Source organism: Mesorhizobium sophorae (assembly GCF_002270415.1).
In the GTDB taxonomy this organism is placed as follows: Bacteria; Pseudomonadota; Alphaproteobacteria; order Rhizobiales; family Rhizobiaceae; genus Mesorhizobium; species Mesorhizobium sophorae.
On sequence record NZ_NNRI01000017.1, the window covers coordinates 115,343 to 173,013 of the forward strand.

Below are 57,671 nucleotides of genomic sequence, written 5' to 3' on the forward strand. Positions count from 1 at the left end.
TCGCCTCGATAACACGCGTCCGCAAATCCAGGCTGTAAGCTCGTGCCATGCCGCTGCTCCTTCCGCAAATCACTTCGATCAGGGAATCAGAACAAGCCGTTCACTGCAAACAAACGACTCCGATTAAGGGAAAACCGCTCTAGAACGCGGCGATCTTCGGGCCGCGTCGCGCTGGGTCGCAGGCAAGTGGCCGGACGGGTTCGGTCGCGACACCGAAGGCGGGAGCGGCAGTGTCGAACTGGCGCAGTTTGGGGTTCTGGAACCCTATCTTGCCGAAGCAATCGTGCTTGAGCGGGGAGCAGACTTCATGTTTGCGAGATGGGGCGCGGCGCTGGACGCGCTTTGTGGCGGGGACCGTGGTGGTCACAGGCTGTCTGCGCTCCCCCAACCCAGCCGCGGGCAGCTGCGCCGGCTGTGTGTGCGGGCCGCTGCGGAGCAGTTGCCGCAAGCAAGACAAGCGACCTGGGCACTCGATGGACGGATCTGGCAGTGTGCGATGCTGACGCTGCCGACGGCCGGCGACGAGCTTTCCGCCACGCGACTTCTCGTGGCCCTGTTCTTTGCCCCTCACTCAATGTTTGCCGCCCAGCCTCTTCCACGTGGCGAAGCGTTGCGTTGGAGGCGAAGCTCCCACGCACCCCCGCGCACGCGCCATTCTGCCGAACTCCTGAGGCGCCCGTCCACTCCTCCCGCGGGCGCCTGAACTGGCGGTGGGTCGCATCAGCGATCCGCCGCCCCTTTTTGGTGACCTTCGGTCGTTGCGGACGCGGCGCGTGCGCTCATCACATCGCCATCGGACCTGCCCGTTCGTGCGCGACGAGAAAGGCAGGGGCGTTTCTGAAAGACGCCGAACCGCGAAATCGGGATTGTCGCAACGAGCTGCCTCCGCAAACGCCTAGGCCACGGAGCCGGCCGCAGGATTTGCTACCGCATCGCTGGCCTTCATCTCGGTCATCGACGCATTCGATTGTTTGAAAAAGGGAAGGAAGACACCCGTGCGCGAGATCGTCAATGCCATCGCAATTGCCCTCACTCTTGGCCTGTCGGGAGTCGCCGTGGCGGCTGACAATCCCACGCCCAAGCCCGCGCATACCGTCGCGCGCAACGTCGTGCTCGTGCACGGAGCGTGGGCGGACGGATCGAGCTGGGCCGAGGTGATCCCGCTCCTCCAGGCGGCCGGCCTCAGAGTAACCGCGGTGCAGAATCCGCTGACGTCGCTGGCAGACTCGGTCGCGGAGACGCGACGGGCGCTGGCGCTGCAGGATGGGCCAACCGTGCTGGTAGCGCATTCCTGGGCCGGCACCGTCATCAGCGAAACGGGGACTGATCCCAAGGTCACATCGCTGGTCTATGTGGCTGCACGAGCGCCGGATGCCGGTGAGGACTTCGTCGCTCTTTCCGCAAAGTTTCCCGCAGGACCCGTTCGAGCCGGCATCCAGGTGAATGATGGCTTCACCAGATTGTCCGAAGAGTCATTCCTGAAATACTTCGCGAACGGTGTCGCGCCCCGGCAAGCCAAGATCCTGTATGCGGTTCAGGAGCCCACCGCTGCGACCATCTTCGGCGGACGAACCACCGAGGCTGCATGGCATTCCAAGCCATCGTTCTATGCGGTGTCGAAACAGGACAAGACGATCAACCCTGATCTCGAACGGTTTCTCGCCAAGCGCATGCATGCGACGACGGTGGAGATCGATGCGGGCCACCTGTCGCTGGTTTCCCATCCCAAGGAGGTCGCCGACCTCATTCTGGCTGCTGCGGGCCGATGACATTGGATTTGTCCCGGCGAAGCTATGCGGACGGGCCTGACGGCCTGGGCGGGCCGTCCCGGCGACGGCCCGCCTGCCGCGCGCAGCATCCACATGCTGGTCGCAATGGTCTCGCTTACTGCACTGATGTTGCCCAAACCAGCCCGCCATCGGGCGCCCGGCGAAGAGCTTGGCGACGTCACCGGGCAGCGCTCGGTGCCGACGCCTTTTGGGCGCAAGGACCGGACATTCGAGGCAATGGGCGCAAAGTCATTTCGGAGACACTGAAAGAAAATCCGGCAATACGGCGACGTTCATCGCTCGAGCCGTTCCGACTAACGTTGCCAGGAAGGTCATCGGCTGAGACATGGGTATCGTTCGGTTCGCGTTGCGATTTCCGCACACGTTCTATGTGCTGGCTGCCTTGATTCTCTTTCTCGGAGCTGTCGCAAGTCGCGAGATGCGGTTGGACGTCTTTCCGGAAATCAACATTCCGGTGGTGACTGTAATCTGGAGCTATGGCGGCCTCAGCACGCCGGAGATGGAACAGCGTGTCACCACGTACAGCCAGTATGCGATCAGCTCTAACGTCAATGGCATCAAGAACATCGAGGCGCAGACCTTAGGGGGGCTGTCGGTCCAGAAGATCTATTTTCAGCAGGATGTGAATCTCGATCTCGCGATCGCGCAGATCGTTTCGGCGACAAACGCCATTCGCGCCCTCCTGCCACCGGGAATCCAGGCACCGCTCGTGGTGCAGTTCAACGCCTCCAGCGTGCCGGTCCTGCAGATCAGCCTGAGCTCCGACACCCTCAACGAACAGCAACTCTACGACTACGGCATCTATCGGATCCGTCAGCAACTGGCCCCGATCCCGGGTGTCACCCTGCCAACACCCGCGGGCGGAAAATATCGCCAGATCATGGTCGACCTCGACCCGTCGAAGCTCCTGGCCAAGGGCCTGACGCCGCTCGACGTCGTCAGCGCGGTCAACGCCCAGAACCTAACCTTGCCGTCGGGCACGGCCAAGATCGGCAACACACAGTATGTCGTGCGCACCAACGCCACGCCAGCAACCATCGACGAGCTCAACGATATTCCGATCAAGGTCGTGAATGGCGCTACGGTGTTCGTCAAGGATGTCGGCCAAGTCCATGACGGATGGCTCGTTCAGCAGAACATCGTTCGCGAGAACGGCCGGCATTCGGTTCTGCTCAGCATCATCAAGAACGGCAATGCCTCGACGCTGGAGGTGGTCAATGCCGTTCGGGATGCCTTGAAGACGGCACGCGCCGCGGCGCCTCCCGGCATGGAAATCAGAGAGCTCTTCGACCAGTCGGTGTTCGTCAAGCAATCGATCGCCGGCGTGCTGCGGGAGGGCGTGATCGCGGCCGCGCTCACCGCTCTGATGATCCTGCTGTTTCTCGGATCGTGGCGATCGACGCTGGTCGTCATGATCTCGATCCCGCTGGCGATCCTGTCGTCAGTCGTGGCGCTGTATTTCCTGGGCGAAACGCTCAATACGATGACGCTGGGGGGCTTGGCGCTGGCGATTGGCATCCTCGTCGACGATTCGACGGTGACGCTCGAGAACACCCATCGCCTGCTCACCGAGGAAAGACAGACGCTGCCGCAGGCGACGCTGCATGGAGCCGCCGGTATCGCCGTGCCGACCCTGGTGTCGACGCTGGCCATAAGCTGCGTGTTCACATCGGTGGTCTTTCTGGAAGGTCCGGCAAAATATCTGTTCACGCCGCTCGGTCTTGCCGTCGTGTTCGCGATGCTCGCATCCTATGGACTTTCGAGGACGCTCACTCCGATCACCATCGGATTGCTGCTCAAAAGCGAACGCCACGGCGCCTCGACGGGCTGGTTCGGCAGGTTTCACGCCAGGTTCGAACGTGGTTTCGAGGCCATGCGCCTGCACTATGCCGAGCTGCTGGCCGTACTCCTCAGGCGCCGGTTCATCGTTCCCGTCATTGCAGCCCTGGTGCTCGCGTTGGGCGCTGTGCTGACGATGCTCGTCGGTCGCGATTTCTTTCCCGCGATCGACGGCGGCCAGATCCAACTCCATGTTCGGGCTCCCGCGGGAACCCGGATCGAGGAGACGGAGAAGATCTTCCAGGCTGTCGAGGACAAGATCCGCGAGATCGTTCCCGATCGCGACCTCCAGCTTGTCGTCGACAACATCGGCCTGCCGGCGCGTTCCTACAATTTGGCGTTCACGGATGGATCGACCATCGGCGTGAATGACGGTGTGATCCAGGTCGCATTGAAAGACGGCCACGCGCCGACTGCCGACTATGTGCGCAAGCTGCGCACGGCGCTGCCAAGCGCCTTTCCAGACGTTCTGTTCTACTTCCAGTCGGCCGACATCGTCACGCAGATCCTCAATTTTGGATTGCCGGCGCAGATCGATGTCCGTACGGTCGGCTATGACCGCGTTACCAATCTGCGGGTTGCATCGGAGTTGCGGCGCCGCATTGCCGCCATTCCCGGCGTGGTCGACGCACACCTGCAGCAGGAAGTCGACGCGCCGGCGTTCTATGCCGATATCGATCGCACGCGGGCGGCGCAACTCGGGCTCAATGCCAGCACGATCGCCAACAACATCAATGTGAGCCTGAGTTCCTCCGAGCAGGTGTCGCCGAACTTCTGGACCGACCCGACCACGGGCATTCCCTACTACCTCGCCGTTCAGACACCGGAAAACAAGATCGCGTCATTGAACGATCTCGGCAACACGCCCGTGTCCTCAACCATCAACACCGCCGGCGCACAGGTTCCCGGGCAACTCAGCAACGTCGCGACATTCAAGCGCGACAGTCTCCCGACCAACGCCAACCAGGCGAACGTCCAGCCAGTCTACGAAGTCTATGCAAGCGTCCAGGGTCGTGATCTGGGAAGTGTCTCCAGCCAGATCAGCACGATCGTCGCCGACCTGCAGAAGCAGCTTTCGCCCGGAAACACCATCCAGGTCATAGGGCAGATCCAGAGCATGAACGATGCTTTCTGGGATCTCGGCATCGGCATCCTGTTCGCCGCCGTGTTCGTCTACTTGCTGATGGTGGTGAACTATCAGAACTTCGGCGACCCCTTCGTCGTCATCCTTGCCTTGCCGGCGACCTTTTGCGGCATCGTGACGATGTTGTTCATCACGGGCACGACGCTCAACGTGCCTTCACTGATGGGTGCGATCATGGCGGTCGGGGTCGCTTCGGCCAACTCTATCCTGCTCGTGACTTTCGCCCGGGACCAGCAGTTGGCAGGCAAGTCCGCGTTCGACGCGGCGATCGACGCCGGTCATACCCGGATCAGACCTGTGCTTATGACCGCGGCCGCGATGATCGTCGGCATGGTTCCCATGGCGATCGGCGGAGCGGGCGAAGAGCAGAATGCCGCACTGGCGCGCGCGGTCATCGGAGGACTTTTATTTGCAACGCCCACGACGCTCCTCGTCGTGCCGTACCTGTTCGCGATGCTGCGTAGCGGACAGGACGGCAAGACGGCTCACGGCGTCTTCGAAGAGGAAATCGCATGAAACCGAGGCATCGTTTGGATCAGGCCGACGACACGGTGATGGATGTTGCAATGGAGCGGCCGCCGCGCCGAGGCGGAGGCCGGCTGCTTGCATTGGGCGCGCTCGCTCTGCTGATGACGGGACTGGCCTATGGCGCCCAGGGATATTATTCGCGCAACCGCGAACTCGCGGCTGCGGCCAAACAGGCGCGTGACTTCATTCCGCAGGTGCGTGTTGCGGCGGTAAGGCCGAGCGACGACATCGTGAAAGTCAGTCTGCCCGCCACCACAACTGCCTTCGACGTCGCTGACATCTTCGCACGAGCCAGCGGCTATATCGAGACGCGCGAGGCCGATATCGGGGACAAGGTCAAGAAGGGACAGTTGCTAGCCAAAATTGCCGTGCCGGAACTCGATGACCAGATTTTGCAGGCCCAGGCAACCTTGGGACAGTTCAAGGCGGCGCTGCAACAAGCACAAGCCAATCTCGATCTCGCCAAGGTGACGTGGCAACGAGACAAACCCCTGGTGGACCAGGGCTGGATCACCAAGGAACAGGGTACGATCGACGTCCAAAGCCTCAAGGCACAGGAGGCGGCTGTCGGCGTTGCGCAGGCCAACGTGAATGCGCAGCAGGACCAGTTGCGCGTTCTCGACCAGCAACAGGCCTACCAGCAGGTGGTCGCCCCGTTCGACGGCGTCATCACTCAACGCAACGTCGATATCGGCAGCCTGGTGCAGGCCGACACGACCAACAGCACTTTCCTGTTCGCCATCATGCAGGGGGATGTGATCCGTGCCCAGGTCTACGTCCCCCAGGACCAGGCCTTTGGACTGACCCCGGGGGTCAAGGCCGTGCTCCAGGTCCCCGAAATCCCCGGCCGCACCTTCCCCGGCACGGTGACGCGGATTGCCGATGCGCTGGCACCGGGCACACGGACCTTGCTGACCGAAATCGACATTCCGAACCCTGACGGTGTTCTCACGCCCGGCACTTATTGTACTGTCGAGCTCCAGATCCCGCGCAAGACACCCAGCTTTTCCGTGTCCGCAGATGCGATCATCTTCAACGCGGATGGTTTGCAGGTTGCCGTGGTCGAGAACGGCATTGCGCATATCCGGAAAATATCGGTGGCGCGCGATCTCGGAACGGAGGTCGAGGTCCGTGACGGCGTCAAACAGGGCGACCTTGTGATCCTGAATCCGCCGGTCGAACTTGCCGAGGGCAGCAAGGTGCAGATCAGCCCTGCAGCCGTCGGGCCAGCTTAGTTCAGTTCCGGACGCCCCGGGGTGAAATTAAGCCCATTTCCCCGTTGGTGCCGTATACGCATCGCGAATTGGCGATCCATACTATGTCATGCATCGATGATACCTTGATATACTACATATTACTTCCACCAATTGCTAGTTATGTAGTGCAGGACGAGAACGGAAGCGGCGAGATCAACTTCGCAACCCGAAAGTTCCCGAGTGCCTGCGGCTCGGAATGCGCGGTGAACAAATCGCCGCCATCCTCATCGAAAAGGATATCTAATCATGCGTTCTATCCCTCTGAAGGCGGTGCTTGCCGCGATGATCGTCACCGTTCCGCTCACCGGGGCCTTTGCCGCCTCGTCGCACGGGGGAGACCGCGATAGCGGTCGCGACCGTGGCGATCACAGCAGCAATTACAGCGACTTCTCCCAGAATGGGTGGTTTGACGGCATCCATTCGTTCAAGGCCCATCCGGCTGCAGGCAAGGACTTCCTCCAGCAGCTCAAGGGTGAATGAGAGGTTCCACCGTCTCGCCGCAGCCCCGCCGTCTCTCAGGAGCGGCGGGGGTCTGCGGTGTGAAGCCTTATGGACATAGTCACAGGCGCGCCGCCTGTCTATCAAGGCAGGCCATATTGCTCAAGGCAGGCATGTTCTCCGACTTCCCACGCCGCCGAACGCGATCATCAAAATGGAGCGCCGCGAAAAAGCCCTTCGATCTGGCGGTTCGTTCGCATCGTCCGCCGGCATCGACTCGATCCGACTGAGTTTGGCTCAACTGTCTTTGGGATGACGAATTGGAAAATGCTGCCATACGGAAGATCGGGTGTGGCCCAGAGCCGACCGCCGTGGGCTGCGACGATAGAGCGGCATATCCACAGCCCCAATCCCATGCCCTCGCGCTTGGTCGTAAACAGGGGATCGAAGATGCGATCGATAAGTGCTGGATCGAGCCCTGTGCCCGAGTCCCCGACTGCAACCAGCACATCGCCATTCTTGTCGAGTTGGGTGATGATGCGCAGCTTTCGCTGCCGATCCTGCACCATGCTCATGGCCTCGATGCCGTTCGCGACGAGGTTGGCGACGACCCGCTCCAGTTGATAGCGATCGCCCCTGATGGGCTCCAGGTTCTCAGCGAGGTCCACCTCGACCGCGATGCGATGATGGCGCAGATCGAGGCTCACGAGATTGAGGAGACCTCTGATCAAGTCGTTGATGTCGAGGTTGTTCGGTACGGGCGGGGATTTTCGAGCAAGATCCCGAACGCCTCTGACGACATCGGCGGCGCGAAGGCTGTTGCCGATGATCCGTTCAATGGCCCGTTTCACCTCATCGAGATTTGCTGGGTCTCTCGTCAACCACCGCAAGGCGGTTTCCGCGTTTGTCAGGATTGCGGTAAGTGGCTGATTCACTTCATGCGCAATGCACACCGCGCGCTCGCCTTTCGTTGTCGATTGGGTGCTAAACATAAGCTGCGGACTCCTGCGCCAAGAGGGTTCGATTTGGTCGTGGGCGGTACCTAGGGCTGCGGGCGATCGATCCGCCTGACCTTGCGCGCGCCAAGACTATTCCGCTGCCGGGGAGGAAATGTTCCGGAGCGTTCGGTGTGAGGAAGCCACGCGAATGTCCCAATTCTGACTCCCTCCAGCGTGCCGATTGCCTGGTACTCCATGCCTTGGAACTATCCGCTCTATGAGCTGTGAGGCGAGTTCAGCGTTGCAAATAGCTGTAAATATTCGCGCCCAAGACAGGCTGTGGATAGGCACATGCGTGGGGCATCGCTCCAGGCGCCTGGCGCGAGCACGAAAGAGCCACGGGGTTGAAGGCGGACCGGGACTGGCTTGCAGAACTCAGTTGGTCGAGCTCAGTTCGTCGAGAAGTCGGCGCGCGGCAACCAGATCTTGGGTTCCAAATCCCTCTTTGAACCGCTGATAGATGTGGTCGAGCATGGAGCGGGCGTCCCCGCTCCGGCCGTGTTCCCGCCACACACGTGCCAGAGGAATTGCAGCTCTCAACTCCCAGCCCAGGGCGGATTGCTTGCGGGCACGATCGATCGAGCGGAGCAGCGAACCCTCTGCTGCAGGAAGGTCCGGTCTCGGCCGCGCCAGCAAGATTTCGCCTCGGGCTCGCAGCAGGTCGGGCAACCAGAGTATCTCTCCGACTTGCTCCGCATGCGCCACAGCCTCGTCTATGGTGGCCAGCGCTTCCTCCGGCCGACCGGAAAGGGCCAGGCCCTCGGCCAAGGCACGCGATGCCGGCAACGTCACGATGCGGTACCGATTGGCATCCATCGCTTTCAGTCCTGCCCGCAAGATTTCGACGCCCGATGCCGCATCGCCGCGCGCGACCATGAATTCACCTTTCAGCGCGAGGCCAACGGCGTGATAGGGGGCAAGGGAGTATTTGATAGCCTGCTCGATTACGATTTCGGTATGCTCTTCCGCTGCTTTAAGATCGCCACTCCAGTGGAGAACAGGGATGAGATAGATGAGAGCAATGCAAGATGAGACCGGGTGATCGTAGCCTTGCGCAGCCTTGATTCCCTGACGTGCAACTTTGCAACCCTGATCCGCGAAGCCGCACAGCCACAAAGACCTGGCGAGCGTTGCGAGCCCTGATGCACGGTGGTCGTGGCCAAAGAAGCTCACCCTCCCCAGCTTGAAATCTGACGCAAGCCTCATGCCTTGTTTGCAGTGACGCAGCGCAGCCGCCTGATTGCCGGTTAGATGATACGATCCACCCAAGATCCATTCGGTCATTGCGTTTTCGGTCGGGCCGCCGCTCGCCTTGGCAACGGTGTCGCTTCGTTTGGCCGCCGCCAACGCGCCGCTGAAGTCGCCCTGGCGCGTGAGAAAAATGTAGAGTCCAGAAAGCAACTGGAGTTGACGTCCTCCATCCCGCAAAGTCTCGGAGAGGTCCAGGCCGCGCTCGATGCCGCCCCTGACTTCCAAGCTGTTGCCGCGGGCGTACATGGCTGACATCGCCAGAGCTCCCTGGAGCTCCAGTTCCAGTTGCATCCCATGATCCGTCTCGTGCAGCGAGCCCAGTGCTCGCCGGCACCATTGTTGACACTCATCCAGCAGTGAAAGCCCCAGGAATAGCGCAGCCCCATACGCAGCCAGCTCAATGGCGATGGAACGGTCGCCCGAGCTTGAAAAACTCCACGCGAGCGCTTTGCGGACGTTGCCGATGTGCGGAGCGTAGGCGGCTACGTTGTGGCCATCAAAAGCCGACCCTTCGGCCAAGCCTTGCTCCAGCAAGGCGACGAAGTAGCAAGCGTGACGTCTTTCGGCCGCGTCTGCCTCCCCGCCTTCCGCGAGCTTGGCCGCGGCATAGGCGCGTGTTGTGTCCAGGAGCCTGTAGTAAGCAGGCCCGCTTGTCGACAATACCCCCATCAGAGACTTGTCGATCAGGCTGGCGATCGTGTTGGTGACCATTTGCGTCTCGCCATCGGGATCCCCGGCGACTGCATGCGCCGCCGCCAGCGTGAATTGGCCAACGAATACGGACAGCCTGCAGAGGGTTCTCTGCTCATCCGCTGACAGGAGCCTGAAGCTCCAGTCGAGCATGGCCTGCAGCGTCTGATGCCGGGGCGACGCGCATCGCCGGCCCTGCAGGAACAGCCCGGCGCCGCTGTCCAGGAGATCAGCGGTTCCTTGAATACCATTGGTGCCCACACGACTGGCAACCAGCTCGATCGCCAGAGCAATTCCATCAAGCCGGCGGCAGATATTCGCAACGATTGGAGCCTCGGTGTCGCTGAGCTCGGCACGGTGCCCGCTCGATCCCGCCCGCTCCATGAAAAGCTGGACGGCGGGCGAAGCCAGCGCCTGAACGGCAGATGGCGTGTCGTCAGGCGGACTGTCGAGAGGCATCAGCAAATGCACATACTCGCCCTCAACGCGCAACGACTCGCGACTGGTCGTCAACAAGTGCAGCGACGGCGCTGCGCGAAAGAGGCGTTCGCACAGCGGCGCAGCGGTCTCGATCACATGTTCGCAATTGTCAAGAACGACCAGGGTTCGCTTATCGGCCAGGAAGGCGCTTATGTACGGCTCGGGGTCGGGCCCCTGGACAAAGCAGCCGAGTGCCGATGCGACGGCAGCGGGAACGTCTGCTGGAGCGGTGAGCGAACCGAGATCAACGAAGCAAACCGCGTCGTCGCCTAATTCCCGACGCAGCGCGTGGCCGACCGCGACGGCGACGGTCGTCTTTCCCATTCCGCCTGGCCCGACCACACTGACGAAGCGTCGCGACAACAGCAGCGAGGACAGGGTGGCGACGGTCTCGTTCCGTCCGACCAGCAGTTGCAAGGGCGCCGGGAGACTCGGGGGCAGCACGGGACCGGCAGGAGCGACAATCAGGTCGGTGCCGTCCGCGTTTGAGCGCCGAACCGGTGCAACGAAAGTGTAGCCCCGGCCGGGAACATTGACGATGTATCGAGACCCGTCTTTGCCGTCTGCCAGCACTCTGCGAATGGCGGCGATGTGCACACGAAGATTGGCTTCCTCGACGAAGACGCCCGGCCAAACGAGATCGATCAGTTCTCGCCCGCTCACGATCTCCCCCGCTCGGTCGGTCAACGCAATCAGAACGTCAAGCGCGCGGCCGCCAATAGCGACCGGTGTGCCATCCTTGACCAGCAATCGCTCAGCCCCGATCAAGCGGTACGAGCCGAAAGACAGGATTTCGCCGATCCCTAATTCACCGCCATTTGCCATGACAGTCGTCCTGGGCGCTGCCAGCCTCATGCTCGAAGATCCGGGCGATCTTCTTTGCATCTTTTTGCGACCTTTAACTCGCCTGGACCGGCGCTCCGGGATCATATTGGGCGGTGTCCGAAAGACGTGGCGAACCGGAGGCGCCAGCGCATCTTGGTGCCGTGCTCTGCGCGAAGCGAAGAAACCGCAATTCTCTCGGCGGCAGCATGTGCAATGTCATTGTGCCTAGTTCCTTGTTGATGGACTCCATTCGAGGCTGAAAGGCGCTGGCGGCGGCAAGGGATTTTGCTTCGGCACGTCTGCATTGGACCGGTCCTGTCGCTGGCAGGTCGGCTTTCTGACGAAGTCTTCGGCGGAAGTATCGGCATTGAGCTTGCCGCGATCGACAAGGATCGTGGCAGCGGTCGCGAAAATCGATGTCGACATCGAGAAAATACGGAAAAGCGTGTCCTCCGCGGCCCTGCCCGCCGGAGACGCTTCACTGGCTGAGCCGGAGCAGCAAACGCCGTTTCGGTCACCCACCAAGCCGACAACGAAGGGCAAATCTCCTTCGGCCACGCTCCAGTCGAGAATGTCCTGCAACATCGACATCGATGATACCGCTCCCAGACCCCCCTCTATTGCGATCGGGCAGAATGTCTTTCTGCGCGCTGCCGCGGAGAGAAGCGCAAGGATAAAGGAAGCGTGTCCGAGCCTCCATTCTGGCTTGGTACAGTTCCGTATTCGTTCGGCGGGTTGGACCACTACTTAGGTCTATCCAAAATAGCCCTGAGGCTAGTTGTGGGAGCAGGTGCCGAGCGCAGCAACTCGGCCATCCTGACCAAATCGGCCAGGGATTGCGCGCCCATCCTTCTCATGACTTGAGCACGATAAATCTTAACCGTGGATTCTACCACGCCAATCCTTCCAGCAACCTGCTTGTTCATCAATCCTGCCGTCACCAGATCCATCACCTCGCGTTCGCGCTCGCTCAGCGTCTGAAATCGGGTGAACGTCTCGATCGCCCGCCGATTGCTATCGAGGCGCATGCCGTCCAGCTCGATGGCCCTTGTGACGGCATCCAGCATTTCCTGTTCGCGAAACGGCTTCGTCAGAAAGTCGACTGCACCAGCCTTCATGGCTCTCACCGCCATCGGAACGTCGGCGTGGCCGGTCATGAATATGATTGGTATACGGACGCCGGCTGCGACAAGGCGAGCCTGAAAGTCGAGACCGCTGATGCCGGGCATACGAATGTCCAGCACGAAGCAGCTCGCAAGGTCGGGCAGTTCCATGTTCAACAGCTCGGTCGGAGACGAGAAGGCCTGGCTCTGCAAACCGACGGATTCCAACAAGTCGACCAGCCCTTCGCGCATCGCGACATCGTCTTCGACGATGAAGACGAATGCATTTTGGGTAGTCCCAGCATAGATGGGGGCAGCCACCGGACGGGCATATGACTGCGTCGGCTCCAGCAGCAGGCGTTCATAATCTCTGGTCACTAGATCACTTGTCATCATTACTCCCCGTGCGATGAGGCCAAAACGGCCAGGGCGACCGCCGCAAGCAATGCTGAAGCATCGAAGGGCTTTCGAAAGAACCCATGATGACCTTCAGCAGCCGCGCGCCTTTGGTCTGCGGCTTCATGGCGCGCCGTTATGAAAATGACGGGCAAGTCGGGGCGCACAATTCGCGCACGCCGGCGAAGCTCGAAGCCGTCGACAACTGGCATGCCGATATCGGCAATCAGGCAATCTATCTTACGCAACTCGTCGCGTTCGAGGAAAGACTGAGGGGATGAGAACAGACGCACCGAGTGCCCCGCCGACTCCAGGAGATCCTCGATCGACTCGAGGACCCGAACGTCGTCATCGACAACTGCGATCGTTGATTTCCGTACAGTTTTCATTTCGAAGATGTTCCTGCGCGCCGAGAATGAGTTACTGGTACTTGCAGCCTTTGGGCGATCCTCACGAGATCGGCCAGCGATGCTGCCTGCATCTTGTGCATGATCTTGCCGCGGTGGATTTGCAGCGTCACCTCACTGATCCCAAGTTCGGCAGCCGCCTGCTTGTTGAGCAGACCGCTGACGACCAGCGGCAGAACCTGGCGTTCGCGAGAGGTCAGGGAGGAAAGGCGGCGCTGTAGCGCCACAAGCTCGGCCCGCTCCTGGCGGGCGCCGCAATCCCGATCGATCGCCGTGTGGATGGACTTCATCAACTCGGTTTCGCTGAACGGTTTGGTGAGGAAGTCCACGGCGCCGCGCTGGATGGCGCGTACAGAAGATGGAATGTCGCCGTGTCCGGTGATGAAGACGATAGGCGGATGTTGCTCGTGGCCGGTCTGTTTCTGGAATTCCAGCCCGTTGATGTCCGGTAGTTCGACATCGAGGATCAGGCAACCGGGCAGGTCCGGTCGGGGAAAAGCTAGATATTCGGCAATCGAGTTGAAGGCGACGGAAGCCAGGCCCCTTGCCGCCAGAAGGTCGCACAGCGCCGCGCATATGCGCTTGTCGTCATCAACGATGAAAATGATACAGTCGTCCTGGGTCATGCCGCATCGCCCGATTGGATCGGCAGCGTAAACGAGAACACCGTTCCCCTTGGCTCGATGCTCTCTGCCCAAAGCCGGCCGTCGTGTGATTCCAGTATCGAGCGACAGATTGCCAGGCCCATGCCCATCCCCTCCGCCTTCGTGGTGAAGAACGGTTCGAAAATTCGTTCTGGTTCGGCAATTCCGTCGCCGTTGTCGCGGACGTCGACCAGGATCGCGTTCTCCCCATAGCGACGTGATCCAAACTTCAGTGATTTCGACACGTCGGTTGTCGACTTCATTGCGTCGATCCCGTTGCGGACCAGATTGACCAGCACCTGCTGCATCTGCACGCGGTCGGCGAGCACCAGCGGCAGCGCCGGATCGAGATCCGTCCCAACGTAGATGTCCTGCGAGACTATTTCGTCGAACAAAAGCTGACGCACCTCGCCGATCACCTCGTTGAGATTGATTGAAGTTCTGGACGAGGCGGTCTGTGTGAAGAGTGCTCGTATTCGGCTGACGACCTCGGCCGCGGCCATGGAATCGCGAACGATTCGCTCCGCGGTAATGCGTGCCCGCTGCAGGTTTGGAGGATCCGCCGACAGCCAGCGTTGGCAGGCATGACTGTCGGTGATGACAGCCGCCAAGGGCTGATTGACCTCATGCGCGATCGAGGCCGACAGCTCGGCGAGGCTCGCAAGCTGCGAAGCGCGCGAAAGCTTGTCCTGGGTCGCACGAACGGCGTCATGTGCTCTCATCTCGTCATCGATGTCGATGATGACGCCGTACCATTTCACGATGCGGCCATCGTCGTCCCGAAGTGGCAGGGCGCGATTGTCAACCCAGCGATAGACGCTGTCGCCCCGGCGGTTGCGGTACCGCATGGCGAAAGGCTCCCCGGTCTTCAATGAATGCATCAGGTTCCTTTTCACAGCCTCCAAGTCATCGGGATGCATAAGGCGTCCAAGTGCCCCATCCAGCCTGGAACCCTCCTTGGGCTGACTGGGGTCGATCTTGCGGCCGTAGTAGGTTTCCAACTGCTTGTTGATGTAGGCTGGTTCGCCCTCGGGAGTGACGGACCAGACGAGTGTCGGTATGGTGTCGATAAGTTGCTGGAGTTCATACTGTCTGGCTCGCAATGCCTCCTCGGTCCGCTTGCGATCGTCGATGTCGGTGTTGCTCCCGAACCACTGGACCACAGTGCCAGAGGCATCGCGCACTGGCTCGCCTTGGAAAAGGAACCAGCGGTACTGGCCATCAAAGCGGCGTAGCCGGGCCTCGATCTCGCCCGCCGCACCAGCTGCCAGGAGAGATCGCCAGTATTCGACAAGCCGGTCTCGATCGTCCGAATGTATGGCGGCAGTCCAACCCCAGCCGGCTGCCTGCTCCTGAGACAGCGCCGTGTATTCGTGCCATCTCCGGCTCAGGAATTCGGTGGAACCGTCTGGGCGGGCGGACCAGACCAGTGTCGGAAGAGCGTCGATCAGCCGCTGGAGCTGGAACTCTCTGGCCTCCAAAGCCTGTTCCACTTTCTTCAAGTCATCGATATCGAGCAGGACACCATACCACCCGATGAACTTGCCGTTCCGATCGTGCCTGGGGCGAGCCGCGACACGGAACCAGCGATAAGTCCCATCGTGGCGACGAAGCCGGCATGCGCCATGAAATTCCTGGCCATTCTCCAGGCATTGCGACATGAGGCCTGCAGTTCGGTCGAAGTCCTCCGAATGAATAACCTGCCGGCAAGGGAGATTGCTGGTGTCGACGGTGCCGAGATAGGCCCGAAGGCTCGTGCTCACCTCGGTTAACCGGCCTTCCGTGTCGACGATCCATGCCGGTCCGGGAATGCGCTCCAAGAACTCATGCGCGTCATACCCAGTGCGATCCAACGCACCCTGCCCTTGCGACCCTTGAATGAGAAAGCCGGTCAAGATCGCAGTCGCGGCGAGGAGGGTCAAACTCACGTAGATATTGGGTCCGGCGGTCTCAGCCAATTCGCTGGACAGCCAGAATACCGACAAGCCGGCGCCGGAAATGGCTATTGTCGAGCCATACTTCCGCAGCGGCGGCTTTGCTTTCATTTTTGGACACCTCCGGACGCAGCTATTGCTGCCGCGTAAATCGGCATCAGGACATCGCCCTGCCAGAAGACGACACGATCGGTCCCCCGAGATATCGGACTTCTACCACACTATATCAGAACAGGATGCCACCCAGGCATAATGGAAAGATGTGATAGACGGCCGGTCGCCCGCCGCGGCCGTAACACCAGGGGCGATAACCGCAAGGAAGGGCCAGCCGCCGCAAAGCAGACAAAGCCGTCCACAAACCAGCGGGTATGCTGCTGTCGAACGCGATGGAAGGCGGCCCAAGAATGGCACGTAGATGAATGTCGGGCTGGCGGCAACCTGTCGGAGTCGGTCACGATGTTGAACATCTACGACAGACGTCTTCCAAGATCGAAGCCACCAATTTTCTGCGGTAGCGGTTGCCGGCGGAATACGAAGAGGAGACTACAAATGGGCAGCAATCGAGCGCTGGTGCAGATTTCATCCATTGGCGCCGGCGTTTTCTTGTCGATCTGTCTTGCCGGCACCGTAGCGACCGCTGCAGCCAAAGACCAGGACACCGTGGCAAGCGTGGTTGCCGACCAGGTGCGAAGCCAAGGCTTCCCTTGCAGAAATCCAAGTTCTGCCAAGCGCATTGCGGCCGAGTCCGTGCCAAATCAGACCGCCTACCTGCTCCGATGCGAAGGGACAACCTACCGGGTGCTCTTGATTCCAGATCAGGCAGCTGAAGTGGCCAGAGTTGACTGAAGCCTTATGCGCGCCTCCCGCGAGGAGACATGTCGACAATCGACGTGGTCGATCTCGAAAGACACTGCGTCGCACCGCTAGTAGCCCTCGCAGTCTTGCCAACAAAAGCACAAACCGGAAGCAACCAGTACCAGCCTAGTAAATCGGCTTGATCGGAAGCTAATCAGCGAGGCTAGCGCATCCGATCGGCCGTACGCCGGATAGACGGTTCCGCACGAGGAACACGCCACGGCGCCAGGACCAAAGCCTCGCACGGGTCGCGACCATGTCAACTTTCAACATCCTCCGCAGGCACCGCGCCGTGCTGCTTTTCTCCGCCATCCTCGTAGCGCCGCTCGTCGCTGGGGTTGCTCTGAACGCGAGCTTGGCCGATACGAAAATGGACTCCTCCCCGGAGGCCTCCGCCAATCGCGCTCCGGCCACCTCCTATGCTCCGATCGTTGCGGCCGACAAACCGGCAGTGGTGACGATCACGTCGATCATGAAAACTTCATCGGCGCCCGATGGCCAAGCCCAGCCCTCGGACAGCGGTCTGTCGTCCGATGAACGGCTGCCTCGATTCTTCAGCAATCGAGGGATTCCGGCGCCCAAGGCACCACCGCAGGGAGCGACGCAACTGGCAGAGGCCCTCGGCTCCGGCTTCATCATCAGTTCAGACGGCACCATCGTCACCAACAACCATGTCATCGACGGAGCTTCGGATATCATGGTGACGCTTGACGATGGAACCGAGCTGCCGGCAACCCTTGTCGGCCGCGACGCAAAATCAGACCTTGCGGTCCTGAAAATCAGGGCTGGGAAGCCTCTTCCCACTGTTGCCTGGGGCGATTCCGACAGACTCAGGGCAGGCGACCCCATTCTGGCGATTGGCAATCCGTTCGGCATCGGAACGACAGTCACTGCGGGAATCGTTTCCGCCCGCGGGCGCGACCTCAACAGTGGTCCCTACGACGATTTCCTTCAGATCGACGCGCCGATCAACCACGGCAATTCGGGTGGACCTCTTGTCGACACCAACGGCACTGTCGTCGGTATCAACACCGCGATCTACTCGCCCAATGGCGGCAGCGTCGGCGTCGGATTTGCGATCCCTTCCAATGAGGCCGAAAAGATCGTCGCCAAGCTGGTGAAGAACGGTTCGATCGAACATGGGCTGCTCGGCATCGAGATGCAGCCGATTACAACGGACCTCGCCAACGCCCTCGGCCTGCCGACGCCTGAAGGTGCTTTGGTCGCGGATGTCGGCGACGGATCGCCCGCCGCTCATGCCGGCATCGAGACCGGCGACGTCATCACCGGATTTGCCGGTCAAACCATCAACGAGCCCAAGACCCTGTCTCGAGCCGTGGCGGATCTCGTGCCGGGAAAAAGGGAGGTACTGTCCGTTTGGCGCAATGGGAAGACAGTTGCGTTGTCGGTGGTCATCGGCGGCAATGACGCCAGCGTCAAACCGGTGGCCACAATCAACTCTGCACAGCCGCTGCATTCCAGTTTTCCAACACTTGGTCTGGCGCTTGGTGACCTCGATCGAACCGTTCGCCAGGCCTTGAATGTGCCTTCACAGGTTAATGGTGCCGTGGTCGAGGGTGTCGATCCGGACCAGCCGGCAGCCACCTCCGGCATCGAATTGGGCGACATCATCATCTCGGTCAATGGCGTGCCGGTGAAGACGGCGAAGGACACCAGCCAAGCCATTAGTGTCGCAGCAAAATCCAGCAAGAAGTCGGCGCTGCTGCTGGTCAAGCGCGGCGACCAGCAGACGTTCATCGCTGTGCCATGCGGCAATGGTTGAAATGTGCAGATGCCAAAACCGCCGGAATGGTACGTCATATTGACGCGAAACGATTTCAGTCTCCTGAGGGGACGAAATGCGGTCACCGAGTTGCCCCCTCGGCGAGAGCGATCAAGCGGAAGTGGCGGATTGGGCGGAGAAAACTCGCCCGTCAATTGCGCCAGAACCCAGATCTCCGATCAAGGCCGGGAAGGTGAGAGCCAGAACGAAGTCTCGATCGAAGAGCGCCGACTTCAGGGTCGAATTTCAAGAACTGCGCAATTCCCAGCCAGGCCGGGTCCCAGCCAGCCGGGCCGTCCAGGGCCTATGCGAGGCTCCGCTGGTAAGCACTCGGCGTCAGGCCGGTCGCCTTGCGAAAAGCGGCCGTGAATGAGCTGGTTTCGCTGTATCCGACAGTCAATCCGATGTCCGTCACCGAATGAGCTCGCGTCGCAAGGAGACCCTTGGCATGCTCGATTCGACGGTTGATATGATACCGATGCGGAGGCATCCCAAAAGAAAGCTTGAAGGCGCGGCAAAAATAACATGGGCTCAACCGGGAAAGCTCCGCGAGAGTAGCGAGCGGTACCGGTTCGCCCAAATGCGCCTCGATATGGGCCTTTACTATCCGCTCCTGCCAAGCCGCAAGTCCGCCTCGAAGCTGAGGTTCGGCTCTCGGCGTCCTCTCGTGGAAACGGACCAACTCATGAGCCAGGACGATGCCCAGTGCTTCCAGGTAACGCCAATTCTCCAGGTTTGGACTTTCGAGCGACCTCATCAGTTTAAGGGCGGTGCCCAAAAGCGTTGCGTCCTCAAAGAAGAGCTTCGCAACGAACGTCACATCGGTCATGCCAGCGTTGAACGGAACTTGCAGCTTGGCAGGATCAAGATAGACAAACATGAGACGCGCAGCCGTCCGCGGCGCATGCCATTCGAGATATTCGCGACCGGCGGGCACCAAGGTAAGCCGGCGACCAAAATCCCGCAGTTTCGACCGGGGCAAACCTTCGACGAAGGTGTCACCGTCTCGGCGCGTGCCCTGTTCGTAGACCACCAGCAAGTGCATGGGCGCGCGAAACCGGAATTCGAATTTGTCACGACCGGCGGCTTGGACCACCTCGGCAACTATCCCATCCGAAATCACCGTGCGACTACTCACGGCGTCGCCTGAAGATATCTCGACACGGCAATCGGCCCCATCGGCGCTCTGTCGCCCGAACTGCGCATGCGCCACGGAGTTGGTACGCTGTGCCTTTCCGCCGTTGAACGGAGCGCGCCAATCCGCCGACAAGAATGGGTCCGTTTGCTCCAGTCGCCGAGCATTGGCCGCGAAGGCAGCAATCGCGGGTAAATCGATGTCGCGGGAGGCAGGATTCATCAACATGGCTTGGCGCACATCCTTCGGGTTATCCCATCTGATGTCAGCGTAAAGCGCCGGTGATGATGTACTCCATTCTACATCCGTAGGTGGACTTAGAGTATTGGTCTGAACTGCTCATACTTTGGTTTGTGATTGGACGTCGCGATCGATTGTAATGGTGCATGTACCGAGCGGACCAATGGGCCGGTTCTTCAATTGCGGCCGATCCCAGGTGATTGGTCGATTTGGCGCGGCTGTGCGTCAGGTCTTGATGACCTTGTGCGGGGTCCCCTGCATGGCCTGGGCTTTTTGCCGTGCGAAATCCGCAAGCTGGATGCAAAGCCGGCAAGAACGACGAAGCACCGGCAGCAAAAACCACTAGGTTGTGGGTGGGCTTTGCGATCGGTGGTTTCGATCCGTTTTCGTCACCATCGTGGCAGCGCTCCAACTCGTGCCAGATTGGTTCTCCGGGCCCCCTCCCACGCCCGCCGATCGATTGTGAAGGCTCTCCTCCCCCGGGAGCGTTTCTCACCGCTCGAGTTCTTGGGCCGATGACATGTCGTCATCGGCCCATTTTTCCCTCCTGCCTTCCGAGCAGGAACCGATTCACGGTCGATCGCCGGAGCGTTGCCGGCGTCGGGACCTTCAGCGATGCGACTTGCTTGCGGCGCGATGCATCGCGCGGCTTCGGAGACAGTATCCGACGTCGCAACTGGCGCTCGACAAGTCGACGGCGGTCAAGTCAGCCTCAACCGCAATCACCGCGTCGTGAGGGGCGCAACACCTCTCATCAGAACCGGTTCATGCCTGAAAAGAGATCGGTCGGGGGATACTTGTCCCCGTCGTTATCGAGCTGCGATGCCGGCTTCTTGGCCGATCTGGTTGTCGGTACTTCACCGTGCCTCGGCAACGAAGTGTGGTTGCTATTCGTTTTTCGTTCGACACGATCGAACTTTGCCTGCATGCGTCCTGGAGGCGAAGCTGCGGCAGCGGCCCAAGCGGTTGACAGAAGGACTGCCGCGATTGCAGCCCCTATTGAAAGAGAACCCATGCGATTCACCTGTTGTGTCGTTCTGTTGCACAGCGCGGCAAAATTCGAATTGGCGATAGAGATATCGCTCATGCCCGCAATCCTTACATAGGTTTCGAAATACGTTCCGAACCACTATACAAAGCACATTAAGCATTTCTGCAATTGGTTAGTTACTTAATATTCAAGTATCATTCCACACATAAGAAATGATCTGGGGCATAAGGCCAGCAGTTTATTCCTGCCGCCAGCTTTCGCCGATTCGCCGGCGGTCCTCGCGTGGCGGCTTCGTCCCTGACGGCGGAGACCTGGACAGACTCATGCACGGCGCGGCGCGCGATCAGTCGAAGATCGGCTTTCCGATTCCGTTCGAAAAAATGTTGCCGAGATAGAGGTGGAGTTGTGCACGCACGCCGATGTCGCGGCCCGAACTCGCATTGATCGGAACGATCGCCTCCACCCCGAGTTGGGCGTACTCGCCCACCCAGATAACGCCAGGATTGATCGTGCCCGTGGTCTGTCCAGCCGACGGCCCGTTCAGCGGCGTCTGCATTGCGAATTCCACCAGCGGCACCAAACCCTCGGCGAAGCGATGAGCATTACCCTTGTCAGCGGAATGCGCATTGGTGAGCAGGCTGTATTCCAGGGCAAAGCCCCATTGCAAGATGTCTGGGTTGTCGACCGCGGTGGCGTCGGTCAGGGTGGTGGATTCGGTCGGCAGCGCGACTCCTAGGGTCGCGGTGACATTGACCGGACGCAGCCACGCCAGCGAATCCGACAGATCGCCGAAGCCCTTGCCGACGTAAAGGGTCGGTGTCAGCGTCGAGAACGACTTAGCACCGATGTCGGACGATCCGGTGCCGCCCAGCGCCAGCGTACCGCCTGCCGAGAACACGAACTCGTGCTCGGCATTGGAATAGACTTCATATTGGGTGCCGAGCACCCAATCGTCGAAGCCCGAGCGCGTGCCCCCCCGATCGACCATGCGGTAGTTTGCGGTGAACGACACGGACCAATCCGGGGTGATGAGCTTGCTGTAGGAGAAAGGAAAGTCGATCTCGCGCGAGCCGGTGTCGGGCAACTGCATCAATTGGGGAAAATTGACGAAGTCAGCCGGGGTGGGAACCACGGTCGCAAGCGTCGAGGGGAAGAAGCGGTCCCCAACGTAGGACGCCGACGCTTCCGAACATGCAACGAGAGGCACCAGGAAGCTGGGCACCACAAGGTACCGCGCCCGGTTAGCCATCCCACTTTCCTGCTTGACGCGTCCGACGCCGGTCGCATCGTCGATGAGACTGGGTCGGTTCAGTCCGGGCATCGTCTTTCTCGGCAAACCAAAGCAAGACGATCACCAGGTCTGAATAGATGGCGAAGAAAATCAGAAACGATCTGGCGACCAGGTCCGCGGTTGAGCCCGCGAGCACGACGAAAAGGCAGAGCGGCCCCGTCATGGCGAGGAATTCGAACCAGTGCGTCTTACCGATACGGTCGCGCCACGACAACGCATCGATGATCGCCGAGTCGAGTGGGTCGATGCCGGCAGAGATCGCGGAGCCAGGCACCGAAGCATGCCGACGGCGGCCCAGAGGGAAGGAGCATCCGAGTTGGACAGTGCCCGTTGCTCTCGGCCTCCAGGCCGTCGCCTCGCGAGCTGCGGATCCGACTGGTCGAACTGCGATCGCCGTCCAGGGTGGCGTGAGATTCATGTGCAGCAGCGTCGTCGAGCCGCCAATGGCGATGCCCTGCTCCGTGAGGGCTGTTCCGGTCGCCAGCAGCGCGCGCCCGCCTCCAGCGGCGGACTCGCAAGGCCGCATCGACTTCCTGGGTGCCATGCGTTCAAATCCTCGGTATTGAGCGCCGAATGTTGCGTCCAAGCAAAGAAATGTCTTTCGCAAACGCCACCCCAATTCGCGTTTCGCCCGTTGCGCCGATTGGCTTCTTCAATTGGTTTCCAGGCGAAGCCGGGGACCAGCGTGCCGTTTGCGGATCGCGCAGCGACCCCACTGTGTTCGTCGTTCTCGTTAAAAACGGTGTACGTCGGACGCCTCCCGACAGACAATCCAAAGTAACTTCTTTGCCATTTGGGTTATGCAGCCATACCAATGGATTATTCATGCCAACGGCAAAATCTATGCATGCTTCCCCGACCGCGAAGGAGCAAAAGAATGAAATGCTTGAACTGCGTAGGCGCGGTGAAAATACCCCACCAGTACTACTTCTGCTCCCAGGAATGTTTCGGAGAGACAACCCGTAACACCAATTGGAGGATGTTGAGCGATGGCCTTCCGCCTACTGGTTTTCCTGCTGGTGGCCAGCCCCGCACTGGCCCAGGACCACACTTCCCACGTCCCCATTGGCCCTCCCGAGGGCAATTACGGCCAGGGGCACGAGAAGTGGCACAGCATCTACATGGGGATGCATAACACGCTGGGTGGCTCATGCTGCAACGGCGGCGACTGTCGGCCAACGGTTGGCAAGTTCGAGGGGGGAAAGTGGTGGGGCAAACTCAACGGAGTATGGACGCCGATCGAGCCATCCAAAAGGGTGCCTGAACACCCGTACTCATGGAACGAAACGGCCCACATTTGCGCGACTGGGAACAGCGTCTACTGCTTCATACCCTCTGACAACGGGACCTGATCCTCTCCCCTAGCCGGCTGGGTGCCTCGTTTCGGAGAAGAGTTCGCCCTGCTCGGGTTCCACAGGCGGTGTTTTTGCGCCTCGCAAGCCACCCAGGAATTTGCCGAGCCGCTCAAGATACAAGTAGACCACCGGTGTCGTGTAGAGCGTGAGAATCTGCGACAGCGCCAAGCCGCCCACGATCGTGTAGCCGAGCGGCTGGCGGATTTCCGATCCGGCGCCAGTGCCCAGCATCATCGGCACGCCACCTAGCATCGCCGCCATGGTGGTCATCAGGATCGGCCTGAAACGTATGGTGCAAGCGCGGTAGATTGCCTCCTGTGGACTGAGACCTTCGTTCCTCTCGACCTCGAGCGCAAAGTCGACAAGCATGATGCCGTTCTTCTTGACGATGCCAATCAGCAGGATAACGCCGATCATGGCGATGACGCTGAAATCCATATGGACCGCCATCAGCAAGAACAAGGCGCCTATAGCGGCTGAAGGCAGCGTCGATAGAATGGTGATCGGATGGATCAGGCTCTCATAGAGCACGCCAAGGATGATGTAGATCACCACCAGCGCCACTCCGATCAAGATTGGTGTACCTGACAGCGCCGATTGAAAGGCTTGCGCGTTGCCCTGGAGGCTGGTTGCAAGCGAAGCAGGCTTTCCGGCATCGCGTTCGAACTGCTGGATAGCTGCGACCGCATCTCCAAGCGCCGCCCCGGGCTTTAGATTGAAGGAGATCGTGACCGCCGGAAACATGCCTTGATGATTGATCACGATCGGCGCAGCCTTCGTCATGCTGGTCACCAGGGCGCTTAATGGCACCTGCTGCCCTGTCGAAGAATTCAGATAGATATCCTTGAGCGCCTCGGGACCGTACTGGAATTCCGGGCTGACCTCGAGAACAACGTGATACTGATTGAGTTGTGTAAACATTGTGGAGACGATGCGCTGGCCGAAAGCATCGTCGAGCGTGTTGTCGATCGTCGACGGGAGGATTCCGAAACTCGACGCGACTTCGCGATTGACGGTCACATCGAGCAGTGGTCCTGCATTCTCCTGATCGGTGGCCACGTCAACGATTCCCGGCATGGCTCTAAGCTTGTCGAGGAATATCGGTGCCCAATGGTTGAGCTCGTTGGAATCGGCATCGGTCAGAGTATATTGATACTGCGTTTTCGAAACCCGACCGCCGACAGTGATGTCCTGTGCCGCTTGCATGTAAAGCGTTATGCCTTGAATCTTGGCGAGTTGGGATGACAGCCGGCTGATCACCTGATCGGCGCTGACGTCACGTTGGTTGTTTGGCTGCAAGGCAATGTACATTGTCCCGCGATTGAGCGTGCTGCCGCCAGTTGCTCCTATCGAGGCTCCGACCGAAGCTACCGCCGGATCCTTAAGCACAATGTCGGTTACCGCCTGTTGACGCTCGGACATGGCCGGGAACGAAATATCCTGGTCGGCCTCGGTGACGCCGATAATCAAGCCGGTGTCTTGTTGCGGGAAGAAACCCTTCGGGATGATGACGTAGAGATAGCCGGTGACAGCAATCGTTCCGAGCATGACGAGCAGTGTCACGAAAGTGTGCCGCAGGACGATCCTTAGGCCCCGTTCATACAATCCAAGCAGCGCGTCGAAGCCGCTTTCGCAAATATTATAGAGTCGCCCGTGCCTGACGTTGGCCTCATTCTTGAGCAGACGCGCGCACATCATTGGCGTCAGCGTGAGCGAGACCACCAGCGAAAGGATCAGTGAAACGCTCACCGTTACCGCGAATTCCTGGAAGAGTTCGCCGACATAGCCTCCCATCAGAAATAGTGGAATGAACACTGCGATGAGCGACAGCGTAATCGAAATGATGGTGAAGCCGATTTCGCTCGAGCCCTTCAGCGCAGCCTCCATCGGAGTGAGGCCATCTTCGATGTGACGGACGATGTTCTCGATCACGACGACTGCATCGTCGACGACGAAGCCGACCGCGATCGACAAGGCCATGAGTGACAGATTGTCGAGGCTGTAACCAAGCACATAGAGCACGGCAAAAGTGCCGACGAGCGAGAGGGGTACGGTTATTGCGGGAATGACCGTTGCCCAGAAATTGCGCAGGAACAGGAATATCACCATCACCACCAGGGCGACGGTCAGCATCAACGTGAACCGCACGTCCGCGACCGAGGCACGGATGGTTTGTGTGCGGTCTGAAACGACCGATACCTTGATGCCGGGCGGGATCGACGCTTGCAGCTGGGGCAGCAGAGCCTGAATGCGGCCAACCGTCTCGATCACATTGGCACCGGGCAGGCGCCGGATAGCCAGCAAGATGGCGGGCTTCTTGTCGTACCAGGCGGCGACAAAGTGGTTCTCCGGCCCGTCTATCGCGGTGCCGATGTCGCGGATGCGTACAGGGGAGCCATTGCGATAGGCGACGATAACATCATTGTAGGCGTCAGGTTTGAGCAGTTGGTCGTTTGTGTTGAGCGTGAAGGTTTGACGCGGGCTATTGAGCGTGCCCTTCGCAATATCAACATTGGCCTCGCCGAGCACGTTGCGAACATCTTCAAGGCCAATGCCGCGGGCCGCGGCCGCTTGCGGATTGACCTGCACACGGATCGCCGGCTTCTGCTGGCCGCCAATGCCAACAAGACCCACGCCGGAGATTTGGGAGATCTTCGGCAGCAGGATGTTTTCCGCGTAGGCATCGACCGTCGTCAGGGGAAGGGTGTCGGATGTCAGCGCGAGCACCAGGATCGGAGTATCCGCCGGATTAACCTTGCGGATGGTCGGCGGATAGGGGATGCCCAGCGGCAGATCTGGGCTTGCGGCATTGATCGCCGACAGCACGTCAACCGCGGCGCTGTCGACGCTGCGGCTGAGGTCGAACTGAACGGTGAGTTGTGTGCTGCCAAGCGCGCTGGTCGAAGACAGCTGGGTCACGCCGGGGAGTTGGCTTATCTGTTGCTCAAGCGGGGTGGCTACCGACGACGCCATGGTTTCGGGATCGGCACCGGGCAACTGCGCTGACACCTGGATCGTCGGAAAGTTGACGTTCGGCAAGGATGCGACCGGAAGAAGCTGGTAGGTAGCCAGCCCACACAGCAGCAGACCCACCATCAGCAGGCCTGTCGCGATCGGCCGGCGAATAAAAGGGGCCGAGACATTCACGGGATTGCCTGCTGCACTGCGCTTTGCAGGGCGGCTTCATCAGCGGCTTTGCCCCGCAGCACTTGAACGGGGGCGCCCTCCACGAGCTTGTATTGCCCGTCGACCACGACGGTTTCGTTCGCCTCGAGACCCGAATCGATAAGGGCTTGTCCCTCGGTCAACTGGGCAACAGTGACAGGCCGTATCCGCGCGGTTCCATCAGGCGCGATCACGTAGACATAGGAGCCGTTTGGACCTTGCTGCACTGCCGACCCGGCTACCGTCAGCCCCCCAGTGCGGGTATCAAGAAGCAAACGTACATTCACGAGCGCACCCGGCCAGAGTTGGTTCCTGGCGTTCGGAAACGTGGCTCGGAGGCGGATCGTGCCCGTCGTCTGGACAATCTGGTTGTCGAGAAGCAAAAGTTTGCCTTCGTCGAGCTTGGTCTTGTCGTCCTGGCTGTAGGCAAAGACCGTTAGCTGCCCCTTGGCCATCTGCTTCTGGATTTGCGGGAGCGTTTCCTCGGGCAGCGTAAAGATCAACGAGATCGGCTGGACCTGCGCAACGTCGACCAGACCAAAAGTATCGGTCGGGTGAATGATATTGCCTTCGTCGATTTGCCGGATACCCGTTACACCATCGATCGGCGAGGTCAGACGGGTGTAGCTCAGATTGATCTGCTCGGCCTGCAGCAGAGCCTCGTCTGCCTTGATTGTCGCCTGGAGCTGGATTACTTCGGCTTTCTGCGTGGCTACCAGTTGGGAAGTGGCAAAGCCCTTCGCCAGCAGTGGCGTGTAACGGTCCAGATCTGCCTGCGCATTGACGAGCAGCGCCTGGTCGCGATCGCGAGTGGCGGTTATCTGATCGATTTGTGCCTGATAGGGATCTGGGTCGATCTGCGCCAGCAGATCGCCTTTTTTCACGGTCTGGCCTTGCGTGAATGTGATCTTCGTAATCGGTCCTGAGATCAGGCTGTGCACGACCACGTTGTTGTAGGCGATCACCGTTCCTACACCGCGAAGGTAGATCGGCACATCGTGACTGGCTACCTTTCCGGCAATGACCGGAACTGCCGAGGCAGGAACGGAGACCGCCGCAGGTTCGGAATGGTCGTAGACGTGTTTGGCTGCAAGCCCAACGCTGCCGATCATGATCAGCAGCGCAGCAACAATGAAGGGTCGCTTGCGCATTGAGGGCTCCTACGACAGCGGCTCTTAAGGGATCAGTTCTTTCAGCAGCCGGATGTCGACGGCGTGCCGCTCATGCCCGTCAGCCCCGTGCTGCCACATGGTGTGCCTGATACATTGAGCATAGGAATCGCTACCTGTGGATTTGTTACCGGATCGGCCAACGCGGGTGTTGGAATGCCAATTGGCGAACTCACTCCCAAATTGCTGAGTTCCGAAGACCCAAGCGGAATCCCAACTGCGGCCCCAAGACTCGTGGACGGTGTCCCGGTGGTCATCGATGGTGTCGCTGTGGTGCCGAAAGACGACGCGCTCGACGCCGTCGAGTTGCAGGTGCCCGACGCTGTTGAAACCGTCGGGTTCACAAACGACGTCCCGCTCGTGGATGTGGTTGTGTTCATGCCTCCGCCGTCGAAAGTGGAAAGGGCGGAAGTCGCTGCCGCAACTTCGGAACTTGACGCCAAAACACTTGGCGCCAAGACATTGGCACACCCGGAGTTGTTGGAACTATCCCCGATGCCCACGGTGCTACCCGTCAAGCCACCCGGATCGAGCTCGACCGCGCCCAGGGGAATAGCAACCGGATTGAGGGGCGAACCAATTGCAGAAAGCGGCGATGTCAGTCCTGTCGCGGGTGTGGTGCTGATTTGCGCCGAGCTCGGCCCGCTGAACAAGAGAGCGACCGCAACGGTAATCAGCAAGATTGGCATCGCAACATCATTCTCATTTCGCATTGGAACTACCGTCGTTTCATGTGTCTAGGTAGGGGCAGAGAACATCGTACTAATCCCACCGCCCTAACTTCCCGAGGCCAAGGATTTCATATGTGCAGCCAGCACTTCCTCGGGTCGTTGGGAGGGTCGGATTTCGCCCGGTCAGATCGAGATGATGCCAGATGGTGGGGAAGCGCTCTTCCCTAAAGGCGGCCGGATTTCCCTATTCGCACGCCGACCCCGAGCATTTGTGAGATTTGGACAAGGTCGCGTTCCTTGTCGGAATGGGCCTCGCCATTTCATCAACCCTACGATGCGCTGGCTGCTCAATACGAGCATGTGCTAACCGCGACAGGGCGCGGGGTCGGACCATGGATTGGCGGTTGGAAAGGTCTACTAAAGTGGTGCCCGAGCCTGCCAGCATTCCTTCCGATCTCGCGCGACGGCGCCCGGATATTCACGCGGCCGCCGCCGACATCGGCGTGGCGGCGGCGGAATTCTATCGATTAAGTTGAATGGATCGGCGGCCTTCGACGCCCAAGGCTGGGAACCGGCTGACGGCCAATGCGATCACAACCAATCTCGGCCCGAGCATTTCGATACCGATTTCCAGGACGGCCGGCTGAATTGGGTTACAGGCAAGAGTGCCAGATACCATTGGATCCGTAGTAACTCGGGTTCACGGCGTCGAACGAGCAGTAAGCAGTATCGGTGTCGTCGTTCAACCAGAGCTGGCTATCATATTCCCGGTCGCCAGCTTCCCGACCGCCAAAAAAAACTTTGTGGTGCTGGCGGTTGCCAATGGCACCGCTGCTGAAGTGTACGGCATGACCATCCCTGCCGTCGCTGCGCGCCATGGAGACCGTCACCGAGCCGGTGGCCAGCATCACGCCCAAAGTAATCTTTGCCAATATTGCTGCTGATTTTCTCACGATATGCTCCTTCGGGTTGAGAATTCATGGAATTTTTGAAAAATTCCAGTCAGGCCGCGGCTCGGCAGACGTGCGAGCCAAAACCTTCAGTGTTCGAATCCGGTCCCCACTCGCACCGTGGAGTCCGGATTCGAAGAGGCCGTGGTCGTTCACGGACAATATGGGTAAAGGGCGCGATACTCATTGTATGGGTACGGGTAACCGCAGTAGCCGTCGTCATAGAAATCACTGCCGAAACCGCGGTCCCTTCCGAACCTATGACCGTCGCCGACATGGACACCACGGACATGGCCGCCGCCGCCCAAGATTGCGACACGACCGCCATTGCCAAAGCCTACGCCGTGGCCACCGCCAAAGCCTTCGGCATGACCGCCACCGCCCATGCTCATACCATGACCGCCGCCGCCAAAGCCGCCGCCACCGCCATGGCCGCCGCCACCGCCGTGCGCCATCGAGACCGTCGCTGAGCCAGCCGCCAGCATTGCGCCCATGACGATCGTCGCCAAGAATGATGTTGATCTTTTCATAATACGCTCCTGTAGTTGAAGCTTTCTTAGTTGCTGAAAGCAATATTAATATAGATACAGGAGGCGGTTTTCAGCATGATACGCTTGTTTGATTCTTGTATATCTTATAACTACAAACATTCTCTCTTGATTGCATGTGAAGCCGTCAGTGCGCTCTGCGGGCAGTCCTTCACGGCCTCGGCTGCAAGGTGTCCTGCCCAGTTTTGCGCGACAGGCATTTGGTGCCGGCTAGATTGGCATTGCTCAGCGCCGATTTGCGCTCCGCAGCCGACCCTTCTTCCGTCGTGTCATTTCACACCGACAGCGGCCTGGGGTTGTCCCGTTTCGCATAGCTAACCTTCACTGCGCTTTGCAATTTTTCGAAGGCGCGCATCTCAATCTGGCGCACACGCTCGCGCGAAACGCCGAATTCGCTGGAGAGATCTGCCAGACTCCTCGGATCGTCCGCAAGCCGACGCGCCTCGAGGATGCGCCGTTCGCGTGTGTTGAGAACGCCAAGCGAGTCGATCAGCGCCCTGTGCCGGCCGGAAGCTTCCTCGAACTGAACGAACTTGTACTCCTGGCTGTCCTCGCCCTCGACCAGCAAATCCTGCCATTGGCCCTCAGCCTGGCCTCGCAGGGGCGCATTGAGCGACCTGTCCCCGTCCATGCGACTGTTCATGTACACAACTTCTTGCTCCGTCACGCCAAGGTTGCTTGCGATGAATTCCACGTGCTCTGGACGCAGGTCACCGTCGTCCAGTGCCGAGAGGCGAGCCTTGAGTCGCCGCAAGTTGAAGAACAGCTTTTTTTGATTGGGCGTCGTACCGATCTTCACCATCGACCAGGAGCGCAGGACATATTCGCGAATGGACGCCTTGATCCACCAGATCGCGTAGGTCGCCAAACGAAAGCCGCGCTCCGGTTCGAAGCGATTGACCGCCTTGATCAGGCCGATGCTGCCCTCCGATATCACCTCCGACATCGGCAGCCCGTACCCGCGATAGCGCATGGCAACTTTGGCAACGAGGCGAAGATGCGACACCACCAGCTGGTGAGCGGCCTCCGGATCGTTGTCGTCGCGCCAGCGTTTTGCCAGCGTCTGTTCCTCCCCCGGTGTCAGCATGGGGAGATGTTTGATCTCGCCGAGATAACGGCGAAGCCCGCTTTCGTTCGACAAATCTGTTATTGCTGCGCGCGCCATGAAGCACTCCTTGCCTACCTCGCAGGGGATCAATAGTTTCTCGACGCCCATAGACGTTCGATGTTGGCTTCTCTGTTCAGCGCTGCCGCTGGTTGCGGCGTTGTTCGCCTGAAGCTCGAAGGTGCATCAGGTGCTGCTAACGCGCGTCATGAAGCGCAGAATCGATACAGTTGATCATGGCCTGGCTGTCCAACGGCTTGCCGAAGAAGCCGATTGCGCCCGTTTCCCGAGCGCGTTTGCGGACCCGTTCCTCTGGAAAGGCGGTGATCAAAATGGTCGGTATGTGATAGCCATGTTCGATCAGATGATCCTGTAGTTCTATTCCTGTCATTCCGGGCATCTGGATATCGCAGATCAGGCACGACGTATTTTCCAGATTAGATGACATCAGGAAATCCTCGGCCGATTCGAATGCAAATGCGATGAAACCCAACGATCTGACGAGGCTTGCAGTTGCAAGTCGAACCGACTCATCGTCGTCGACGATCGAGATCATCGCGTTGCGGGTCAATTCACTATTCCTCCGTGCTTGCCGATGGCCCAAGCATTGCTGTTTCAACGACTGTTTCTCGGCGAGATATTACGCTCGCGGTCACGAAAGCGAAAGTTATACAGAGGTGTAACAATCTTATTTTCCAGGAGCGTCTATCCCCAGGGCTCCGGCCATCTTCACCAGGTCGGCCAGAGTTCTGGCGCCCATTTTCTTCATCAGGCGACCGCGGTGGATTTTCACCGTGATTTCACTGAGTTGCATCTCGCCAGCGATTTGCTTGTTCATCAATCCAGTCGCGACAAATGCCATCACCTGGCGTTCCCGAGGGGTCAGGGTGCCCAGAAGGCTCTGCAGTTCCGACAGCGCCCGGTCTTGCTCTCGCCGTTGCCTGTCGCGCTCCAGAGCGCCGGCGACTGCATCCAGAATATCCTGATCACGGAAGGGCTTGGTGAGGAAATCGACCGCTCCGGCCTTCATGGCTCGTACTGACATGGGAATGTCGCCGTGACCGGTCATGAAAATGATCGGCAAGTGAATGCCTGCCTTGCCCAATTGCGTTTGAAATTCGAGTCCGCTCACCTCCGGCAGCCGGATATCGAGCACAAGGCAGCTTGGACCGTCGGGAAGCCGACTGTTCAGCAGCTCGGGAGCAGAACCGAAAAGCTCGACTCGCGTTCCAACAGATCGAAAGAGGCTGCTTAAAGCTTCACGCAGCGACGGATCGTCGTCCACGACCAGAACAGTCGGAGGCACAGCGCCGTTGCCGACTTGTGGTTGGGAGGGAGAGGCGGGGCGTCGGATCATGACCCGGCATCCTTTTCGACGCGTGGCAGGGAAAATTGAAATATGGCGCCGCCGCCTGGATTAGGCACGATCCATACACGGCCTCCATGTGACTCGACGATCGACCGGCAGATCGACAGCCCCATGCCCATTCCGTCCGCCTTGGTGGTGAAGAAGGTCTTGAACAACTGACGTGCATTATCGGGATCGATGCCTGGTCCCGAATCCTGGACCCTCACATTTGCCTGGTTCGATTCATCGATCGAAGTCGTGACGAGAATTTCTCGCAAGTCGTTGGTACCAGAGGCCATTGCCTGAATCGCGTTGATCAACAGATTGATCAGGAGCTGTTGAAGCTGGACACGGTCGCCAAGTGCGGACAGCGCCTGGTTGGCTAGATCCAGTTTCAGGGTGATGCGATTTGCAACGAGTTCACGCTGCACCAACGTGAGTGATTCCTCGACGATCTCGTTCACGTCGACAAGGGCCATCTGGATGTCGCCCTTCTTGGACAACGCCCGGATTCGATGGACGATATCGCTGGCGCGTTGGGCGTCAGCGATGCTCCGCTTGACCGCGCTGCGGACCTCATCCAGATCGGGCTTGTCTCGATCCATCCATCGCAGGCACGCCTCGCCGTTCATAACGATGCCGGCAAGCGGCTGATTCACCTCGTGCGCGATCGAGGCCGTCAATTCACCCAATGTGGTGAGGCGTGTCACATGGGCGAGTTCCGCCTGGGCCTTCAGGACCTCGGTTTCGGCTCGCCTGCGCTGTGATATGTCCGTATTCGTTTCGAGAACCGCCAACGGTCTGCCGTCGGCATCCTTCTGCAGCGACCACCGGCTGGAAACGACGACGACGGATCCGTCGCGCTTCGCGTGCACGAGCTCACCTTCCCAGCGGTTGGAGCTGAGCAGTTCCCGATTGATCTGGTCGAGCCTAGCTGGAAAGACCGTCTGCAGGAGCTGATGGGTGGACTTTCCCACCGCGTGTTCGGCCGACCAGCCGTAAATGGCTTCAGCACCACGATTCCAATAGGAAATCAGACCGCCCATGCTGCGTACGAAAATCGCGTCATGCGTCAAATCGAGCAGTTGCGCCTTTTCGGATAGATCGGTCGACGTCGACTGGTTTTTGAGCACCAGAAGGGCGGTAATGACAATGGTCGCGATGCTCATGACGCAGCGGCTGAGCGCGCCACCACTGGCTTCGCTTCCGTGAACAAGCCAGAAACTCAGCACGGTGAGCCCTACACAGGCGAGCGAACACAAGACGATGCCACGCCTGCGAAAGGCGGTGGACGCGAGCAGAACAACGACCACATAGAGGACCGAGACAGATCCCGCAAATGGATCTAGTGTATCGACAGCGAATATTCCGGCGGCAAGAAGGTTGGCAAGAGGCGCCACCAGCCGCGAATTGCTCGATGCTCGCGGAAATAGTCTTTGCCGCATAAGGTCTCTGCCCAGCTTCTGGTCGACGCTTGCGCGCTGATCGACCTCCTTGTCGCACCGGTGTCTAGGTCTAACTTAGGCAGCGAAATCCTTTCTGCTTGTTCGAAATTGCGGTCGTCGGTGCCTGATTGCACCTTTGTCACGGCAACCGCGCCGCTAACCAATCCTGGGGATCGAGCGACCCATCAGCGGCACAGGCTTGAGAGCGAGCCTACAGCATCGGATCCGGCGGAAAGCATGCAGGCAAAACGCAACGCCCAAGTTCTGGCGGCGACACGAGAGGTATGACGACACAGGCTCGGTTGCGCCACGGCCACGATCATCGTGCGATTCAGCTATACCATGCGTCAACAGGAAAGACCTCGTCAGCGCCCGATCAATATCGTGTGCCTTGCGTGCAAATCGGACACTCATGCGGTCCGCGGCCGAACCAATTCGCGCAGTCGAGAAGCCCACCGCAGCAAGGAATGAAACAAAATGAGGATAGCCACCGATAAGATTTCCCGTCGAACCATGTTGGCTGCGACAGCAGCTGGCGGCTTGCTCACGACGGCGACACTGGCCCAGGCGCAAAACGGTGACCCGCTAGCCAACGGCCGCGGCGGCACCAACCCCGGTCCGATGGATCCTTCCCGAATAGCCCAGAATCCGGACCTTATGATCCCACCGAGCACGGATGCGGGCAGTCTGCCGAACCTGCGTTTCTCGTTCGACGATGCCCATATCCGACTGTCTGGCGGCGGCTGGACCCGGCAGGTGACCGCACGCGAGCTCGGCGTCTCCAAGGACATTGCCGGCGTGAACATGCGCCTGAATGCCGGCGGTGTGCGCGAGTTGCATTGGCACAAGGCCGCCGAGTGGGCCTATGTCCTCTACGGGAACGCACGCATCACGGCAGTCGATGCCAATGGGCACAATTTCGTCGACGACGTCGGCGCGGGTGACCTTTGGTATTTCCCGCCGGGCATTCCACATTCGATCCAAGGCCTTGATCCAGACGGGACGGAGTTCTTGCTGGTGTTCGATGACGGCGACTTCGACGAGGATAATACCTTCCTGCTGAGCGACTTTCTGAAGCACACTCCTCCCGAAGTGCTCGCCAAGAATTTCGGCGTTCCGGCATCGAGTCTTGCGAACGTCCCCGATCCCAGCGAGCTTTACATGTTTCCCGCGCCGGTTCCGGGGCCGCTCAGCGCAGACAAGATCGCTGGCGCGGTCGAGGTCGCGATGAGCTTCAGCCATCGCATGACGGCACAGGCTCCGATGAGGATGAAACACGGGACGGTGCGAATTACCGACAGCGCCGTGTTTCCTGTTTCCAAAGCAATCGCGGCGGCCCTTGTCGAGGTCGAACCGGGAGGGATGCGCGAGCTGCATTGGCATCCGAATACGAACGAATGGCAGTACTACATCCAGGGCCAGGCCCGCATGGGGGTGTTCGCGGCATCGGGCGAGGCCCGAACATTCGATTTCCAAGCCAACGACGTCGGCTACGTACCCTTCGCCATGGGGCACTACATCGAGAACACAGGCAATACGACACTGCGATATTTGGAGGTATTCAAGAGCACCTACTTCGCCGATGTGTCACTGAATCAGTGGCTCGCCCTCACACCGCCGGAATTGGTCCGCGTCAGTTTGCGCGCCGACCCGCAGTTTCTGCAAGCCTTGCGTAAAGGGAAGTCGCCCATCGTGCCGGCCTAGAAGCGCGTCGCGTTGAACGGATCCGATCGACGCATCGTCCCAAAACCGCTGCACATGGGTTCGAGAGCGAGGGCATGCTTTTGTGGTCCTGCAAGTTGGTGGCCAGGTAGCCGCCCGGCACCGTCAAAATAGCTGCGCCATGGCACACCGACGCGCTCGAGATTCACTTGCTTGAGTGGTCTTTAAGCCAAGCGTAAGCGCCCTGAAGAGTTCTGAAGTCTTCCAGGCTTCGTGCTGGGATGTCGCGATATGCGCCGACTGCCATTTCGCTCAACGCCCGCCCGGGCCCGAGTTCGAGGAAGGCCGTTGCGCCGCCTTCGACGCAACCCTGCAGGCAATCGGCCCATTGCACCGTTTGCGATATTTGCGCCGCCAGTTTGTCGAAACCTGACTTGGTGTCGATGACAGGAGAGCCGTCGACTCCGCTCAAGACACGCGCGCCGGCAGTCGGAGAGCGCATCAGGCGAACATGGCACAGGCTCGCCCGAAACGCGGCAGACGCCCCGGCGAGTCGCCTCGTATGGGAAGCAACCTCCACAGGTAACCCGACAACCCTGGCTGCGTCCGCCTTCGCTTCGTCGGCAAGGGCTTCCAAAGTCGCGCGGCTCCCGCCGAGGACGAAGGCGTTACCCGGATTGACGATAGCGATTGCGGCATTGTGCCGTTCGCATAGCCTCTCGATGGATTTGCGGGAAAGGCCACGGACGAAAAGCAGCCCGTCTCCACCGGGGGAAGCAGCGTCCATCGCTTCCGCGCGACGCGCGACGAGGTCCAGCGTATCGGTCGCGCTGAACAGACCTGCAACACCCCAAGCCGCCACTTCGCCGACGCTATAGCCGGCGACGGTCAGCCGGTCGGGCAGCGTGTCCCGCAGCGCCGCCGCGGCTGCCAGCGCCTGCAGCGAGCAGAGGATCTGTCCAATGCGGTTGCGGGGCAGGGCGTCGCCGGATCCGGTCCGCACGATCTCGCGCGGATCCCTGTCGCCGAGCAACGTTGCGGCATGGGCAAATAAACCGGCAGCTTGCGGCGCATCGGCGGTCAGGGCGAACATGTCCGGATGCTGCCGCCCCTGTCCGGAGCAGAGAATTGCAAGGACCATCGCCGCTATGGAAACATAATGGCGATGGCGATCGCCATCGTCACGATGCTCACGATGGTGCTGCCAATGACCATGGAGCCGACCGTCGAAGAGTCGAGCCGATAGCTCACGGCGAAAAAGATGCCGAAGAACCCTGCCGGCAGGGCAGCGAACAGGATCGCCGTCCTGGCGATCTCAAAGGGAACCGGTAGCAGGAGCACGATCGCGACCATCAGGAGAGGTCGAACAATGTCGGCCAATGCGGTCGCGCCCACGATCTTCCAGTTGAACTCGAACGATTGAGCCGACAAGACCAAGCCGGTCAGGAACAGCGCTACGCCGGCTGCGGCCTGCCCTATCACCATCAGACAGGCTTCGATGACAGGATTGAGCGTCACGCTGCATAGCGAGAGCAGGATTCCAAGCGCGGGGCCGAGAACAATGGGCTTTGTCAGCGCGCGCCTCAGCGCGTCGAACATCTGAGCGCCTGGCGTCTTGACAGCGCCGTCCTCCTTCAGGCTGCCCATTTCGGCGACAACCAGTGTGATCGGAGTGACCAGGATCGAACCCGCGGCCATGGCAACGGCGACCGAGACCGGCCCCGTCGCTCCGAGCAGCGAGGATGCAATAGGAAGTCCGACACCGCCAAGGTTTGGGAAGGCAACGGTCAGAGCCTGTACCGACGCGCCCACCTTGCCCGTCGCCAGGAAAAGCCGCGCGATGGAGTACCAGGCAAGATAGATCAGCAGCATGACCCCGCCGAAAATGGCGAAGAGCGGCGCCTGGACAAGCAGCTCGCCACGCGGGGCCGACGCGGTCGCCGCGAACAGCGATGCCGGCAGCGCGAAGCTCATGACCAGCGTGTTGAAGCCGTCGACATGATGGTTTTCGACGATGCCGAATCTTCCGGCTCCATAGCCGAGGGCCATCACGAAAAAGACCGGGGCGAGCGCCAACAGGATTGTATTGGCCATCAGGCAAGCATCCTTTCCTGCGCGTCGACGAACAGGGTCATGGCAAGGAGGTCCGCTGAGCCCCCGGGACTGAGCCGACGGGCAACGAAGCTCTTATGCACAAAATGGGCGCGGTCTCGCCAGCCGGGTGCGCCGACGCCGCCCTGGTCGAGAAAGCGGCGCGCGGCTCGACGCGCAAAGCCGAGACCGGAGAGGCCGCCGCGGTGCAGCAGAGTGGTGTCCTCGACAACCGCAATGAGCGCGAAACATGTTTCGATACGCTGGGCTTCGGCATCGTCGGGAGCCTCAAGGACGCTCTTTCGCAGGGTGGGCAGGCCGACATGATAAATGCTGGGGAATCCGAGGGCAGCCTCGATCCGCGCACCACCAGCGCCGAAGCGGCGACGGGCCACCTGACCGTGGCTCTGCTGAACCATCGGTCCTTCGAATATGCCGCGGGCCCACAGCCGCAGGACCACAGTTCCCAACGACAGCGTGGGATCCACCTGACCGCCGATCCTGGCGCCAGCGGCCGCGCATAGCAGGCCCAATCCGAATATGGCGCCGCGATGCGTGTTGACCCCCGACGTCGCCGCAAGCATGGCTGCCTCGGCATCGAGACCGATTTCCCTCAAGGCGACCATCGCGCGGCCGGCGGCGCCTGCTTCCGCCAAAGCCTGGAAGTACGGCCTGATGGCCGCGGCGCTGGCGCGAAATGTGCCGGCATCCATGTCTTCATGGCTGCCGGAATCGATGTGGCTCACAAGGCCCGGCTTGGGCCACGTCTCCAGCTCGTCGAGAAGGCAACGTACCGCGCTCGCGGCGATGGCCCCGGCATCCGGAAAACGTGGTACCAGCGCCTTTGACGCAAGCGGCCGCTCCGTGCCGAAAGCAAGGGCGACGGTCACGATGGCATCCCTTCAGAAAGAAAAAGCTGGGCGTCGAGCAACGCCACATCGCTGACGGTCTTGACCAGAACCTCGCGCGGGCCGGCGTGAAGCTCCCGCCAGTTCGCGGCCGCGCCGTCATGGCGGATCAGCTCACCATCCAGCCGCATCGGCGCGGCCGCCTCGATCCGCGCCAGATCGGCGGTCAGGCGGCTAAGATCCGTGTCGCGATTGACCTGCAGCAGGAGGTCGAGATCGGAGCGGTCGGTCAGATAGTCCAATCCTGTGACGACAGCCAAGGCAAGGCTGCCGAACACCCTGGCTTCCACACGATGCCGTGAGGCGAGATCCTCAAGCTTGGCGAGCGTGGGTCGCCACGCGCGTGGCGCCGACGGGCCGGCGGACCGCAGCGAGGGCGGCGGAGACGTCGACAGGATATCCTCGTGCCGCATGAGAAACGAAAATCGCTTCTTTCCGGCGAAGTACGGCAGCGCAAGGCCCAAAGGCACGCCATGACCCTCACCCGGCATGGCACGTCGTCTAATGAGCGGCCAGCCTCTATCGACCCAACATGAGACGAGCGCGTTCGCGGCGACATCGCTGCGTGTCAGCAACAGCGAATGCCACGCCGCCGGCCCGACGAATATCAGATCGTGACGCCGCATCGGCAGTTCACAGAGCTTGAAGTGCGAGTTCACGGACGCGCTCCGCGATGGCGTATGCCTTCGGCCGACCGCCGCGCTCCAAGCCGAGCGCATCTCGGCGGTCGCGCGCATCCGGCATGTTCGCCAGAAGTGTGTCCAGCTGCTCAGCCAGCGGGGTGGCCTCGTCCCAGGTGAGATGAACCGCGCCTGTCTGAGCAAGATTTCGCAAGCCCGGAGCAAACACCGGCGTGGACTTCGCCTTTTCCTGCAAAACCTCGATCGACAACTTCGTCACCCTGGCCATGGATGGCAGATCCATCACCGCCGGATCGGCGGACGGCAGCCCTACCAGCACGCGGGTGGCCAGCGCCGTGGCGAGAAGGGCGCCGGCTGCGGAGTGGCCGTAGAGAAGACCGATGGCGGGTCGCCCGTGCATATCCGCATAGATGAGGGACTTGGCGAGATGAGCTAGGAACTCGTTCAAACCCAAAAGCTCGTCCCGCTTGCTCATGCGCTGGCTGTCACTGTCCGCCAGGACGAGGATCGGGGCGTTTCCGCTTTCAACCGACGCCAGGACGTAGTTCGAAAGGCGGATGGCCTCGTCCACGCCGAGCGCGGTCCGGTCCGCGACGCCGATGACGAGCGCCCGGCCACCCGATCGCAGTGCGCCCGAACCAGACAGAACTCCGCCGCTGTTTTTCACGTCGTGGCCGTCGGGAAACAGCGAGGCGAGAATGTCATCGAGCGTCACGGCTGGACCTCCGGACTTTGTCAGCGAGAGCAATGAACTGGTCCGCGGGAAGCGCAGGAATGGAAACGGCGTCAGGAATGCCCTCTGCCGTCCAGATATCGACCGCATCCGGACAGGCGCCGAAGCGCTGCAACCGATCTTCAAGGCGGGATTGCTCGGCCTTCAAAGTGTCGATGCCGAAGGCGCGGATTGAGCTGAGTAGCTCCAGTGCGGCCTCGCGAAAATCCTGGACGGTATCATCGACGAAGACTTCGGCGCCGCCGAGGAGCCGGCGATGCTTGCCGCCCATGGTCCGCCAGACCAGCGCACGGTCACGGGAGTCGAACTCCTCGACACCGCGATTGGTCTCGATCACCTCGGGACCGGACACCGAAATGCGACCCTGCTCGGAGACCGCCAACGCTGAACAGCAACCAGCGATCAAACCGCCGCCGCCATAGCATCCGGCCCGGCCGCCGATCAGCCCGATCACTTTCACACCTGCAGTTCGCGCTTCGATCACTGCGCGCATGATTTCGGCAATGGCAAGCTCGCCTGCATTGGCCTCCTGCAGGCGCACGCCACCCGTATCGAACAGGATCAGCACCGGAACAGACCCAATATCGCGCGCGGCGCGCAACAGGCCGGTCAGCTTCGCTCCGTGAACTTCACCGAAAGCGCCGCCCATGAAATTGCCCTCCTGTGCTGCGACAAACACCGGCGAACCGTCGAGCCTGCCGAGTCCCACAACGATGCCATCGTCGAACTGCTCGGGAAGATCGAAGAGCTTGAGATGCGGACTGACCTCGCGCTTCTCCGGTCCGATGAACTCGACAACGCTTCCGGGATCGAGCAGCAGCCGGACCCGTGTCCGCGCCGAGGACTCGTACCAGCTTGCGGTGCGATCCAGTTCCACCGAAGACGTGGTTCTCTGTGTGTGAGAGGCGCTCATTGGTCGTCCTCCTCCATCAGCCGGGCGGCTTGCGCCAGCCTAAGGGACACGGTGTCGGGACGCGCTCCGCCGTCATTGATGGAGAACCGGAGCCCGCCAGGCGAATAGCCTTTGACGAAGTCTGCGATCACGGCATCCCACACTTCGCCGAAACCCGCCGCAGCAGTCCTGATCTCCACCAGGCATTCGGAGTCGGGGAGCACGCGTTCGGCCAGAACTTCGAGATTGCCGGACGCAACAACGCCGATGACGGCCAGTTTCCTTGTGCCGGCCGCGCGCTGGCGGGTGGCGTGGCGGAAGTTCAGGTCCTCCATCGCGGCTGTCCTTCTCACCAGTTGCGGAATCTTGAGGGCGGCGCGTAGAGCCCACCCGACCAATGGACAAGATCCTTGATGGAACGCGCCGCCAGCATGCTCCGGTCGGCGTCGAGCGGATTGATACCGATATCTTCAGGACGACGGATGGCACCGCGCTCGCGCAAGTCCTGGACCATCTTAGCGTCGCGGCCACGGCCGACGTCGGTGTATCCCGCCACCCCGCGGATCGCCTGCTCGCGCTCCCTGGCATCACGACAAAGCAGCAGATTGGCGATGCCTTCCTCGGTGACGATGTGCGTTACGTCGTCGCCGTAGATCATCACCGGCGCCAGCTCGAGATTCAGCCTTTCGGCGAGTTCCAGAGCATCGAGCCTCTCGACGAACAGCGGCACGTTCTTTTCGCCGAAGGTCTCGCCGATCTGCACGACCAGCTTGCGGCCACGGCGCAGCAGCGTTGACCCCTCGGGATCGGCTTCCCTGCCGGCCTGCAGCCAGGGCTCGCTCGGATGTCGCCGCCCGCGCGCATCAGAGCCCATGTTCGGCGCCCCGCCAAAGCCGGCGATGCGCGACGTGGTGACGGTCGAGGAATTGCCCTGAATATCGATCTGCAGCGTCGAGCCTATGAACATGTCACAGGCATAAAGTCCGGCCGTCTGGCAGAAGGCCCGGTTAGAACGCAGCGAACCGTCGGACCCGGTAAAGAAGACGTCGGATCGGGCGCGGATGTACTCATCCATGCCGACCTCGGACCCGAAGCAGTGGATCTGCTCGACCCAGCCGGATTCGATGGCCGGGATCAACGCAGGGTGAGGGTTTAGCGCGAAATGGCTCGCCACCTTGCCCCTCAGTCCGAGTTTCTCGCCATAGGTCGGCAAGAGGAGTTCGATCGCGGCGGTGTTGAAGCCGATCCCGTGGTTCAATCGCCTGACGCCATAGGGTGCGTAGATGCCCTTGATCGCCAGCATGCCGGTCAGGATCTGCGACTCGGTGATAGCAGCGGGATCGCGCGTGAACAGCGGTTCGACGAAGAACGGCTTGTCGGCCTCGACAACGAAATGCACCCGGTCCCCCGGTATGTCGACGCGCGGAACCTTGTCGACGATCTCGTTCACTTGGGCGATAACGACGCCGTTCTTGAAGGCTGTGGCCTCCACGACGGTCGGCGTATCTTCGGTGTTAGGCCCGGTGTAGAGGTTGCCGTCACGATCGGCGCTGACTGCAGCGATCAGCGCGACGTTCGGCGTGAGGTCGATGAAATAGCGCGCGAATAGCTCGAGATAAGTGTGGACCGCACCGAGCTCGATCTTGCCGCCGAACAGCATCTTCGCAATGCGCGCCGACTGCGGGCCGGAATAGGCATAGTCGAGCTTCTTCGCCACGCCGCGGTCGAATAGGTCGAGATGCTCCGGCAGCACGACGCCGGACTGCACCATGTGCAGGTCACGCACCTTGGCTGGATCGACAGCAAGGAGGGCGGCGCAGAGCAGATCGGCCTGCTTCTGGTTGTCACCCTCGAGGCAGACGCGATCGCCAGGGCGGACCACCGCTTCCATCAGTCTGGTGGCGTCGCGCGCATCGACGACCTTGCCCTTCGCCAGCCTCGCGCCGGCTTGGATACGGGCGTCGCGCGCTTCCCGGCCACGCTGCCAGGTCGTCATCGTCTTTGCTCCTCCAGCAGGCTCCGGATTGCTGGCCGAAATTAGTCGCGGAGCTCCCTGGAGTATTTCCTCAAGCAACCATGTTTTCGACTTCGCACGCTACCGAACCCGGCAATTGCATGACAGCTCGAACGTTGTCCGGTTCCTCCACTTCGCAACCGTCTTCTGATCGATGCCGCAGCGCTTGGCGACGGGGGCTGAAGGCCGATCAAAAGCATGCCATTGTTAGTCTGAGTGGAGCGATCACCGTGGAACCGGCAGCGCTTTCGTCTTGCCTGACAGTCTGGCTCCGATCGCCAGACTTTCGGGAAACCAACTGACGAAAGCCCTCATCGCCGCAGCGGATTGAGGGAGGGCTGCAATGCGTGCCAACACGGTGGCGGTGCGAATGCGGGTTGCGAATTGTCTGTTCCAGGCCTTTGAGTAGCGACTGCCGGCGACAACGCGCGCCTCGCGATCCCATCGGTCGAACCTGGCCAATTCGGTGGCCAACAGCCAGCCGGACTGCAAGGCCATGGAGATGCCTTCGGCGATGATGGGATGGGACTCGCCGGCAATGTTGCCGACCCGAAATATGTCGTCGGCAAAACGCGGACGAATGCCAGGGCGTATAGGCCCAGCGGCCAGCCATTCGCCATCGAGCGTTGCGCTGCCGATGGCGGAAACCGTACCAGGACAGGATGCCATGATGTGCGCGTGAACGGCTTGGCCTGCCGACAAGGCACCACTTTTCTCACGCAACCTGGCCAATACGTCGCGGCGTATGCAGCAGGACAGCGACATCCTGTCCTGGTCCGTCCACACCATGCCGCCATAGCCGCCCGGAAATACCAGGAGAGGCATGAGGTCTCGGGCGAGCGAAGCTCCTTTGAAGTGAGCCTTGAAGCCAAACAGATCGTGAGGCGCACTGCTTTTTGGGAGGTTGGTTGAAAGCTTTCCCTGCTCCCAAGAACCATGCGCGGCTATCACGACTGGCGCAGCGAGAACCCTCTGATCGTCTTTGCCGCTGATCCGGACCGCGGCGTTCTCCCCATCGCTGATGATCGTCACCGCACGGCAAGGCTGAAAAACATCGGCTCCGGCATTGCGGGCGGCGTCCAGGAGGATGCCATCAAGGACGTCGCGCCCAAGTGCACGCCCAAAAGCGTCTCCCGCCGCCCGGGGCATGCCCGCGTCTATGCCCGGGCCCGACGCAAACAATGCAACTCGCCTGACTTCCGGGCCTGCCTTGGCGCGAATCGCGGCGCCCGCCCCCAAACGATCCAACAGCTCCAGATTGACTGCCGACATGTACTCGCCGCAGACTTTTCGGCGCGGGAATTCGCTTCGTTCGATGATGGCAACCGCGCGCCCCTGACCGCACAAAGCCAAGGCCACGGACGCGCCACTTGGCCCGGCACCTATGACAATGGCATCGTACATCGCGGGAGCGCTTCCTTGGGGATGACGCTGAAAGCGTGGGTAAACGGGCCAATCCGGCGTTCTTCACACTGCTGGCTGGAATCCGATGGCCACAGACTGGAAAGTTCATTGCCAGCGAACCCCGCTCGGACGCTCGCTGCTGCATCGTGCATGGTCACCTCGTTTGCGCCAATGATGCGTAGGAGCGAGCACATTCTCAAGGCACCGGCGTTTCGGCTTGGCTCGGTGGCGAGGAACACCGGTGCCCGTGAACGGAGCGCTGCAAACAGAACCTTCAAGTCCGCGTCCGAAAAATGGTGGAGGAACAGATTGGCCGAGACAACGTCGTACGCGCCGGCGCCGGGCTTTGCGATCCAGTCAAAGACGTCATCGGTGACGGTTTCAACTCGCCAACCAAGTGTGGCGAAGTCCGCGCGCCGTTTGTCTGAGATCAGGTTGACCTGGTCAAGCATGACCAGATCCACGTCGGCCCATCTCCCGCCCAAACGTCTTGCGACCGAGAGCATGAATGCCCCGTCGCCGGAGCCGAGTTCCAGAATCCTGGTAGGTCTTTTGCGCACGTTCGCCTTGAAGAGACCAGCCATGATCGCGCTCTGAAACATCAGCGCGTTTATCCAAACGAGGTCGCGCCGGGAGCCGATTGCCCTGGGATCGCCGGGGGGCAGGAAATCGAGCAGTTCCGGCTCGATCCGACGGCAGTCGAGATCTTTGGTCAACTCAGGCATTGCCGGCCGTATGGAACATCATCGTCTCAGCCGTAAGGCCGGGTCCGAATGCCATGGCACAACCCACGCGGTCTTCCGTGAACCCGCGCAGCATTCGCTCAAGCACGAACATGACCGTGGCTGAAGACATGTTTCCGTTTTCGCGAAGGACCTCGCGCGACATCGACAAAGCACAGGGATGGAGATTCAGCGCGCGCTCCACAGCATCGAGTATCGAGCGCCCGCCTGGGTGGACAGCCCAAAGATCAACGCTTCCGACGCTGCTGGCTCCCAGAATGCTGCCGATGCCTGTGGCGAGCACACCTTGAATTGCGCCAGGGACTTGTCCCGACAAAACCATGTCGAAACCGTCGTCGCGAATGCCCCAGGTCATCAGGTCGCGGCTGTCAGCGGCGACGATCGCGTGAAAACTATCCAGGCCGATCCCGAATGGGCGGGCAGTCACCGACGCGGCCGCGCAACCATCACCCCAGAGGCAGAAGGACAGCAGTTTTTCGAGATCGCTGGTCTCCCTGAGATGGAGCGTACAGAGTTCAATACAGACGATTACGACGTGAGCCTCGGGTTCGGACCGGATGATGTGCCGTGCCAGCTTGAGCGCGTTGATTGCCGCGTAGCATCCCATGAAGCCTATGACCGTGCGCTCAACGTTGGTCGGCAAATTGCATCGAGCAATTATCTCCAGATCGATACCGGGGGCGGAGAAACCGGTGCACGTTGTCACGATCAAATGCGTGACGGTCGTCCTGTCCTTATCCTGGAGGAGCCGCTCCACGGCTTGCTGGGCCAGAACCGGCGCAGCGGCGGCAAACATTTCCATGCGTGTCGCTGTTCCTGGAAATGCACCCCGCTTGAAAACGCCCGCCATGTCCACACTCGGACCCTCGGGATCTTCGGCAGGCGCAAAGCACGAATAGCGATGCTCGATCCCGCCCTTGTCCGCCATGCGATTGAAAATCGCGCGGCGACGGGGGTTTGACGTCAACTGAGAGCCAGCAAACTGCAGGAAGAACCTGTGAACGCTGTGGTCAGGGACGGCCGTCGCAATTCGGTTGATGAAAGCTTGAGCGCACATTTTCTTCCTTGGCTTGCCGCCGCAAGCCTGTGGTCACCGAGGAAAGCGCCACGTGTTGGAGGCTCGCAGCGGATCTGCGCCTTCGACGGCAATGGCAAACTCTATTGTGGTAAACGCTCAGAACAGGAAATGCTTCCCTTGGACCCCTGCCCTTCGCCAAATTTCAGGCCAATGCGGTTGGACCGCAACCGAAACCTCGCTGGACAACGAATGTTTTGCGCCGCTTGCCCACAAGCACCGTGAAGCCCGGCAGGTTGGTGAGTGCGCGATGTTCGATCTGGCTCGACGCAGCCCGCACCTTTCAGGAGGGGAAGACCAATTTCCAGTCCTGCTTCATGTCAACGACGGTCCAGCGTTCCTTCATCGCTTCGTCCCAAGCTTTGTCGAGCTTTCCGACTGAGGATTTGCGATCGTACGCATATTCACGATCGGCGTCCGTATGATGCACGATCCCCATGAACCGCGCGCCGCTTCCAGCCGCGGTCCATTGCAACATCTCCAGATCGCCGTCGGAATTACCGAACGCAAAGATGGGTCGGCGGCCTATGAACTTGTTGATGCTGACAGGCTTGCCCGGTCCGTCGTCGACGAAATCGATCTTGGCTTCCTTGATCAAGGCCGGCTTGCCGTCGGCACCCACCACGTATTTGGTTGCTCCCGACGACCCGACGACCCTCTCCGGCGGGATGCCGTAGACGGCTTCCATCCAGGGGCGCATGAAATCGATACCGCCGCCCGAGACCACAAATATCTTGAAGTCGTTCTGCCGTAAGAACTCCAGCAATTCCAACATCGGCTGGTAAACAAGTTCCGTATAGGCACGATGGTAGCGGGGATGATGCGCCGTCCTGGTCCAGTTGATGACCGCGCTGTTGAATTCGTCGGTTGTCATGCCGGCGTGCGTCACAGCCAGGATCTTGAATATTCCTTGCTCGCCAGAGCGAACCAGACCTGACAAGTCGTTTGACAGGACAGATTTGAACGGTTCCTGCGTCTGCCACTCCGGATGGGTTGGGGCGAGCTGCTTCACCTGGTCCAATGCGAAGGCGAGTTGCGAGTAGATCGGCTGTTCGCACCAGAGCGTTCCGTCATTGTCGAAAACAGCGATACGCTCGTTGGCCATGACGAAATCCTGGCCGTCCGGCGTCGTGACCTTTGCAACGAAGTCCATGATCGAACCTTTGGCAGGCCCTTCATGCCACGAAGCGAGAGGCGCAGCTTGAGCACGCGCGGACACGACACTGGAAAGCGGCAGGCTGGTGGCCAGCATGCCGGCGAGCACCTTGCGTCTGTCCATGGCCGGACTCATCTATCGAACCACGACTTAGACGTACACGCCGCCTGTTCTTGCATAATAGATCCTGGACAGGGCATCGCGAACTCCAGCGGTTTGGTGTGTCGCGCCGGCACGGACTTCAACCTGCGAAGTCGATGACTGCGGTTGGATGCGCTGGTTGGTGAGAGGATGCAGGCCTCGGACAGGCCCCATTCGATTGACCGAGCGCGTCAGGCAGTCAGAATAGGAGCTGGCCTTGCAGGCACAAGACTTGGCTGCCGCACATACCGATACGAAACGGTAACAGCCCACCGATTGAACCGATGGCGCCGCCGCTGGAACTTATGCCGGTCGCTTGGTAGCAGCCAAATCGCGCCATCGAACGCCAAGGCGGTGACGCTTGCGGGCCCCGGATAGAACCCGGCTGTAACAGTAAAGTGCTGGCGCGCCTCCCCTCACTGTGACGATGCTTGCTGGAATGCTTCCGCACGAGGTCATTCATTCGGTTTGAAACATATGGCCATGCCTTCCGAAACCGCCCACGACCGTCGGGGCTTGCTAAGGCTCATGTTGAAGATGCCGGCCTTGCGCGGCACGCTTCAAATCCTCAGCGCGACGAATTCCGATCTGCTCGGCCTGTGCGGCGCCTACGAGGATGCCAGCACGGCCCTTGAGCGCTTGAGAAAGGAAAGAGGAAACGCGAACCGCGCCGCGATTGCTGAATACGAAGAGCTTTGCACCGATCTGGAGACCGACATTATCCGCATGTGCCAGTGACACCCGGCGGCACGTGAGCGTGTCCGGCCTTTGTAACTGTAACGTACTTCGCTTTCCGGCATTCCGATTCAATTGTGCGACGCGCCGAAAGCTTAGGGCGCGCAGCAGAGGGTCGTGACCGGGGATGTTCATGGGACGCGTTCGCCCTGGTGTAGGTGCATTCCCGCTGACTGGCACCTTCCGCCCTCAGGGGCCTGAAGCAGCAGCTCCACCGTCCGCCTCAAAGTCCAGTGCCCTCGCTATGGCCTTTGCTGTTTCGGTACCCCTTGTCAGCGGCGCCGAGGCCCAGGAGGCCAAGGATACTTCGGGGACGAACCCTGCGTGCTGACAAGGACCCTGTCATTCTCGAACGAGTATCGATTCCTGCCGGGGGACGAGTACTACGATATTACGAATGTCCGTTACACCGAGCCGTTTTTCGACGGAAAGGCTTCGGTTCGTCTGACCTTGCCGCTCGATGCAACCAATCTGGCCGGCGACGACGAATTCGGCCTCGGCGATATTGCGGCTAAGCTCAGCTGGATTCCCTATTTGAGCAGGCGGCAGGCGTTTATCCTCAACACCGAGATTTATGCGCCGACCGCCTCCGAGGATGTGCTTGGCACCGGCAAATGGGTCGCCGCGCCCGGGCTGACCTGGGCCTATTTTGCCAGTCCGGAGGTCATCATCGCCCCCGCCTACATCCAGAATTTTTCATTCGCCGGTCACAGTGACCGAGCCAACGTCAATCGCGGCGATTTCGATCTCTACGTCGTCTACAAACCTCATGCCAAACGCTGGTGGCTGACGTCGGACTTGACCGCAAGTTACGATTTCGAAGCCAGAACATCGCCTATGTCCTGGGAGGTCGCCCTTGGCTACAATCTCGGCAAGCTGGCGAGCGGCGGTGCCATCAACGGCTACATCAGGCCGGGTGTCGGTATCGGCGACGACCGGCCCTACGACTTCAATATGGAGGTTGGTGTTTCGTTGGTCAGTTTTTAGCGGGACCGCTGAGGATCTAGTGCGAGAGGGACAAGATGACCGCATCCATATCACCTGGCTGGCTGATTGCCGCGGCAGCCGTTCTCACGGCGTTCGCTTCCGTGAATAGAGCAAATGCCACCGAGGCCGTTGCCGGACGCTATATCCCCGGCGCCTTCGCGAGTCCCGGTGCGGGTATTGTGCCGCCCACGCCGGGCGCCGGCTATTGGGCAATGTCCAACATCTACTACCATGGCGAAGCAGATGGCCAGGTTCCATTCGGCAAAGGCTCGGTCGCGGTGGGTCTCACCGGCGATATTTATGCCGCCATTCTGGCAGGGGTTTACGTGCCCGAGTTGCACCTGCCAGGCAACTGGACCTACGCCGTCCAGCTTGCCGTCCCCCTGGGCTGGACCGGGGCCACTGCCGCGGTCGGCCCGCTGGGGGCGGATCAGCATGTCACCGGGCTCGGCGACATCGCTTTCGCGCCGCTCGTGTTTGGGTGGCACAACGATGCCATGAACACCTGGCTGTCGGCATCCCTGACGATCACCGCACCGACCGGCGAATGGAAGGAAGGGGACCTTGCCTTCATCGGCCTCAACTACTGGACGTTCACGCCGGCGATCGGATTCACCTATCTCATCCCGCAACACGGGCTGGACCTTTCCGCCAAATTCGGCGTGGACATCAACACCACGAACCCGGACACCGATTACTACAGCGGTGCGATGGCCCACCTTGATCTTTCGGTCACAAAGGCCGTAACGGAGAACCTGTCCGTGGGGGCGATCGCGGGCTTCCTGGACCAAATCGAAGACGATCGGGGCGCGTTCGCCGACACCCACGATGGATTCAGGGGCCGCTCGATCGCGCTCGGGCCGCTGGTCAAATACAAGGCCAAGTTCGGAGAGAAAACCGAGGTCGATTTCACCTTGAGGTGGGCCCATGAGGTCGAGGTCGAAAACCGCATGAAGGGCGACGCTGTGTTCTTCGACGTTTCCGGCAAGTTTTGAGCGGCGGGACAAACCAAGTGCTGATGCGCAAGCGGGTTGGCAAGATTGTCGCGGCTTTGTACCTGCTCACGCTGACGGCGTGCGGAGGGGGACCGGAAGGCGTTTTGGCACCGGTAGCCGTTAATATGCGGTCAGCGTCGGCATCTGACGTAACGATGTTGGTGGCGACCAGCCGCAAACCGTCGGGCGATCCTGCAACGCTGTTCACGGGCGAGCGCAGCCCGACTCTTTCCTTGACCGACCTGACCATTTCAATTCCGCCGGACCGTGCATCCGGCACGGTCGAGTGGCCGAAAAAACTGCCGCCGAATCCCCAAAAGGAGTTTGCTGTCGTTGCCGCGAAGAACCTTTCAATCCCGCAGGCCGGCGACTGGCTGCACTCTCACAATCCGAGCGGCCATGTGCTCGTCTTCGTCCATGGCTTCAACAACCGCTATGAGGATTCTGTTTTTCGCTTCGCGCAATTTGTCCATGACTCGGGCGCGAAGGTCACGCCCATCCTTTTCACCTGGCCATCGCGCGCCAGCGTCCTCGACTACAATTACGACAAGGAAAGCACCAACTTTTCCCGCACCGCCTTCGAACGAACATTGAAGGCTTTGGCCAATGATCGCGGCGTCACCGACATTACCGTTATGGCCCATTCGATGGGAACCTGGCTCGCCATGGAGGGGCTGAGGCAAATGGCCCTGCAGGACGGTCAGGTTTCTCCCAAAATCAGGAATGTAATTCTTGCATCTCCCGACCTTGATGTGGATGTCTTCGGGCGCCAGTGGACAGAACTCGGGCCCAAGAAGCCGAAATTCACCATCATGATCTCGCGCGACGACCGGGCGCTTGCAATCTCGCGTCTGATTTCAGGCGATGTCGACCGGGTGGGCCAGATTGATCCGTCAAAAGAGCCATACAAATCGAAGCTGCAAGCGGCGGGAATAACGGTCATCGACCTGACCAATGTAAAGACGGACGATCGCTTGAATCACAGCAAGTTTGCCGAGAGTCCTGAAATCGTGGCGTTGCTGGGATCTCAATTGGCCTCCGGCCAGATCCTGACCGACTCGAGAACAGGCCTTGGCGACGGACTGGGCATGATGATTGCGGGCACAGTGGGGACGGTCGGCAAGGTCGCGGCAACGACGGTCACCGCTCCCATTGCGATGATGGAGGGAAAGGGAAAAACCCCGGCACCCGATCAGCTCGGAACGATCCTGAAGGCCGATCCGACGGCGGAGTGATCGGAGGCTCTGCCTGAACAATCAGAAATCCAGCAGTTCGGCCCTTCCCGCACGTATCGTTACCGTAACGTACTTCGAAATCCTGCGCCGCGACCCGAGAGTGCCGGTCGACTTCGACACTGCCCCGTTCGCAGGACCATGCAATGAACGTTGCACCCGTAACCGGAAAATCCGGCTCCGATAGCATCTCCGTCGAGCTGTCGTCGCGCCGAACCGGCATGTCGTTCCAGCGCACCCGCATGAGCGCCGACCGCACGCTGATGTCGGTGATCCGCACCGCGCTATCCCTGATCAGTTTTGGCTTCACCATCTTCCAGGTGTTCCAGAAGCTGCGGGACGCAGGCACGCTCGCGCACGCTGCCGCACCGCGCAATTTCGGGGTGACGCTGGTGCTGCTCGGCATCCTGATGCTAGTCGTCGGCATCATCTATCACGTGCTTTTCATGGCCGGATTGCGCCGCGAACGCGATGCGATGCGCGATGCCGGCCTGATCCATGCCCAAAGCGGGTACCCGGTCTCCTTCACGCTGATAACGGCAGTGATCCTGTTGCTGATCGGTCTCGTCGCCATCAGCAGCATGGTTTTCAACGTCGGTCCGTTCACGGACGCGTCAGCGACATGAGAAAGGATGGACAACCTTGAGATGGAAACTCCCCGCATCATCGCGCTGCGAACCGCGCTTCGTGAACTGCGCAAGGCGCAGGACAGCGCAATCGCCGGACTCGCCGATGAAAACAGCCCCGAGAACCGCAAGGCTCTCCACGACATTGCAGACACTTTGAAAACACTCCGATCAATCCAGAAGGAAGAGCGGGGCATCGTCACGCGGATTTTGAAATGGCTGCACCTGATCCCGTGAAAAGGCGCTTCAGCCATTCGCGATCATGCCACTGAGACAGCGGTAACCAAGGAGAAACAGGATGGCGAAATCACCAAAGACCGGCAAGCCGAACATCCTCGTCATATGGGGCGACGATATCGGCACGGCCAATCTGAGTTGCTACACGCACGGATTGATGGGCTACAGGACGCCCAACATCGACCGCCTCGCCAAGGAAGGCTTGATGTTCACAGACGCCTATGGCGAACAGTCCTGCACCGCCGGTCGCTCGTCCTTCATCACCGGGCAGAGCTGCTATCGGACCGGCCTGTCAAAGGTCGGCATACCAGGCTCCGACGTCGGCCTGCAGCCTGAAGACGCGACCATTGCCGAAGTCCTGAAGCCGCTCGGCTATGCGACAGGGCAATTCGGCAAGAACCATCTGGGCGACAGGAACAAGTATCTGCCGACTGTCCATGGCTTCGACGAATTCTTCGGCAATCTCTACCACCTCAATGCCGAGGAAGATCCCGAAGATCCCGATTATCCGAAGGATCCGAAATTCAAGGCAATGTTCGGTCCGCGCGGCGTGATGCATTGCTGGGCGACGGACAAGGACGATCCGACCGAGGAGCCGCGCTGGGGTCGCGTCGGCAAGCAGAAGATCGAGGATACCGGTCCGCTGACGCGCAAGCGCATGGAGACCATCGACGACGAAATCGTCGCCGGAGCGAAGGATTTCGTGAAGCGGCAACATGATGCCGGCAAGCCGTTCTTCGTCTGGATGAACACCACCCACATGCACTGCAGGACGCACACCAAGCCGGAAAGCATCGGCCAGGCCGGCGAGAACCAGTCGCCCTATCACGACACCATGATCGATCATGACAAGAACGTCGGCGAGATGCTCGACTATCTCGACGAGCTCGGCATCGCCGACAACACCTTCGTCCTCTACTCGACCGACAATGGCCCCCACATGAACTCCTGGCCGGATGCCGGCATGACGATGTTCCGTAGCGAGAAGGACACCAACTGGGAAGGCGCCTTCCGCGTGCCGCTCATCGTGCGCTGGCCCGGCAAGGTTCCTGCGGGCGAAGTCACCAACGACATCGTTCAGCATCACGACTGGCTTCCGACTTTCTGCGCGATCGCCGGCGATGCCGACATCCCTAACAAGCTGCTCAAGGGTCACAAGGCCGGCGACAAGACCTTCAAGGTCCATATCGACGGCTACAATTTGCTCGACTTCCTGACCAAGAAAGGCGTGAAAAGCCCGCGCCAGGGTCTCGTCTATTTCGACGACGATGGCAGTCTGGTCGCCCTGCGCTTCAAGAACTGGAAGATTGTGTTCATGGAACAGCGCACCGAGGGCACGTTGCGCCTCTGGATGGATCCGCTCGTCGTTCTGCGCTGCCCCAAGATCTTCAATCTGCGAACCGATCCCTATGAGCGGGCAGATATCACGTCGAACACCTACTACGACTGGTATCTGTCCAAGGCCTACATGATCATGGCGGCGCAGGCGGTGGTGCAGCCGTTCCTGAACACCTTCAAGGACTACCCGCCGCGCCAGAAGGCGGCGAGCTTCACCCTCGATCAGGCGTTGGCGAAGATGGCGGACAGCTTCAACAGCGGGCACTAAAACATGTGCTCCGGCGGCAGGCGCAAGCCTGTCGCCGGTCAGCCTCTATCAAACTGTTGCGTCCTGAACCCCGACAGAAAATCCGGAGAACGCCATGACCTTCAGACATCTGCTTGCAGGCGCGTTCGCCATCGGGGTCTCAATGTCCCTGGCCGGTCCCGGTACTGCGAAGACGGGTTGGACCCCTGCTGAACTCGCCGCGCGCACAGTCGAACGCCGTGCCGTCGAAGCGGTCATCTGGGGGATGCCCTCCGTCAACTATGACCTGATGCTGCAGGAGATGCTCACCAAGACCAAAGGCAAGGTCAACCAGATCGTCTATTGGTCCCGCCTGCCGGACTGGAAGAACCAGACGCTCACACCGAACCCGGATTCCATCTACCTGATGCCCTTCATCGATACCAAGGATGTTGGCCCGGTCGTCCTCGAAATCCCGCCTGCGGAAGGCGGCTCGATAACGGGCAGCATCGACGATGCCTGGCAGGCGGCTCTCGAAGATGTCGGACCGGCCGGCGTCGACAAGGGCAAGGGCGGCAAATATCTGATCCTGCCGCCGGGCTACAAGGACAAGGCGCCCGACGGTTACATCGCGCTGCCATCGAACACCTACCAGAGCTATGCGCTGCTTCGCTCCATCCTCAAAAGCGGCAGCGCAGCCGATGTCGCAAAGGCGGTCGAGTACGGGAAGCGGGTCAAGCTTTACCCGCTCTCGGAGGCCAGCAATCCCCCGCCGACCGAATTCGTCGATGCGATCGACGTCGTCTTCGATGCCACGATCCCTTATGACATCGACTTCTACAAGTCGCTCGACCGCATGGTGCAATACGAGCCCTGGCTGGAGCGTGACAAGGCGATGATCGACATGCTCAAGTCGATTGGCATCGAAAAAGGCAAGCCGTTCGCGCCCGACGCCGGGACCCAAACGGCCCTGAAGGCAGCGGCACAGGAAGCCCACGCCTATCTCGACATGCGCTACGAACAGTTGTTCGGGGCCACCTACTACGACAGCGCCCACTGGGCGGTGCCTGCCACGCCCGCCGTCATCGAAGGCATGTCGACACAATTTGCCAAGCCGGGCGACTATCCTACGGAGGGGCGCGGAGTGGCCTACTCGATGGGATTCTTCAGCGCCAAGCATCTGGGCGCCGGCCAGTTTTACCTGATGACGTTCAGGGACGCGGGCGGCAAGCAGTTCGATGGCGCCAAAACCTATCGCCTGACCGTGCCGGCGAAGGCGCCGGTGAGCCAATACTGGTCGGCGACCGCCTACAACCGGGCGACCCACGCGCTGATCCGTGACCAGAAGTGGTCGAGCCGTTCGTCGCAAAACACGGATATCCAGAAAAATGCCGATGGCTCGGTGGACGTGTTCTTCGGCCCCAAGGCTCCGAACGGCAAGGAGTCAAACTGGGTGCCCACCAGCGCCAAAGGAAAATTCGAAGTCCTCTTCCGCCTCTACGGCCCGGAAAAACCGCTGTTCGACAAGACATGGGTGCTGCCGGATATCGAGAAGACAAAGTGAGGACACTCACATGACAATACGGGCTTTCACAATTGCCACAGCACTCTCGTTCGCCGCGCTTGGTTCGTTAGCTGGCTTGCAAGCCCGAGCAGCGGATGCCGTACCGGTCACCGTCGACAATTTCGTTCGCGCCGAAACCGATCTCTATTTCGGCAGTGCGATCAAGGACGCAGGTGGGATAGGCAAGTTCCTGCATCGCCGCGAGCCGATGCAGATCGAGCATCAGGCCGTTGTTCGCGCGAATCGCGACACGCTTTATTCGTCCGCCGTTTTCGACCTCGACGCCGGTCCTGTGACGATCACGCTGCCCGACGCCGGAGACCGGTTCATGTCGCTGATGATCGTCAACGAGGACCACTATGTGCCGCAAGTCGTCTATGGTGGCGGCAGCTATATGCTCGACAAGGAGACGGTCGGCACGCGCTATGTCCTGGCCGGGATCCGCACGCTGGTCGATCCAGCCAATCCCGACGACGTGACGAAAGTGCATGCCCTGCAGGATGCGATAAAGGCCGAGCAGGCCAAGGCGGGCAGCTTCGAAAGCCCGGCGTGGGATCAGGCGAGCCAGAAGAAGGTGCGCGATGCACTGCTGGTTCTTGCCACCACGATGCCAGACTTCAAGGGTGCATTCGGCAAGAAGGGAGACGTCGACCCTGTCCGCCACCTCGTTGGCAGTGCGGCAGCATGGGGTGGAAATCCGGACAAGGATGCCACCTATCTCAACATCACCCCGGCCAACAATGACGGCACAACCGTTTACAGACTTGATGTCAAGGATGTGCCCGTCGACGGCTTCTGGTCGGTGAGCCTCTACAATGCCGAAGGCTATTACGAGAAGAACCAATACAACGCCTACTCGCTGAATAACCTCACGGCCAAGAAGGGCGACGACGGCGCAATCTCTGTCCAGTTCGGCGGCTGTGACGGCAAGATCGCCAATTGCCTGCCGATCATGAAGGGCTGGAATTACACCGTGCGGCTCTACCGCCCGCGAGCCGAGATTTTGGACGGAAAGTGGACATTCCCGGAGCCGAAGGCGGCCAAATAACAATCCTGCGATCTTCGGCGCCGTCACAAATACCGGCTGAACCAGGAGGGAAGGATGACCCGTCAGACTGCTCCACTCGCGAAAGCCCCGGTCAGACAATCCGAAGCGGATGCTGCCGGGCTAAACCCACAGCCTTTGCCGCCCTCGCCGAACTGGGCGCGTGCGATGCCGCCTGGTCCGGATACGCGCGTGAAGATCACCGAAGCGTATGCCGCCCACGTGGCGCGTGACGCCTTTTTCTGGGCTTGGCCGCTGGTCAACATGTACAATCGCCGGCTCGCATTCTCGAAGATGAAGGAACACAGATACGTCGGCCCATTGCTCGAAGCGCCGCTCAATGGGCTCACCATGCTGACGGATTACGTCAATCCGGAAGAGCGCAACGTCGCGTGCCCGAACCAGGACGTGGTCTACGGCTTGGGCTTGCTGGCGCTGGATGTCTCACCGGTGGTGATCCAGGTGCCGGATTTCGGCGACCGCTTCTGGGTCTATCAGATCGTCGATTTGCGAACCGACAGCTTCGCGCAGCTTGGCAAGATGCACGGCACCACGCCCGGCTTCTACCTGCTGGCCGGTCCTAACTGGCAGGGTGAAGTGCCGAAGGGGGTTACCAAGGTGTTTCGCGCGTCGAGTAACACCGCGCTCGCCGCGCCGCGCATCTTTCAGGATGACACGCCGGAAGACAAGCGCGCGGTCCAGAGCGTGCTGACCGGCATCGTGATGTATCCGCTCGCAGACTATGACGGGCGGATGAAAAGCATCGCCTGGAGCAAGCTGCCGAAAGTCCCCGGCGCCCCCCAGGTGAAGAGGAAACGCGTTGGGTGTTCCCGGACAAGTTTTTCGATGAGCTTCCGGTGGTGCTCGCCGATGCGCCGCCGCTACCTGGCGAAGAAGCGCGCTACGCACAGCTGCTCGCTGTGCTCGCTGCTGCCAAAGACAATCCGAAAATGAAACAGGCAATGATCGAGGCCGCCAAAAATGCCGAAGAGAAGCTGGTTATCCCGCTGTTCCAGTTTCGCAACTACGGACAGCAATTGCCGCACCATTGGAGTACGATCTCAAACGAGTCCGCGTTCGGGACGGACTATTTCACGCGGACGGCGGTTGCAAAATCGAACATCCTCGTCAATGCGCCGGACGAAACGAAGTATTTCTACCAGGACCTCGATGCCTCCGGTGCGCGCCTCAACAGCACCAACCGCTACACCGTGACATTTGCCAAGGACGGTGCGCCGCCAGTGAATGGTTTCTGGTCGCTCTCGATCTACAACCAGCACCATTTTTTCATCACCAACCCGATCAACCGCTTCTCGGTCGGCACCAAGAACAAGGATCTCCGGCTTGCTGTCGACGGCTCGCTGACGATCCATGTGCAACCTGATGCGCCCAAGGACCCGGTGCAACGGGCCAACTGGTTGCCGGCGCCCGAAGGCGATTTCTCGCTCTATC

51 protein-coding genes (2 of these 51 running past the window's edge) are annotated in these 57,671 nt (G+C 60.3%); 20 read left to right on the forward strand and 31 right to left on the reverse strand.

Features of this window, described 5'->3' with window-relative positions:
• Positions 1–49 (reverse strand): IS630 family transposase gene (locus tag CGZ66_RS25035; RefSeq protein WP_417568610.1); it reaches 898 nt to the left of the window's first position. Within the gene, positions 1–49 belong to an annotated coding region that runs on past the window's edge; the region does not span the whole gene.
• Between the two features lie 991 nt (positions 50–1,040).
• Between CGZ66_RS25035 and CGZ66_RS25045 the strand changes: the two genes are divergently transcribed.
• From CGZ66_RS25045 to CGZ66_RS25065, 4 genes are all read left to right on the forward strand, one after another.
• Complete coding sequence (locus tag CGZ66_RS25045) at positions 1,041–1,769, forward strand: alpha/beta fold hydrolase (protein ID WP_425352318.1); 729 nt, start codon at positions 1,041–1,043, stop codon at positions 1,767–1,769.
• 346 nt (positions 1,770–2,115) lie between these two features.
• Positions 2,116–5,289: an efflux RND transporter permease subunit gene (locus CGZ66_RS25055; RefSeq protein ID WP_095089070.1), complete on the forward strand. Its 3,174-nt coding sequence runs from the start codon at positions 2,116–2,118 to the stop codon at positions 5,287–5,289.
• 14 nt (positions 5,290–5,303) lie between these two features.
• Entirely contained in the window at positions 5,304–6,536 is a 1,233-nt protein-coding gene (locus tag CGZ66_RS25060; RefSeq protein WP_245331206.1) for an efflux RND transporter periplasmic adaptor subunit, read from the forward strand.
• A 267-nt stretch (positions 6,537–6,803) separates the two neighbouring features.
• Complete coding sequence (locus tag CGZ66_RS25065) at positions 6,804–7,037, forward strand: hypothetical protein (protein WP_143748849.1); 234 nt, start codon at positions 6,804–6,806, stop codon at positions 7,035–7,037.
• Positions 7,038–7,204: 167 nt separating this feature from the next.
• Here CGZ66_RS25065 and CGZ66_RS25070 read toward each other — a convergent pair whose 3' ends face one another.
• The 7 genes from CGZ66_RS25070 to CGZ66_RS25100 form a co-directional block, all read right to left on the reverse strand.
• Complete coding sequence (locus tag CGZ66_RS25070; protein WP_095089076.1) at positions 7,205–7,987, reverse strand: sensor histidine kinase; 783 nt, start codon at positions 7,985–7,987, stop codon at positions 7,205–7,207.
• Between the two features lie 381 nt (positions 7,988–8,368).
• Positions 8,369–11,239, reverse strand: coding sequence for an ATP-binding protein (locus CGZ66_RS25075; RefSeq protein WP_167392240.1), 2,871 nt, complete (start codon positions 11,237–11,239; stop codon positions 8,369–8,371).
• A gap of 225 nt (positions 11,240–11,464) precedes the next feature.
• Entirely contained in the window at positions 11,465–11,830 is a 366-nt protein-coding gene (locus CGZ66_RS25080) for a serine hydrolase (protein WP_095089080.1), read from the reverse strand.
• Between the two features lie 152 nt (positions 11,831–11,982).
• On the reverse strand, positions 11,983–12,735 hold the full coding sequence (locus tag CGZ66_RS25085) for a response regulator transcription factor (RefSeq protein ID WP_095089572.1): 753 nt from the start codon (positions 12,733–12,735) through the stop codon (positions 11,983–11,985).
• Positions 12,736–12,737: 2 nt separating this feature from the next.
• Entirely contained in the window at positions 12,738–13,127 is a 390-nt protein-coding gene (locus CGZ66_RS25090) for a response regulator (protein WP_095089082.1), read from the reverse strand.
• Entirely contained in the window at positions 13,124–13,771 is a 648-nt protein-coding gene (locus CGZ66_RS25095) for a response regulator transcription factor (RefSeq protein ID WP_095089084.1), read from the reverse strand. The genes CGZ66_RS25090 and CGZ66_RS25095 overlap by 4 nt, the downstream gene beginning before the upstream one ends.
• Entirely contained in the window at positions 13,768–15,834 is a 2,067-nt protein-coding gene (locus CGZ66_RS25100) for a PAS domain-containing sensor histidine kinase (protein ID WP_095089086.1), read from the reverse strand. Before CGZ66_RS25100 ends, CGZ66_RS25095 begins: the two co-directional genes overlap by 4 nt.
• Before the next feature lie 438 nt (positions 15,835–16,272).
• Here CGZ66_RS25100 and CGZ66_RS25105 point away from each other — a divergent pair, with 438 nt between their 5' ends.
• Entirely contained in the window at positions 16,273–16,569 is a 297-nt protein-coding gene (locus CGZ66_RS25105; RefSeq protein ID WP_095089088.1) for a hypothetical protein, read from the forward strand.
• A 265-nt stretch (positions 16,570–16,834) separates the two neighbouring features.
• Entirely contained in the window at positions 16,835–18,361 is a 1,527-nt protein-coding gene (locus CGZ66_RS25110) for a DegQ family serine endoprotease (RefSeq protein ID WP_095089090.1), read from the forward strand.
• Between the two features lie 304 nt (positions 18,362–18,665).
• Here the strand turns inward: CGZ66_RS25110 and CGZ66_RS25115 are convergent, their stop codons facing one another.
• The 6 genes from CGZ66_RS25115 to CGZ66_RS25140 form a co-directional block, all read right to left on the reverse strand.
• Entirely contained in the window at positions 18,666–19,724 is a 1,059-nt protein-coding gene (locus CGZ66_RS25115; RefSeq protein WP_143748850.1) for a helix-turn-helix domain-containing protein, read from the reverse strand.
• 766 nt (positions 19,725–20,490) lie between these two features.
• A complete protein-coding gene (locus CGZ66_RS39340) occupies positions 20,491–20,823 on the reverse strand; it encodes a hypothetical protein (RefSeq protein WP_143748851.1) in 333 nt (110 codons plus the stop codon).
• A 247-nt stretch (positions 20,824–21,070) separates the two neighbouring features.
• Entirely contained in the window at positions 21,071–21,976 is a 906-nt protein-coding gene (locus CGZ66_RS25120) for a hypothetical protein (protein ID WP_143748852.1), read from the reverse strand.
• Complete coding sequence (locus tag CGZ66_RS39345; protein WP_143748853.1) at positions 21,969–22,292, reverse strand: hypothetical protein; 324 nt, start codon at positions 22,290–22,292, stop codon at positions 21,969–21,971. The genes CGZ66_RS25120 and CGZ66_RS39345 overlap by 8 nt, the downstream gene beginning before the upstream one ends.
• Positions 22,293–23,379: 1,087 nt before the next feature.
• Entirely contained in the window at positions 23,380–26,520 is a 3,141-nt protein-coding gene (locus CGZ66_RS25135) for an efflux RND transporter permease subunit (RefSeq protein WP_095089100.1), read from the reverse strand.
• Entirely contained in the window at positions 26,517–27,689 is a 1,173-nt protein-coding gene (locus CGZ66_RS25140) for an efflux RND transporter periplasmic adaptor subunit (RefSeq protein WP_167392242.1), read from the reverse strand. Before CGZ66_RS25140 ends, CGZ66_RS25135 begins: the two co-directional genes overlap by 4 nt.
• A gap of 72 nt (positions 27,690–27,761) precedes the next feature.
• Between CGZ66_RS25140 and CGZ66_RS25145 the strand changes: the two genes are divergently transcribed.
• Positions 27,762–28,448 (forward strand): hypothetical protein, encoded by a 687-nt coding sequence (locus tag CGZ66_RS25145; RefSeq protein WP_143748854.1) that lies wholly within the window; start codon positions 27,762–27,764, stop codon positions 28,446–28,448.
• A gap of 583 nt (positions 28,449–29,031) precedes the next feature.
• Here CGZ66_RS25145 and CGZ66_RS25150 read toward each other — a convergent pair.
• A complete protein-coding gene (locus CGZ66_RS25150; RefSeq protein ID WP_143748855.1) occupies positions 29,032–29,331 on the reverse strand; it encodes a hypothetical protein in 300 nt (99 codons plus the stop codon).
• A gap of 257 nt (positions 29,332–29,588) precedes the next feature.
• Between CGZ66_RS25150 and CGZ66_RS40000 the strand changes: the two genes are divergently transcribed.
• The gene (locus CGZ66_RS40000; RefSeq protein WP_167392243.1) at positions 29,589–29,798 is read left to right on the forward strand and encodes a hypothetical protein; all 210 of its coding nucleotides are present in this window, start codon (positions 29,589–29,591) and stop codon (positions 29,796–29,798) included.
• A 352-nt stretch (positions 29,799–30,150) separates the two neighbouring features.
• On the opposite strand, the gene rpoH is transcribed toward CGZ66_RS40000, so the two are convergent.
• The 4 genes from rpoH to CGZ66_RS25175 form a co-directional block, all read right to left on the reverse strand.
• On the reverse strand, positions 30,151–31,041 hold the full coding sequence (gene rpoH / locus CGZ66_RS25160) for an RNA polymerase sigma factor RpoH (protein ID WP_095089107.1): 891 nt from the start codon (positions 31,039–31,041) through the stop codon (positions 30,151–30,153).
• A 136-nt stretch (positions 31,042–31,177) separates the two neighbouring features.
• Positions 31,178–31,552 carry a response regulator transcription factor gene (locus tag CGZ66_RS25165; protein WP_245331207.1) on the reverse strand — a complete coding sequence of 125 codons (375 nt, stop codon included), beginning with the start codon at positions 31,550–31,552 and terminating at the stop codon, positions 31,178–31,180.
• A gap of 117 nt (positions 31,553–31,669) precedes the next feature.
• On the reverse strand, positions 31,670–32,338 hold the full coding sequence (locus CGZ66_RS25170; protein WP_095089110.1) for a response regulator transcription factor: 669 nt from the start codon (positions 32,336–32,338) through the stop codon (positions 31,670–31,672).
• Positions 32,335–33,729: a sensor histidine kinase gene (locus tag CGZ66_RS25175; RefSeq protein WP_167392244.1), complete on the reverse strand. Its 1,395-nt coding sequence runs from the start codon at positions 33,727–33,729 to the stop codon at positions 32,335–32,337. Before CGZ66_RS25175 ends, CGZ66_RS25170 begins: the two co-directional genes overlap by 4 nt.
• A 522-nt stretch (positions 33,730–34,251) precedes the next feature.
• On the opposite strand from CGZ66_RS25175, the gene CGZ66_RS25180 reads away from it, so the two are divergent.
• Entirely contained in the window at positions 34,252–35,478 is a 1,227-nt protein-coding gene (locus CGZ66_RS25180) for an oxalate decarboxylase family bicupin (RefSeq protein ID WP_280952825.1), read from the forward strand.
• A gap of 163 nt (positions 35,479–35,641) precedes the next feature.
• Here the strand turns inward: CGZ66_RS25180 and CGZ66_RS25185 are convergent, their stop codons facing one another.
• The 12 genes from CGZ66_RS25185 to CGZ66_RS25240 form a co-directional block, all read right to left on the reverse strand.
• Positions 35,642–36,577: a malonate decarboxylase subunit epsilon gene (locus CGZ66_RS25185; protein ID WP_095089118.1), complete on the reverse strand. Its 936-nt coding sequence runs from the start codon at positions 36,575–36,577 to the stop codon at positions 35,642–35,644.
• Between the two features lie 5 nt (positions 36,578–36,582).
• Positions 36,583–37,530, reverse strand: coding sequence for an AEC family transporter (locus CGZ66_RS25190; RefSeq protein WP_342586874.1), 948 nt, complete (start codon positions 37,528–37,530; stop codon positions 36,583–36,585).
• A complete protein-coding gene (gene mdcB, locus CGZ66_RS25195; protein ID WP_095089121.1) occupies positions 37,530–38,420 on the reverse strand; it encodes a triphosphoribosyl-dephospho-CoA synthase MdcB in 891 nt (296 codons plus the stop codon). Before mdcB ends, CGZ66_RS25190 begins: the two co-directional genes overlap by 1 nt.
• Positions 38,414–39,094: a malonate decarboxylase holo-[acyl-carrier-protein] synthase gene (mdcG, locus tag CGZ66_RS25200; protein WP_245331208.1), complete on the reverse strand. Its 681-nt coding sequence runs from the start codon at positions 39,092–39,094 to the stop codon at positions 38,414–38,416. Before mdcG ends, mdcB begins: the two co-directional genes overlap by 7 nt.
• Positions 39,069–39,791, reverse strand: a complete 723-nt coding sequence (gene mdcE, locus CGZ66_RS25205) for a biotin-independent malonate decarboxylase subunit gamma (RefSeq protein WP_095089125.1) — start codon at positions 39,789–39,791, stop codon at positions 39,069–39,071. The genes mdcG and mdcE overlap by 26 nt, the downstream gene beginning before the upstream one ends.
• On the reverse strand, positions 39,778–40,722 hold the full coding sequence (locus CGZ66_RS25210; protein WP_095089127.1) for a biotin-independent malonate decarboxylase subunit beta: 945 nt from the start codon (positions 40,720–40,722) through the stop codon (positions 39,778–39,780). Before CGZ66_RS25210 ends, mdcE begins: the two co-directional genes overlap by 14 nt.
• Positions 40,719–41,036, reverse strand: coding sequence for a malonate decarboxylase acyl carrier protein (gene mdcC / locus CGZ66_RS25215; protein WP_095089133.1), 318 nt, complete (start codon positions 41,034–41,036; stop codon positions 40,719–40,721). Before mdcC ends, CGZ66_RS25210 begins: the two co-directional genes overlap by 4 nt.
• Positions 41,037–41,050: 14 nt before the next feature.
• Complete coding sequence (gene mdcA, locus CGZ66_RS25220) at positions 41,051–42,697, reverse strand: malonate decarboxylase subunit alpha (RefSeq protein WP_095089135.1); 1,647 nt, start codon at positions 42,695–42,697, stop codon at positions 41,051–41,053.
• Between the two features lie 243 nt (positions 42,698–42,940).
• Positions 42,941–44,074 (reverse strand): NAD(P)/FAD-dependent oxidoreductase, encoded by a 1,134-nt coding sequence (locus CGZ66_RS25225; protein ID WP_245331209.1) that lies wholly within the window; start codon positions 44,072–44,074, stop codon positions 42,941–42,943.
• Positions 44,075–44,097: 23 nt separating this feature from the next.
• Positions 44,098–44,835, reverse strand: a complete 738-nt coding sequence (locus tag CGZ66_RS25230) for a methyltransferase domain-containing protein (RefSeq protein ID WP_245331210.1) — start codon at positions 44,833–44,835, stop codon at positions 44,098–44,100.
• A 1-nt stretch (position 44,836) separates the two neighbouring features.
• Complete coding sequence (locus CGZ66_RS25235) at positions 44,837–45,919, reverse strand: type III polyketide synthase (RefSeq protein WP_095089141.1); 1,083 nt, start codon at positions 45,917–45,919, stop codon at positions 44,837–44,839.
• Between the two features lie 301 nt (positions 45,920–46,220).
• Positions 46,221–47,216 (reverse strand): HAD family hydrolase, encoded by a 996-nt coding sequence (locus tag CGZ66_RS25240; protein ID WP_245331211.1) that lies wholly within the window; start codon positions 47,214–47,216, stop codon positions 46,221–46,223.
• A 501-nt stretch (positions 47,217–47,717) separates the two neighbouring features.
• Here CGZ66_RS25240 and CGZ66_RS25245 point away from each other — a divergent pair.
• From CGZ66_RS25245 to CGZ66_RS40900, 11 genes are all read left to right on the forward strand, one after another.
• Positions 47,718–47,972, forward strand: a complete 255-nt coding sequence (locus tag CGZ66_RS25245) for a hypothetical protein (RefSeq protein WP_245331212.1) — start codon at positions 47,718–47,720, stop codon at positions 47,970–47,972.
• A gap of 321 nt (positions 47,973–48,293) precedes the next feature.
• Positions 48,294–48,956 carry a transporter family protein gene (locus tag CGZ66_RS25250; protein ID WP_095089146.1) on the forward strand — a complete coding sequence of 221 codons (663 nt, stop codon included), beginning with the start codon at positions 48,294–48,296 and terminating at the stop codon, positions 48,954–48,956.
• Positions 48,957–48,991: 35 nt separating this feature from the next.
• On the forward strand, positions 48,992–49,951 hold the full coding sequence (locus CGZ66_RS25255) for a SphA family protein (protein ID WP_095089148.1): 960 nt from the start codon (positions 48,992–48,994) through the stop codon (positions 49,949–49,951).
• Between the two features lie 23 nt (positions 49,952–49,974).
• Positions 49,975–51,186, forward strand: coding sequence for an alpha/beta hydrolase (locus CGZ66_RS25260; protein WP_095089150.1), 1,212 nt, complete (start codon positions 49,975–49,977; stop codon positions 51,184–51,186).
• A 143-nt stretch (positions 51,187–51,329) separates the two neighbouring features.
• Positions 51,330–51,809, forward strand: coding sequence for a YidH family protein (locus tag CGZ66_RS25265; protein ID WP_245331213.1), 480 nt, complete (start codon positions 51,330–51,332; stop codon positions 51,807–51,809).
• A 6-nt stretch (positions 51,810–51,815) separates the two neighbouring features.
• Complete coding sequence (locus tag CGZ66_RS25270) at positions 51,816–52,046, forward strand: hypothetical protein (protein ID WP_095089152.1); 231 nt, start codon at positions 51,816–51,818, stop codon at positions 52,044–52,046.
• 61 nt (positions 52,047–52,107) lie between these two features.
• Complete coding sequence (locus tag CGZ66_RS25275; RefSeq protein WP_095089154.1) at positions 52,108–53,652, forward strand: arylsulfatase; 1,545 nt, start codon at positions 52,108–52,110, stop codon at positions 53,650–53,652.
• A 94-nt stretch (positions 53,653–53,746) separates the two neighbouring features.
• Complete coding sequence (locus CGZ66_RS25280) at positions 53,747–55,174, forward strand: DUF1254 domain-containing protein (RefSeq protein WP_425352312.1); 1,428 nt, start codon at positions 53,747–53,749, stop codon at positions 55,172–55,174.
• Positions 55,175–55,184: 10 nt separating this feature from the next.
• Positions 55,185–56,222, forward strand: coding sequence for a DUF1254 domain-containing protein (locus CGZ66_RS25285; protein ID WP_095089156.1), 1,038 nt, complete (start codon positions 55,185–55,187; stop codon positions 56,220–56,222).
• A 54-nt stretch (positions 56,223–56,276) separates the two neighbouring features.
• Entirely contained in the window at positions 56,277–57,173 is an 897-nt protein-coding gene (locus tag CGZ66_RS40895) for a DUF1254 domain-containing protein (RefSeq protein WP_245331214.1), read from the forward strand.
• Positions 57,170–57,671 carry the 5' portion of a DUF1214 domain-containing protein gene (locus CGZ66_RS40900; RefSeq protein ID WP_245331215.1) on the forward strand. 71 nt of this gene lie beyond the right edge of the window, so the window shows 502 of its 573 coding nt (coding positions 1–502); the start codon lies at positions 57,170–57,172; the stop codon falls past the right edge of the window. The genes CGZ66_RS40895 and CGZ66_RS40900 overlap by 4 nt, the downstream gene beginning before the upstream one ends.

Bases quoted from the DNA above. Each gene is read 5' to 3' on its own strand.
- CGZ66_RS25055 (WP_095089070.1), top strand. From the start codon at position 2,116: ATGGGTATCGTTCGGTTCGCGTTGCGATTTCCGCACACGTTCTATGTG.
- CGZ66_RS25065 (WP_143748849.1), top strand. From the start codon at position 6,804: ATGCGTTCTATCCCTCTGAAGGCGGTGCTTGCCGCGATGATCGTCACC.
- CGZ66_RS25070 (WP_095089076.1), bottom strand. From the start codon at position 7,987: ATGTTTAGCACCCAATCGACAACGAAAGGCGAGCGCGCGGTGTGCATT.
- CGZ66_RS25075 (WP_167392240.1), bottom strand. From the start codon at position 11,239: ATGGCAAATGGCGGTGAATTAGGGATCGGCGAAATCCTGTCTTTCGGC.
- CGZ66_RS25080 (WP_095089080.1), bottom strand. From the start codon at position 11,830: ATGTCGATGTTGCAGGACATTCTCGACTGGAGCGTGGCCGAAGGAGAT.
- CGZ66_RS25085 (WP_095089572.1), bottom strand. From the start codon at position 12,735: ATGACAAGTGATCTAGTGACCAGAGATTATGAACGCCTGCTGCTGGAG.
- CGZ66_RS25090 (WP_095089082.1), bottom strand. From the start codon at position 13,127: ATGAAAACTGTACGGAAATCAACGATCGCAGTTGTCGATGACGACGTT.
- CGZ66_RS25095 (WP_095089084.1), bottom strand. From the start codon at position 13,771: ATGACCCAGGACGACTGTATCATTTTCATCGTTGATGACGACAAGCGC.
- CGZ66_RS25100 (WP_095089086.1), bottom strand. From the start codon at position 15,834: ATGAAAGCAAAGCCGCCGCTGCGGAAGTATGGCTCGACAATAGCCATT.
- CGZ66_RS25105 (WP_095089088.1), top strand. From the start codon at position 16,273: ATGGGCAGCAATCGAGCGCTGGTGCAGATTTCATCCATTGGCGCCGGC.
- CGZ66_RS25110 (WP_095089090.1), top strand. From the start codon at position 16,835: ATGTCAACTTTCAACATCCTCCGCAGGCACCGCGCCGTGCTGCTTTTC.
- CGZ66_RS25115 (WP_143748850.1), bottom strand. From the start codon at position 19,724: ATGTTGATGAATCCTGCCTCCCGCGACATCGATTTACCCGCGATTGCT.
- CGZ66_RS39340 (WP_143748851.1), bottom strand. From the start codon at position 20,823: ATGAGCGATATCTCTATCGCCAATTCGAATTTTGCCGCGCTGTGCAAC.
- CGZ66_RS25120 (WP_143748852.1), bottom strand. From the start codon at position 21,976: ATGGCTAACCGGGCGCGGTACCTTGTGGTGCCCAGCTTCCTGGTGCCT.
- CGZ66_RS25140 (WP_167392242.1), bottom strand. From the start codon at position 27,689: ATGCGCAAGCGACCCTTCATTGTTGCTGCGCTGCTGATCATGATCGGC.
- CGZ66_RS25145 (WP_143748854.1), top strand. From the start codon at position 27,762: ATGCCCGTCAGCCCCGTGCTGCCACATGGTGTGCCTGATACATTGAGC.
- CGZ66_RS40000 (WP_167392243.1), top strand. From the start codon at position 29,589: ATGACCGTCGCCGACATGGACACCACGGACATGGCCGCCGCCGCCCAA.
- rpoH (WP_095089107.1), bottom strand. From the start codon at position 31,041: ATGGCGCGCGCAGCAATAACAGATTTGTCGAACGAAAGCGGGCTTCGC.
- CGZ66_RS25170 (WP_095089110.1), bottom strand. From the start codon at position 32,338: ATGATCCGACGCCCCGCCTCTCCCTCCCAACCACAAGTCGGCAACGGC.
- CGZ66_RS25180 (WP_280952825.1), top strand. From the start codon at position 34,252: ATGAGGATAGCCACCGATAAGATTTCCCGTCGAACCATGTTGGCTGCG.
- CGZ66_RS25185 (WP_095089118.1), bottom strand. From the start codon at position 36,577: ATGGTCCTTGCAATTCTCTGCTCCGGACAGGGGCGGCAGCATCCGGAC.
- CGZ66_RS25190 (WP_342586874.1), bottom strand. From the start codon at position 37,530: ATGGCCAATACAATCCTGTTGGCGCTCGCCCCGGTCTTTTTCGTGATG.
- CGZ66_RS25210 (WP_095089127.1), bottom strand. From the start codon at position 40,722: ATGAGCGCCTCTCACACACAGAGAACCACGTCTTCGGTGGAACTGGAT.
- mdcC (WP_095089133.1), bottom strand. From the start codon at position 41,036: ATGGAGGACCTGAACTTCCGCCACGCCACCCGCCAGCGCGCGGCCGGC.
- mdcA (WP_095089135.1), bottom strand. From the start codon at position 42,697: ATGACGACCTGGCAGCGTGGCCGGGAAGCGCGCGACGCCCGTATCCAA.
- CGZ66_RS25235 (WP_095089141.1), bottom strand. From the start codon at position 45,919: ATGTGCGCTCAAGCTTTCATCAACCGAATTGCGACGGCCGTCCCTGAC.
- CGZ66_RS25240 (WP_245331211.1), bottom strand. From the start codon at position 47,216: ATGGACAGACGCAAGGTGCTCGCCGGCATGCTGGCCACCAGCCTGCCG.
- CGZ66_RS25245 (WP_245331212.1), top strand. From the start codon at position 47,718: ATGCCTTCCGAAACCGCCCACGACCGTCGGGGCTTGCTAAGGCTCATG.
- CGZ66_RS25255 (WP_095089148.1), top strand. From the start codon at position 48,992: ATGACCGCATCCATATCACCTGGCTGGCTGATTGCCGCGGCAGCCGTT.
- CGZ66_RS25260 (WP_095089150.1), top strand. From the start codon at position 49,975: ATGCGCAAGCGGGTTGGCAAGATTGTCGCGGCTTTGTACCTGCTCACG.
- CGZ66_RS25265 (WP_245331213.1), top strand. From the start codon at position 51,330: ATGAACGTTGCACCCGTAACCGGAAAATCCGGCTCCGATAGCATCTCC.
- CGZ66_RS25270 (WP_095089152.1), top strand. From the start codon at position 51,816: ATGGACAACCTTGAGATGGAAACTCCCCGCATCATCGCGCTGCGAACC.
- CGZ66_RS25275 (WP_095089154.1), top strand. From the start codon at position 52,108: ATGGCGAAATCACCAAAGACCGGCAAGCCGAACATCCTCGTCATATGG.
- CGZ66_RS25280 (WP_425352312.1), top strand. From the start codon at position 53,747: ATGACCTTCAGACATCTGCTTGCAGGCGCGTTCGCCATCGGGGTCTCA.
- CGZ66_RS25285 (WP_095089156.1), top strand. From the start codon at position 55,185: ATGACAATACGGGCTTTCACAATTGCCACAGCACTCTCGTTCGCCGCG.
- CGZ66_RS40895 (WP_245331214.1), top strand. From the start codon at position 56,277: ATGACCCGTCAGACTGCTCCACTCGCGAAAGCCCCGGTCAGACAATCC.